The sequence below is a fragment of the Eubacterium sp. 1001713B170207_170306_E7 genome, assembly GCF_015547515.1.
In the GTDB taxonomy this organism is placed as follows: domain Bacteria; phylum Bacillota; class Clostridia; order Eubacteriales; family Eubacteriaceae; genus Eubacterium.
Genome location: NZ_JADMVE010000010.1, coordinates 57,204 through 114,874, shown reverse-complemented (window position 1 = coordinate 114,874; position 57,671 = coordinate 57,204). Strand labels below are relative to the sequence as shown.

Here is a 57,671-nt window from a genome sequence, read left to right as displayed (position 1 = left end):
CGGCAGCCCATGCTGGCTGCCGGGTCAAAAATCTCTTATAGTCCCCAAAAGAGATCCCGTTCAATGTTTATTTTTTGATTTCTTTGAAGGCTTCTGTCTGAGCTGTAATGCCTTTTTCCGCCGCGAAACGTTCGATGCTGGAAGCGCCGAAGAATCCGTCGATACCGTCGATACGATCAAGAACGTATTTTGCATCTTCCGGTTCTGCAATCGGACCGCCGTGGCAGATAACCATGATATCCGGATTGACCTCGCGGCCGGCTTCCATGATATCACGTACTTTTACAACACAGTCATCCAAAGTTAGCGCGGTTTTTGCGCCAATGGTTCCCTTGGTGGTCAGGCCCATGTGAGCGACTAAAATATCTGCGCCGGCTTCTGCCATCTTGCGCGCCTGATCCGGGTCAAAAACATAAGGTGTGGTTAAAAGCTCAAGCTCGTGCGCTTTGCGGATCATTTCAACTTCCAGATCATAGCCCATATCTGTTTCTTCCAGATTTTGTCTGAAAACGCCGTCGATCAGACCAACGGTCGGAAAATTCTGAACACCACTGAAGCCCATGTCTTTTAACTCTTTTAAGAAAACATCCATAACGCGGAAAGGGTCTGTGCCGCAGACGCCTGCGAGTACGGGTGTATCCTTGACAACGGGCAGTACCTCGGATGCCATTTCAACAACGATCTGGTTTGCATCTCCATAGGAAAGTAAGCCCGCCAAAGAGCCGCGGCCAGCCATTCTGTAACGGCCAGAATTATAGATAATCAGCATGTCTGCGCCGCCGCGTTCGCTGCTTTTAGCGGTGATGCCCGTACCTGCGCCGACCCCTACTAAAATATCGCCTTTTGCTCTCTGTTCCTTGTACATTTTAACGATTTCCGCTCTTGTCTGTTGATTCATGATGGTTCTCCTTTAAATATTATTTATTTGGCAGCCTGCATTAAATCGATTAATTTCTGAGCTGCCGCTTCCGCAAATTCCTTATCATTGACGTGCAGGTCAAATTCTTCCAGATCTACCACATCACGGTTAACCTCGCTGCGAATGGTGTCAAAGAGCACTTTATCCTCTTCTGGTCCATAGAAGGGTTCACCCTCAGCGTCAATACCTGATACGCCCTTAAGCGGCAGCATAATGGTTGCCGGCCCTTTGGCAGCGCTCAGCTTTTCAGCAATCACATGGCCGATTTCTTTATTTTCTAAGGCGGTCGTCCGCATAAGGGTAATCATCGGATTGTGCTTGTACAGATTGCGTCCCTTGAATTTTTCAGGAACCGATTCCATTGGTCCAAAGTTAACCATATCCACTGCGCCGACTGAAACCACCTGTGGAATGCCCATTTTACCGGCTGCTTCCAGACGGTGCGGTCCCGCGGCCAAAATGCCGCCAACCAGCTCGTCGGCCCATTCCGTTGTTGTAATGTCCAGGACGCCCTCGATAAAGCCGCCATCCACCAACGCTTCCATCGACTGTCCGCCCGTACCGGTCGCGTGGAAAATCAGTACTTCGTAGCCTCTTGCCTCCAGGTATTCCTGGGCTGCTGTGAGGCAAGGGGTGGTAACGCCAAACATCGTGGCTGCCACCAGTGGTTTTTTCTCGATCACATGCGTATCTTCAAATTTTACCATTCCTGCAATGGCAAACGCCGCGTTGGCAAAAATTTTGGTGGAGATGGAGTTTAAGCCCGCCACATCCACAACAGACGGCATCATGACAATATCGCTGGTGCCGACATAATTGGATACATCGCCGGAGGCCATGGTTGATACCATTACCTTGGGAACGCCGATGGGCAGCTTACGCATCCCCGGTGTTACCAGAGAGGTGCCGCCGCTTCCGCCAAAGGAAATGATTCCGTCAAACTTACCTTCCTGGTAGAGTTTCGGAATAAGTATTTCCATTCCCTTTGATAAAATCTCTGTCGCATAAGCACGGTCGCCCTTCGCTGCAATTTCCTTTATGTCTGCCCCCGCCGCTCTCGCGACTTCCTCGTTGGAAACATCTGCTTCAAATACCGGTTCAAAAACCCCAGTGTTAATGGTCAGCGTGTTCAGTCCAAGGCTTTCGATCAAATCCTTGACATACGCATACTCATGACCCTTAGAATCAAATGTTCCTGCAATTGCGATTGTCTTCAAATGCATTTACCCCCTGTAAAAGATTCCAGATGATTTTCAGACAGCCGTTGTCTCCCAATAACGGGCATCTGTATTATCCGGTGTACTTATATGATACTGCCAATCCTTTACAAAGTACATGTGCTTATGTCTTTCCGATTTGTGTTTATGTCTGATGTTTAACCGTTTTCGGTGAAACTCCCATGTATTTCTTGAACATTTTGCTGAAATGGGCTACATCTTGATAGCCAACCAGTTCCGCTGCTTCAGAAACCCTTAAGTTTTCCTCCTTCAACAGCTTAGCAGCTTTATGAATTCTAAAGTTGACCAGATACTCTGGAAAGCTGCACCCCACCTCTTTTTTAAACAGTGAACTCAGATGGCTCCTGGACACATGGCAGACCTTTGCCAGATCCAAAAAAGAAATTTCATTCATATAATTTTCCTTGACATATTCCTTTACGAAGCCCGTATAATCATAATATTTGGTGATACCGTTAAGCATTTTAGACATCAGGTCACCCTCGTCGACATCATCGGTCGTCTTAAAGGCCTTGGTAATGTTCATGAGCGACTTTTCTGTGGGAATCCGGTCAAAGGCCGAACCACCGATATAGCCGTGAGCACTGGTATTTTGGTACATATACTGTACATCCACCGGCGTTTTAACCGGCCCCCCATAAAGCATCTTGATAACCTCGGGGCGCCGCTGGTCACAAAGCGCATAAATCGCCTCAATACGATCCTTACTGGCCACCAGGGACAGTGCTTTGGCTGCCCCCAGCATACCGCCCTGGGTAAGGCCAAGATGGACACAAAGGATATCCGTCCCGGCATCCAGCATGGCAGCCGCCTGCCTTTCATCAAATACAAAGGCAACTGTCACCATTTTCCGTTCATGGGCCATGCGAAAGATCTCTACCTCCTGCTCAAAGGCGCTGCCATTTTCCTCCAGCGCCTCCCTGAATTTGCCGTCAATGAGGCCAATGGTTGGATAATTGTTAATGCCGATGAAACCACTTTGCTGTATTTTATCCAGATAAGCCGGCATATTCCTTGTAGGATCTGTGGCATTGAGACCAAAGACCACTGGAAAATCGCCTACCAGCGGGATAAGTTCCCGCACCCCAAACTCATAAACCATATCATTGCTGTTGGCATAAGGTAAAAGTCCGCCGAGAGATCCGCGCCCCATTCCACGAAAAATACCGGAGTTTAGTGCCAGAAGAAAATCAGCGCCGCCCTGAATGGCATACTTCGCCGTCAGTCCTGTCCCAGACGCCACTGCAATCAAATGGTTTTTTGCCTCAATTTCCTCTCTCAACCTCTCCAGAAAAGCTTCCCTCGAAAGCATGCACTTCCCTCCTTATCTTTTTAACCATTATCTAACAAGATGCTTAAAATCAACCTGAGCCGCTGCCTCCGGTTATTAAAAAGCTGATCCGCAACATCTGGCATAACAACATTGAAAATCTAAAAAACTGAAAAGTATTAGACCTGTTAAAATATCAAAATATCAATATTAAAGGCATCTTATGTTAAACTTCAACTTATCAGAGAATGGATATGTTAATTGGACTGCTTAATTTAAATACATCTCATGTTAACCTTCAACCCAATATTGACGGAACCGCTCGTTTGATAACTCCATTTAAATACATCTCATGTTAACCTTCAACCACGACGTTATAACCATTCTGCCCGGACAAGCGCGATTTAAATACATCTCATGTTAACCTTCAACTCCACCATCAAGAAAAAGTTTGAACGTGCCCATTTTTTTAAATACATCTCATGTTAACCTTCAACAAGGAGTGTCTAATAAATATAATGGGGTATTAATAGATTTTAAATACATCTCATGTTAACCTTCAACAAACAGAGCGCACCAACAAGAAAAACATTGAATCGCTTTTAAATACATCTCATGTTAACCTTCAACGCATTAAAAGAACGAAAGTTCTATATGTAAATAATTTTTAAATACATCTCATGTTAACCTTCAACCGGCGCTGAAAGTGGACAGCAGGCCGCAGCGCAGAATTTTAAATACATCTCATGTTAACCTTCAACTTCGGGTCAGCTCTACATCACCGATTTTTTTAATGGATTTTAAATACATCTCATGTTAACCTTCAACATCAAGCAAACCAACGCCAGCCCTTGTCAATCCGTTTTAAATACATCTCATGTTAACCTTCAACGGCAACAGCAATCGGCAGGCCATGAAGTTCTGGATTTTAAATACATCTCATGTTAACCTTCAACATTGGCTTAATCCAATTCGTTGAGCAAATTCAGTTTTTTAAATACATCTCATGTTAACCTTCAACTATGCTGCCTGGTGATCTGGTGGTAGACCTGGACCTTTTAAATACATCTCATGTTAACCTTCAACTCTCTCACACCATCAATTAAATCTCGCGTATGGCTCTTTTAAATACATCTCATGTTAACCTTCAACATCCGAACTTGAAATATCCGTGGGGGACAGCCGTGTTTTAAATACATCTCATGTTAACCTTCAACGACAGTAAGGACAGCGTCCGGTATATGGAAGCCTATTTTAAATACATCTCATGTTAACCTTCAACGATAGCAAACAAGCCATCCTTCCTCTATTTATATTCTCTGAGGCCTTTGCTTTCAAGCCATTTCATAATAAATTTACCAACCGCACGAACTTTTGTCAGCTTTCCTCTCAAACAGCGCTCAAACGATTTATTTTAAAAGGCTTTTGGCCCTCTAAATTTTTTCGCGGCTGGTAAAACCGAATTACAGGAAGAGGTCTTCTGAAGATTCGCAAATACCCATGACTTCTTCTCCAAAGACATTTCCGTTCAGCAATTTTACAATACAGACGAAATCTTCATCTTCGATAATGATTTTTTTCAATTCGTTTTTCAGGGCAATTAATTTTGATGGGGTTATGTCTCCTCTAAATACGGATTTCTGATAATGCACGAGATATTTCTTGCAAATTTTAAAAACCTTGGCCACACGCTTTTCATTGACATCGTAAAATACAAAAGCATAGTTGTAATTAAAATTTTTATTTGTACTCATTGCTTTTCTCCCATATTAAAAGGAACAAAGGATTTTTCTTCAAGAATATCTTTGATCAGCTTATAGCAATCCAGCTTTAACGCGGTACGATAGCTTGTCTTTCGTTTGAGTTTTGGGTGTTCAAACACACTGTCCAGACGGGCTTCAAAGGCTGTAATAAAAATTTTCCGGCCTTCCTCATTCAAAATACAATAATTCAGTTTTTTCTCAAAATGCTTATCCACCTGCAGTTTTCGGTTATTAACCGCATCAAAAATCGTTTTAAAAACAATGGCCGGTTTGAAAACCTCGCATAAATCCAGACTCAGGGAAAACCGCCCCTCTGAAGGCTCATGGAGAAAACTGATCCGCTGGTCAAGATGGGTCTGATAAATAACCGACACTGTTTTGCTGTACAGCAGACTGTTTCCAAAAGAGATCAGCGCGTTGATCGGATTATCCGGCGGCCGCTTGACCCGTTTATTCATAATAAAATCTTCCGGCAGAAAATACTGAAAGCTGCTGTAAAACCGCTGCCACGCTTCACCCTCAGCCTGTAAAATCTGCCTGATATCTTCTGCTTTTTCGAGCTTGTCGGGCAGGTCATGTCTGATCCAGTCAATGGTGGACTTAACGTCCTTTTTATCATGCTTGTAATAATGATACAGCAGCGCATCGAGATTTTTTCCAATACCACTCACAATGGCTTTCGCAATACCCAGGCGCCGACTTTCAAAAGCCTTTACCTGCGCGATGAGCAGCCGTCCGCTGACCAGATGCTCTTTAGGATAAAAGGTGCCACTGTAACCGCCATAATAGTTAAAAAAATGGACGATGATCTCATTCTTTGCCAGAAAATCCAATAGCTTGGTGTTCAGTGATATTTCGGACATACAATAAATCTCACTAACCTGCTCAACTGGAATATACTTGTTACGGCCTCCCACCCGAAAACACAGCGAGTTATCCTTACGGTTCAGCTCACCCATGGAGGTTAAATACTTCGTTGTTCCCATTCCATCTTCTCCTATAAAACACAGTAGTCAAAATACGCGCACGAGCGACATTTTTTATCCGTCTCCCGCTCAGGCGGGAAAGGTTTTTTCAGAAGTGTTTCAATGGCGCAGACCACTTCTTCCAATTCTTTTTCACGCGCCTCGGTTAAGTCCTCATAATAGATTTTCCGCTCAGACTTTTTCTTTTCTATAAATTCGATTTTCCCTCTGCGCTCGATTCCCTTATCCTTCAGAATCTTTAAATAAAACAACACCTGCCATTTGACGGCTTCATAATCAGCGTCCGATTTTTTAATCTCAACCAGATAATCCTTTGTGATCTTATCCAGTCGGATATTTTCAATGCCGATTTCTGTCGACTCATTTTCCTCTGCTCTTATCTCGTGAAGGGCTTTTCCAATTTTTACATTTTCACTGTTACTTTCCAGATTGATCCGGTTTCCATGCAGCCAGCACTGCCGCTTGCAATGAAAATAATAATTGACCAGGGTTCCGTTTACCTTCATCTTCTTTTCCTCATAAAAAGTCGCTTTCACGCTTTAATTTTTCACGGCTGAATTTTCCGTTTTCAAAGAACCGCGCACCATCCTCAAAATAGTACAGCTCACCCAGAAGCTCGTCAGGGCACAGCGCACAGCTGTCAGCAAAGCTTTTGTCAATCTCATAGATAAAGTAGTCCATCTTTGCCTGCACTTCTGATAAACGGACGCGTTTTTCAGCATAAGACATTCCCGCATCCTGCAGTAATACCTCATAGTCTTTCCATACCTCGTTTCCGATAAGGACTTCGCCGTCTTCTCCAGTGACCACCGTATTCAAAAACAGCGCTACCTTCCTCTGGTTATCGTCGATCAGGCGCATTCTTTCCTGCACCTTTGGAAAATTGAAGGTCCACATGTGCCTGTCCCGGAAAGCCTCTAAATTTAAGTCATTTTCTTTCCGGCTCTGTGCCTCAAGGCCTTCTAACACAAGATCATAAAACCCTGTAAATTCTTTATTGATCAAAATTTCCTGCATGGCCTTGTTGGCGCGGGTCAGCCTCAGTTTATCTGTTTTCCGGATATCTTTCTGATAAATCATATCCGGCGAATCCAGATTGTAAAAATACACAACGGCGCCTTTTTTCCGGCAGGAACGGTTGATTCTTCCAAGAAACTGTTCCTCCGCATCCAGAATAGAGGTGTCTTTAAAACCAACATCCATATCGATATCAACCCCTGCCTCAATGACCTGAGTGGCAACCAGTATGATATTTTCCGTTGTCCTCACCTGGTTGATAATCCGTTTCCGCTCTGCCTTATGGTCATCCCCTGTCATCAGCTCAACGGACACCAGATCATTCGCCACAGCTTCCTTTAAACGGTTATAAAACTCAATGGCTGAAGCCTTTTTGATAAACTCGACCACCATTTTGTTTTCAGCATCCGGATTTTTTCTGAGGGTGTTTGAAACCTCAAGCACTTTTTGAAGCAGTGCCTCAAAGGTTTCTTTCGGTTCCAGCTCCAGCATGGAGAAATCCAGCTCTACTCTGTTTTTAAACAGGGGATTCTGAAAATAAATTTCTCTGTTTTTTACAAGATAAGCCACTTTTTCATTTTCAACGCTGAGCCGGTTCAGATCTGGCAGCGTTGCGGACATAATAATCACCTTGAAATTCAGAATACGCGCATAGGCTTTCAGAAAAATAATGATTTCCTTCCAAATCTGGTTTCTATAGCTCTGTATTTCATCGAGAATAATAACGGAATTGGCTAAGTGCGCCAATGGAAATACCGCTTCCCGGTCTGTACCGAAAATTCCCTCAAAAAGCTTAACATGGGTGGTTAATACAATGGGATAGTGCATGAACTGCCGGGCCAAAAGAGACTTTTCATAATCAATTTTGGTCTGGCTGGTATAATCCCATTCGCCTTCTTCGGTAGGTTCTCCATATTTCTTGATCGGCGTAATGCTGTTAATGACACCAATTTTTTCGCTGAGCGCTTTGCCAAAGCATTCTTCCAGAGCATCACGTGTCTGCTCCACCAGGGTGTTAAAAGGAAAAACATAGAAAATCCGGTTGAGCTGTTTATCCTTTTTTATGAGCTGCAAGGCCAGATTGATGGATGTTTTGGTCTTGCCAGAACCGGTGGGCGCCTCCAAAAAAACCACATTCTCCTCTTGGCTTTGCAGCAAATTTTCTTCTGCCTCTAAAAACAACTGGCTTCTTAAAATATTAATATCGCCATCCGGCGCCTGATCCTTTTTAATTTTTCGGATGTTTTTTGTAATGGGGTCTGCGTTAAACGCATCCAGATAGGGCGCAATATCATCCAAGACGCCAAAATCATCAACCGGGACGCCGTTCATGTATTCTGAGGTTGCATAAAAATCGCAGGCGACCAGAATACCATAGAGGAAGCGGGTGTAGATATAAAAGTCAACACACTGCCATGCCTGTTTTTTCTTAATCACCTCAATACTTCCCTCAAAAACAAAATCCAGTTTAACTGGCCACTGGATCGCCTCGAAAACCTTATAAGCGGCGATCTCTTCTTTTTCCTGCCGGAGGCTGTCATCCAGACGTTCCAAAAAATCACTGAAATCATTGAGGCTGCCATGATGCTTTTGAATAATAAAGGTATTCAATAAAAGAAAGATGATTAACACATCAGCGTACGCTCCCCCGATATCGCCCAGTTTTTTAAAATAGTGGTCAAAATAGAGCATGGCAGAAAATCGGGAGTGCCCGCTGTTATTCGACGCTGTCCTTTTAAAGGCTTTATTCCCCATTTTGTCAACCTGAAAATTCGGATTGATTTTTCCCATATCGTGCATATAAATGGTATTGATGATCATTTCACGCCAGAGCCTTGTTTCTTTTTCCGGCCATCCTTTTAAAAAGGTGTTTTCAAAACATAAAAATGTCGGCTCCAGGTGTTTACTGTTGTTGAGCACCGTAAAATAATCTAAAGCCAGGCGCATGTGCTCCTCCAAAAGCTCCGCATCTTTATCCTTATGAATATGTGCGTAAAAGGGCTTATCGCTTTGGATAAGCCCTTCAAAATCAAAAAGTGGTGTATTGTCAAAACAACTGCCTGCATGCTCATACAAAAACATAGCATTTATCCCCCATAGAATAGGCTTCAGCATTATCCGCCAAGGATACTGGCTGATTGGTGAAGGTCATTGGGCAAGTTTCATATTGATTGCAGGCGGGTTCGAGTCCCACCGGCAGCCGTTCTTCGTATTTAAAAGGAGCTTCCCGCAGCTGCAGCCGAGCCATGCCGCCCTCTGCCTGCTGAAGTGTTCCCGCTTTCGACGGAAAAAGACTGCTTATTTTCAAATTTCCACGGTCAGAAACGGGTAATGCCTCTGTAATCTCAACCTGCTCGAGCTGTGCCGAGTGATCATTTTTCCCAAGATAAGGAATGAACGCAAACCGGTAGTTCAGCAATCTTTCTGCCAAGGCTTCTGCATCCTCATCTTCAATAAGAAAAGCAATCTCCCAGCCTGGGTTTTCCAGCCATTGCTCTTTAACAATAAGATTGCCGCCCTCCTCTTTAGACGCATAGCCCACCGAATTGTTAAAGGTCTGTACTTTTTTGGGGACATAGCCCTTTTCATTCAGCGGACAGATGGACACCTTCAGATGCTTCAGCTTTTCATAAAATTCCGGATAGGTTTCTTCTTTGCTCTGTCCGTTATACCCGCGGAAGCCCATAATGGCGCCGAACATTCCCAGTAGGGCGACCTTATGGATACAGCCGTAGGTATAATAGCAGTAAGTATTGACATCCGGCTGTTTGAAAAAGGCGGTCTTCCCCTTTAACAGAAATTTCAGGGCTTTCATTTTAAAGTGCTTCCTTTGTGAAAATATGATAGGCTTTTGCCTTGTCGAGATTTCCCTCAAGAATCGTTGTCAGCGGGTTATAATAAATTTCAATGGATGAAATACGGTCGCCAAAGGCGTTCAACAGCGTATCCAAATTCAAAGTAATGACGTCTTTTTCAAACTCCTCTGTTTTTTCAAATCGGATGAACTGCGCTAAATCCGGCAAATACAGATCCGCTTCCGTTTCCACAAACAGGCCAAACTCGTTTTCGCATCCTGCCTTTGCGTTGGTATTAAAGGCTGTGGCCGCAATTAAGGCCGCTTCCTTAAACTTTTCATAATCGGCTTCGGTATAGCCTTCGGTTACGCCCATATCCACGAAGTCTTTATAGGCTGTTGGGTTGATGGCGAAACCATAAAAATAGTGAGCTTCGTTGCTGACGATTTTTGTGCCGAGGGTGGACTGTTCAGCATCTTCCTTTGTACCATCCCTGAAGGGTGACAATATCTGCTGTTCCTCAACGTTATGTCCGTCATACTTATTAAAACCCTGAGTAATCTGGACCGCTCCGGTGATGGAGGTATTATTGCCGCCCTCCGCAAAGGTCGCACCAAAATTTTTGACATCAATGGCTTTAAAGAGATTGGTTAATACCGCCTTATTATCATTTGTTTTTTTAAGATCCTCTACCTCGAAAATCTGTTCATAGCGTTCCTTTAACGAACGCGGGCGCACTTTAATTCCCTCTTTTTTATCTTCTTCTGCTTTGAAGGATTTGATATAAAGAACCTTTTCGCCCTGTTCATCCCACATTTTTTTCATTGGGTATTTAAAGGCTTTGTCGCTGCCAAAAACCTCGCCGGTTGAGATCGATTTTGGCATACCGCTAAAATCGGCGTTCCAATTTGCCATGATGGATTTAATTCCAAGTATTCCGTAAACACGTTTATTCATTTTCTGCTTCTCCTTCTTTTTTATTTTTCTTTTCATAAACTAAGCTTCTGTCTAAATATCCCGCAATGAGCAGCTGACTGTCAATTTTTTTACTTTCTGGAATATGCAGTAAAAACATCGCGTATAATCTTGAAATTCTTTGGGGATACTTAATGGCATAATTATATTTTTTATAGAGTCTTTCTAAAACAACCTGCAGCTGCTGTGCTGTTCTTGCATTAATAACCGGATTGACAAGGGCTGGCGTTGGTTTGCTTGATTGATTCAGTGAGAGTAAAAACTGAGCGATTTGTCCGGCAGCATAATAATACATTGCATCGTCCTCAATTTTATTTTCGCCCTCACTGTTTATCATTTCACTTAAGCGCTCAAAAATCTTTTCATAGGGTTGTTCCATTCTTTCTCCTCCTTCAAAATAATTCAATATTGACTCCCGCACATTGAACTGTTCAATGGCTTTTGGAATGTGTCTGTTTAAAATCGAATTTTTGATCAATACCAGCGAGCTCTCTGCGAAAAAAGACTCTGCCGCAGTGGACTCTCCTTTAAAAAACCAGTTGAAATAGCCTGTGCGGCACCTTAGCAGCTCTTCCTTTACTTTTGTATCTGTAAGCCGGATATCCTTTGCGTCTGTAAAAAAATTTGTGGTTAAAAACTTTTTGAAAAACACTGAATTGATAAGTTTTTTTACATCTTCAAGTTTTTTAATTTTTTCATATATCAAATCCGTCGCATTCTTTTCCGGAATAGGGATAAACTGTTTTAAGTCAATGGATTCGATTTCAGGTTCATAACCTGTAATCTCATCGAAGTCATGCACTTCAACCTCTTTCCCTTTCTGTATCCGCAAATAATATCCTCTAAAGGATTGTTCAATGGCTTTGTCATTGTCGAGGGCAATTATCCCGTCTTTTTCGTTTAAATAAACATTGCTCTTTCCCAGACATGCCTGATTATATAAATAATCGAAAAATTTCTTTTGAAGCGCCACTTCTTCCGTAGAGATCAGGTAAGGCATGGTATTTTTACGGGTTTTATTTTCGAGATAGGGCTTTTTAGCGTTGAGCCCCATATTATCATTGGGCAATCCAAAAATTTCTTCTTCAACTGCCACATTGTAATCTGTTGTGTTATATACATTTGGGATAACATAACGCCGGCTTTCTCTCCGGTAAACTTCTTCATCCGCCTCAAAATATATTTTCAAATAACTTTTATCGTCTTTTAAATGATTGTCCTCGACAATGGAAAAAATATTTTTTTTAATCCAATCCCTGTGCTTTTCAATCTTTTCCTGCTCAGGCTTTCCGATCTCAGCCTCAACCGCCTCATAAAGCTCCAATCCCTTTTTCTTATACTTCTTTTCCGGTACTTTTAAAAGATCATAATAATCATCAATGATTTCATCTGTCAGTTTAGTTTTTCCATTTTTATCTGGCTTGATGTTGTCCTTCTTCACCCAGAACGCATAATAATTATTGCTGTGAATGACCTTCCTTTTATCAATCGGCTTATTCATATCAATCAGCGTAGAGAGATAATCCTTTTCAATAAAGGTTTCAAAATCCACCGGCGGCTCTTTCTGTTTCGGCAGCTCTTTGATTTCTTTAATCCTTCCATCTTTATCAACCAGAACGTAAGACCCTTCTGCCGGAACATAGGTGTCTAAAATCAGGCTTTCCCCTTTTTCTTCATAAATTTTTTTAAAAACATCAAGACATTCCCTAAGCATTCCATCACCCCTTTCTAAAGGTATTTATAACCGCAGAAGCCGTTTCCTCTCGCGTTGTTTTCCCCCAGCCCGCAGCCCAGCGCCATGTAGGCCAGCTCCTGAGCCATGGGGTTCTGTGCAATCTGCAAAGTAAGCTTGTCTCCCAATAAGGTAATTCCTTTATACGGGCAGGAAATCGGACCTTTGTTGTCAAATTGCAGATGGGTATAAAGATCAAAGTCTTCACTACATTTTTTGCCTGTATAATGATTATATTTTTTGATCAGGTTTTCCTTAAGCCTCCGTTCAAATTCATCAAGTGTGACAATCTCTTTCCAGTAACCGCCATCGAATTTCTGGATGACAGGCGTTAAAGTGTAGACTCGGCCGATGGGAATTTTTTTGATCTTTCTTACGGTCATGGCCAGGGACTTTATCTCTTCAGTATAAGCGTTGATGAGATACTCCTGAAAATAGTTCATCAAGTTTTCATCAATGGTCCGTATCTGTATGGTGTAAATTTTATCCTGCCTGTAGACTCTCCCGCTTTCTACTGGATAAAAACCAGAAAAGCAATAATTTTTATAACTGATCTTTTGATGAAACGCCGCCATCTCTTTATTCTGCACCAGTGCTTTGTCGATCAAAGCGCTTATTTTTTCCTGTACTGCATCAATTGAAATATCCTTGAGTAAAAATACTTTTAATCGTCCTTCGTAAACCTGCATATTTACCACCCCATTCCATAGAATTATAAATCATTTGGATTCTTGCTAATTCCTATTCTATCTAACCACTTTTAGACAAAATTCAACACACATTATTTTTATTTTTCTCCCCTTTAAAATATATTTTTTCTATATTACATATAATACTACCACTTTCTTCAAAAGTCAATATAATAATTAAATAAATTTTTTTACTGAGATTTTATACTTGCATTTACTAAACTAAAAAATCATACATCTCATGTTAATCTTCAAAAATTCAAATAAATTTCTTTACATTTAAATACGTCTAAACGTTAATCTTCAATCTTTTATTCTTAAACCCCAAACAACCTCCGACAATTCTCAAACGTTGTTTCCTGGACCTCTTCCACTGGTATCTCCTTAATTTCCGCGACCTTTTCGGCCACAAAACGAACATAGGCGGGCTCGTTGCGTTTTCCCCGGAAGGGAACCGGGGTGAGGTAGGGGCTGTCGGTTTCAATGAGTAACCGGTCCAGAGGCATGTACCTGACCACATCGGGGGCTTTTCGGGAGTTTTTAAAGGTGAGAGGGCCGCCGATGGAGAGGTAGAGCCCAAAATCAAGCAAAATTTTGGCCATCTCGACACTTCCGCTATAGCTGTGGAATACTCCGCCGACATTGGGATCAAGGCAGGATTTTACCATGTCCATGGAATCGCCGTGGGCGTCACGGTCATGGACAATGATGGGCTTTTTCAGTTCATTTGCCAGGGCGATCTGTTCCTCAAATACTTTTTTCTGCAGATCTCTCGGGGCGCCATCATCATAATAATAATCCAGGCCAATCTCACCAATGGCCAGTACTTTCTCCTGTTCACACCAATCCCTAATCATTTTCGGGTGTTTGTTTTTATCAAAAGACGCGCAGTCGGACGGATGAAATCCTACACCGGCATAAACAATGTCGTAGGTCTGGCTCAGCTCTACGGCACGGGTGCTGGTGCTCTCCTCGGTGCCGGGGTTTAAAATAAAACCGATACCAGCCTCCCGGGCGTTTTCGATAATCGCATCCACTTCATTTTCAAAGCGCTCGTCATCCAAATGCGCGTGACTGTCTGCTAACATTTTTATCACTTCCTTTTGGTTTATTATAATCGAACCATTGCCATTATGAAAGGCCTTAAAAAGATTTATTGTCAAAATTCCAGAAAAATTCAAAAAAGAGAAAAACCCTCGCAACGCATAAGGGGGGACGTTGTCTCGAGGGTTTCTCTATAGGGGAGAGGGGGGGTAATATATGATTTTATTCCGCTGTGAACCTCACTATTCACAGCTCAATAAACAAATCTGCACCGCTTGAAACAGGGGAGTTTCAATTGGTATTTGTTTATTTGTCTATAGTATACAACCTTTTGAAAATAAGTCAATAGTGAAATGCGTTGCACCTTTTCTGTAACAGTTTTCACGATCATGATACTCGTTTTCGCTCTCACTTTGCACCATTGTCCCTTCAGAAAGTTTTAAGCTTTTTGTGCATTCGCTGATGTTTTGTTCTGCCGGTCCACTTCCATCGTAATTCTTTTCTTTCGGACATTGCTCAAAATCTCCGTGAGACCCTGGCTGTCCTCTGCCTGGATCATTTTTTTCATGGTGTCCATGCTCTTTTCAAACTTCTCAATCTGGTCGACCAGCGCTTCCTTGTTACAGATAAACAGCTCTGTCCACATGCCCGCATTGATCATGGCAATACGGGTGAGATCACCGAAGCTGCCGCCCTCATAATCTGTGATGTGGTGGTCCTCCTCACTGTCCACCAGGGCACTGGCGATAACGTGGCACAGCTGTGAGGTGAAGGCGATCTTCTGATCGTGAATTTCCGCAGTGGTTTCCACAATATTCATAAAGCCCAGGTTGCGAATGATCTCCTTGATAAAGGCCAGATTTTCCGGTTGGTTTTGCGGCTGTGGGACCAAAATATAGTTGCGGTTTTTAAAGATAGAATCATCCGCATTGCCAAATCCTTCCTTTTCACTGCCGGCCATGGGGTGGCCCAGAATCAAATCCAGGTCCTCCCGCAGCACGCCTTGCAGGCTGTCGACCAGCAGCTTTTTAACGCCGGTAATATCAGTGATAACAGCGTTCTCTTTGAAGTCCTCCATATATTCCAAAATAAAATCCAGGGCAAGCTGGGGATAGAGACAGATCACCACCAGATCGGATACCTCCAGAATCTGACGGATGCCTTCCGGCTCGCTGACCCCCCAGTCAATAACCTCTTTCCTCAGAGCGTCCTCCAGAACTTCTTCGTTGATATCAAAAGCACAGATCTTATCCGGCCCCTGCTTTCGGATGCCCATGGCCAGGGCGCCGCCCATGAGCCCCAGGCCGATGAAGCTGACGGTTTTTCCCTTTAATGTCTCCATCTTAAAGAACCTTTCCCTCAAACTCTGCGTATTTTTTGAGTGTTGTCATGATTTTATCAAATGCATCCGGTGTGATGGCCTGGTCTCCGTCACACAATGCTTCCTCAGGCTTATTGTGCACTTCAATCATCACACCGTCTGCACCGGCCGCAATGGCAGCCTTAGACATGGATTCCACCATCCAGTTAATGCCTGTGGCGTGGCTTGGATCGATGATTACCGGTAAATGACTCTTTTTCTTGAGCAGCGGAATACAACTAAGGTCAAGGGTATTGCGGGTCGCGTTCTCAAAGGTACGAATGCCGCGTTCACAGAGAATAACCTGCTCGTTGCCGCCTGCCATGATGTATTCAGCCGACATCAGGAATTCCCGCATGGTCGCAGACAGCCCGCGCTTCAGCAGAATCGGTTTGTCGATTTTGCCGAGCTCCTTGAGCATGGTGAAATTCTGCATATTGCGGGCACCGACCTGAATAACGTCTACCTCATCAAAAAGCGGCAGCTGGGACATGTCCATCAGCTCGGTAACAATGGGCAGTCCGGTTTCTTTTTTAGCTAAAAGCAGCAGCTCCAGACCATCTGCGCCCATACCCTGGAAGGAGTAGGGGGAGGTTCTGGGCTTGAAAGCGCCGCCTCTCAAAAATTTTGCACCGGAGGCCTTGACGTCCCTGGCAATTTCAACGATCTGTTCTTCACTCTCCACAGAGCAGGGGCCAGCGATGACCGAAACATGCCCTTCACCAATGAGATTTCCCTGAACATCTATGATGGAATCATCTGGATGGAAGGCCCGGTTGGCTTTTTTGTAGGGCTCCTGCACCCGCATGACCTTTTCAACGATATGATTTGAACGCAGCTTATGGACGTCAATGGTCTGGGTTTCACCGATTAAGCCTAAAATTGTGTGGTCCACCCCCTGAGAGTAATGAATCTTTAAACCCTGGTTTTCAATGGCAGCGGCCAGCTTCTGTACTTCTTCTTCTGGAGTTCCTGGTTTTACGACAACGATCATTTGTATTTCTCCTTAATATTTTATTTGAATTCACAACCCGCACGTGCACTTACAGGCATTTTGGGACAAAAGAAAGGGAGACTCATCGAGTCTCCCTTAATGAACTGATTTTTCTTCAGTAATGGAAAATTTACAATGCCTCTACGACACCGCAAAACGACTCTCAGGTGAACTTAATTTCATGCATGCAAAATAACCAGCACCATAATAATAGCCCTGGCCAAAATAAAAGTATGCATTTAAGTTCATGCTTAAATCCTTCATGACGTTTTTCCTTTACTTGTTTTTTAAGTTGTTTTTCATTATAGACCTGTTTCCGTGAGTTGTCAACGCGTTTTTGTAAAAATATATTACAGGAGAAAAGAAAATACATCTCATGTTAACCTTCAACGTTGACCGGTATTGACGAGGGCGTTAAATCCGGGATATTTAAATACATCTCATGTTAACCTTCAACGTGGACAGCATCACAAACACGGCTCAAGATGTTTAATTTAAATACATCTCATGTTAACCTTCAACTTTTAGAAAAATTGTTAGATTGTTCGCTGCCGATCAGATTTAAATACATCTCATGTTAACCTTCAACGTGGTACAGAGATGATATTACAAAAATCAGAACAAAATTTAAATACATCTCATGTTAACCTTCAACATGGCCTTTTTCATTCCGGAAAAAGCAATCTCGGTATATTTAAATACATCTCATGTTAACCTTCAACGAAAACATCGGGCCGCCTTCGGGCGGCCCACACAAAATTTAAATACATCTCATGTTAACCTTCAACTGCTGGTCTTAACCTGGTTTAACCAGGTCTGCGCCAATTTAAATACATCTCATGTTAACCTTCAACAAATGGCGTGCAGCTCACCCCGCATTTTAATAGTGCATTTAAATACATCTCATGTTAACCTTCAACCGTTCTCGGCGGTTTCCACCGTGATTCCAAGCTGATTTAAATACATCTCATGTTAACCTTCAACCATAGCAATCAAACCAATCTTAAATCAACAGATCTCCTATATCCCTTTTGTTTTAGCCGTTTTTTATCATTTTTACCAGGCAGTTGGCTGGTATCGCTTTTTCATCTCGATTTCATTCCAAAGCCTTTACTTATGGTTCTTCTTGCCCAACTGTCTTAAAAGACGCCTGGTAAATTCTTAAATGTTTCTCATAATAAAATTATACGCGCAAAACCCTTTGAGGGCAACTCTTTAGGGGACTTTTTCTAAAATGGTTTTTTTGTGGTACATCAAAAATTGAAGATAACGCTTGCAAAAAGAAAAAAATGCCGTTATAATAAAGACCAAGTTAATATTGTATGAATGATATGGTGCCCCGTAAGGGGAGAATAGGGAATCAGGTGTAAATCCTGAGCGAACCCATCACTGTAAGCGGTAGTGACCGGCAAGTGCCACTGAAAGGGAAGGCGTCGGTTCGTGTTGATCCGTAAGTCAGGAGACCTGCCTATGATTCTTAACGCGTATGAACGATGGTAAAGTTCATAGCTGGTAAAGCAGCTATGGATTTTACCATTTTTTAATTTCCAGCTGCTTTTACGACAAGTTCATTTTTGTTTTAGGAGGATTGAAAAACCATGACTTTGTTGGAAAAAGCAAAACGCGGTGAAATCACCGCAGAAATGCAGTACGTTGCGCAAAAAGAAGGGGTTGCCCCTGAATTTATCTGTGAAGGCGTCGCTAATGGCGATATTGTCATTCTGCACAGCTCCAGGGAGAACATCCAGCCGGTGGCTGTTGGTAAAGGCCTGTTTACAAAGGTCAGCGCCAGTGTGGGAATGTACGAGGAGACTGATACCATTGACGGTGAACTGTCAAAAATCGACGCGGCTGTCAAGGCCCACGCCGATACCATTATGGATCTTTCTGTCCGCGGGCCAATTGAAGAAATGCGCGAAAAAGTGCTGTCCACGGTTGACCGTCCAGTCGGCACACTGCCCATGTACGAAACGCTGTCTGCTGCTGAAGCCAAATATGGCACTGCGCTGGATATGACGCCGGACGATATGTTCGATATGATTGAAAAGCAGGCGTCACAGGGCGTTGCGTTTATTGCAGTGCATCCCGGAACCACCCTTTCGGTTATACACCGTGCCAAAGATGAAGGCCGCATTGACCCCCTTGTGAGCTACGGCGGCTCACACCTTATCGGCTGGATGCTCTACCATAATACGGAAAATCCTTTATATACCGGATTTGACCGCCTCATTGAAATCTGCAAAAAATACGATGTGGTGCTGAGCTTTGCTGACGGAATGCGCCCGGGCTGTATTGCGGATTCACTCGACCACGCCCAAATTGAGGAGCTGGTCATCCTCGGCGGCCTGGTCAGACGTGCCCGTGAAGCCGGCGTACAGGTTATGGTAAAAGGACCTGGACATGTGCCCCTCGATGAAATCGCCACGACTGTACAGCTTGAAAAGAAGCTCTGCTACGGTGCTCCTTACTTTGTATTCGGCTGTCTGCCAACCGACGCAGCCGCAGGCTACGACCATATTACCTCTGCCATCGGCGGCGCTGTCGCCGCTTATGCCGGCGCAGATTTTCTCTGCTATGTCACCCCGGCCGAGCACATTGGCATGCCAAACGTCGATGATGTCTACCAGGGCGTCATGGCCTCACGAATTGCTGCCCATGCCGGCGATGTGGCTAAAGGGCATTCTCAGGCCGTCAAGTGGGATCTGGATATGTCTGTTGCCCGCCGGGCCATGAACTGGAAGGAACAGTTCAAGCTGTCCATCGACCCTGAAACCGCTGAGCGTGTCTGGCGTGAACGCAGCACCAGCTTTACATCGGAATGTACCATGTGCGGCAAGTACTGCGCCATGAAGATTGTGGAAAAATACTTGAGAGCAAAGTAAGGAGGATCAGATAATGACACAGATGCTAGAAGCCCGCAAAGGCCATATTACAGAAGAAATGGAAAAGGTTGCCCTGATTGAGGGTGTTACCCCGGAATTTATACGCGAAGGTGTCGCCAAAGGCCATATCGTCATTCCCAAAAATAAATTTCGCAGCCGGGATAAAATCTGCGGTATCGGCGGCGGTCTGGACGTAAAGGTCAACGGTCTGATGGGAACCTCCTCTGACCGCAACGATATGGAAATGGAGGCAAAGAAGCTGCGTATCCTGGAGGAATGCGGCGCCAACGCCTTTATGGATTTATCCACTGGCGACGATATCGACGCCATGCGCAGACAGAGTCTTGAAATCTCCAATATCGCGGCGGGCTGTGTGCCCGTCTATCAGGCCAGTGTCGAAGCCATTGAAAAGCATGGCAGCATGGTCGCCATGACCGAGGATGACCTTTTCGATACGGTGGAAAAACAATGTCAGGAGGGCATGGACTTCATGGCCATCCACTCTGCTTTAAACTGGTCGGTTTTAAACGCGCTGAAAAAAAGCGGGCGCGTGACTGACGTTGTCAGCCGCGGCGGCTCTTTCCTGACTGCCTGGATGTTCCACAACGAAAAGGAAAATCCGCTTTATGCGCATTTTGACCGCCTGCTTGAAATCCTCAAGGCCACAGATACTGTATTATCCATCGGTGACGCCATCCGCCCCGGGGCCAACGCTGACTCCCTGGACTCCGCACAGGTGCAGGGCCTGGTCGTTGCAGGTGAGCTGACCAAGCGTGCCCTGGAGGCCGGCGTACAGGTCATGATTGAGGGCCCGGGCCATGTGCCGCTCAATCAGATTGCCACCACTATGCAGCTTCAGAAGCAGCTCTGCTACGGTGTTCCCTACTATATTCTCGGTTTCCTTGCCACCGATGTGGCGCCAGGCTATGATAACATTACCGGCGCCATTGGCGGCGCCTTTGCCGGCATGCACGGCGCGGATTTTCTCTGTTACCTGACCCCGGCTGAGCATTTGGGCCTGCCAAATGAGGAGGATGTACGTATGGGCGTCCGCACCACCAAGATTGCGGCGGATGCCGCCAATGTCTTAAAGCGCGGCGGCAATGCCTGGAACCGCTCTCTGGCAATGTCTAAGGCACGGGTCGCGCGGGATGAAAAGGCCCAGATTGCCAACGCCCTTGATCCGGAATACCTTGAAAGCAAGCTGAACGCAGAGCCCGAAAGCCACGGCTGCGCGGCCTGCGGTAAGAGCAAATGCCCGGCCGACATCGCCGCAGAATTTTTCGGTATCGCCTGAACCTTTGGCCAACTGGATTAAAAAATCAGGCGAATCCTTCTCATGAGCACCTGAATTGGTGCTATAATTAAGCTTGAAGCTCGCCTGTAGTTTGCAAAATTCAAATAATGAGGTAACCATCATGAGTATATTAACTTTAAAAGAAGTTATTGAAAGGATTGAACCAAAGGACCCAGACTGGGAATCCAGGGCCTGCGCCCATGTGGAATCTCTTGCTATTCCACCGTGGAGCCTGGGTCAGGTTTTAACCCTGGGCGTCCAGCTGGCCGGAATCCAGCGGACCATCCATCCCTGTGTGGATAAAAAAATGATTCTGACTATGGCCGCGGACCACGGCATAGCTGAGGAGGGCGTTTCTGCCTTCCCGCAGGAGGTCACCATGCAGATGGTCGCCAATATTGTTGCCGGAGGGGCAGGTGTCAATGTGCTGGGAAAGGCCTCCGGCGCGGAGGTCCGGCTGGTAGACATGGGCGTTAAGGAGGATATGCCCGAGCTGGTGAAAAAAGGCGCCATCATCGACGCCAAGATCGCCCACGGCAGTGAAAACTTTCATAAAGGACCTGCCATGAGCAGAGAGCAGGCGGTGGCCGCCCTGGAGGCAGGCATCAATGTCGCTGCTAAAATGATTCAGGAGGAGGGCGTTGAGCTGCTGGGCACCGGCGACCTCGGTATTGGCAATACCACCCCCAGCGCGGCCATTCTCGCTGTTATGGGTGAATATCCCCTGACCTCCATCACAGGACGGGGCACCGGACTTAACAACGCCGGCCTCATGCACAAAATTAAAATTATCCGGGAATCCATCGCGCTCAACAATCCCGATAAAAACGATGCTCTGGATGTACTGTCAAAGGTGGGCGGCTACGATATCGCCGGTATTGCCGGCATGATCCTGGGTGCCGCCTGCAATAAGGTTCCGGTGGTTGTGGACGGCTTTATCTCCACTGCCGGCGCATTAATCGCAAAGGGACTCTGCCCTGCCTGTGCAGACTATATGATCGCTTCTCACCAGTCCGAGGAGCCAGGACATCAGATGATGTGGCAGACTCTGGGAATGCGTCCGCTGCTCAACCTGAATTTCCGGCTTGGCGAAGGCACCGGCGCTGCGGTGGCCATGCACCTCGTAGAATGTGCCGCCCGGTGCATGAATGACATGCTCACCTTTGAAGACGCAGGAGTCACCAATGGGCTTGCTTAAATGGGACCCCAACACATCCGGTGGACAGTATCTCGAAGACCTGTCCACCGCCTACTGGTATTCGGAATCACTTTTTGCAGCCCTGGACATGGGCCTTTTTGAACTTTTGGAAAAGAGCAGCGTATCCCTTCCCGAACTGGCAGAAGCGCTGAGCTGTGACGAATCCAGCCTGTCCCGTTACCTCCATCTGCTTAAAACCCTGGATCTGGTAGACCGCTATGAAAACAAATGGTCAAACACCACCCTCTCAAGCACCTATCTTATTAAAGGAAAGCCGCTGTATCAGGGAAATTCCATCCTGTGGCGTCGTGAGATCAGGGCAGACTGGGATACTCTAAAGCCAGCTCTGGAAGCCGGCAGACGCGTTCATTTCCCAAGCGGGGATGTCAGTGAAGCCGAAATGGACGCCCGGCGTGAGGAGTACATCACTGCCATGGACAACATCGTGAAGCTGAAGGCGCCAGAGGTTCTTGAATTCTTTGGAAATGGCGTGCAGCCAGGCGCGCGTATTTTGGACGTCGGCGCTGGCAGCGGCGCCTTTGCCCTTGGCTTTCTCGAAAAATTTGAGGATACCCGGGCCACCCTTGTGGATATCCGGCAGGTCCTGCCCCAGACCCAGAAGCTGGTTGAAAAAAGCGGCCTCAGGGATAAAAGCCGTGTCCTGTTTCATGAACAGAATATCCTGGAGCCAGACTGGCAGCTTGAGGGCAGTTATGACCTGATCATATTGTCCAACATCGTCCACGCCTATGCCGAGGAAGAAATCAGTTGTATTTTAAAAACCGTATCCGGGCTTCTCTCAGAGGAGGGTATCCTGCTGATTCACGACTTTTTTCTGGACCATTGGGACATCAAGGCGGCTTTTTCGGATATTAACATGTTCATCAACACCTACAACGGCAGGGTTTTTGAATCAAAATGGGTTGATCAGACTCTGAAAAACTACAGGCTTTCCACCACAGGGCTCATCCCGCTGCAAACCGACACGGCGGTTATCTTTGCCGCCAGAGCGCAGGATACCCTTGATCGTCTGACCATCACGCCGGTTCAGAAAATTTTACAGCCCATCAAGGCCATCGGCTTTGACAAGGTAATACCTTACAACCCCAGGGACGTGGTGGTAGCCCCCTTTGCCAAAAACAAATGTAAATTCGGGTGCCGCTCCTGGGATAAAAAGCATTGCAGCACCAACCAGGAAATGAGCGCAGATGAGACCAGGGCCTTTGTGAACAGCTTCAGCAAAGCCCTGTTATTAAAAAGCGAGCCCCCTACCGGTGATTTCCAGCGCAAGGCTTTGCGCGCGGAAACCCTGGCCTTTAAAGCTGGCTATTACAAGGCCTTTGTTTTCTGGGCCGGCCCGTGCAGCATCTGCCCGGACTGCGATCTCACCGCCCCCTGTAATAACCGCGCCCATTCCCGTCCGTCCATGGAGGGCTCCGGCATCGACGTTTTCGCCACAGTGAAAAAGGCCGGAGAATCTCTGAAAACCCTGAGCGAACGCGGTGAGGTGATCAAATATTACGCGCTGCTGCTTTTAGAGTAGCACGACATCTATTGGAGTTAAAATGAAAAAAATCCTACTCATCCAGGCCATTTCCATGGAGGGCATGGACATCGAACGGGTCTATCCCATCGGCATTGTAACACTGGCCTCCTGCATTGAAAAGGCCGGCAGATACAGCCTGGAAATCTTTGATATGAATATGTCCGCGGATCCCTACGGCGCACTGCGGGAAAAAATGCTCAGCTATCAGCCGGATATCATCGGTATTTCTCTGAGAAACGCAGACCCGCTGGGCAACCGTACCACCTCGCTCATCGTTCCCTTTGCCATTACCCTGTCCTTTATCCGGCGCTATCTGCCCGATGTCACTCTTTTGGCCGGGGGCACTGCCTTTTCCCTTTTCCCGGAACGCCTGATGCGGGAGTTTCCCGAGATTGATCTGGGCGTTGCCGGCGAAGCCGAGGAGATCATCATTCCCCTGTTAGACCATATCGACAACCCGCCAAAGCTGCCCGGACTGGTGTACCGTGAAAACGGGCAGGTAAAGCGGGTTCCGCCTGTGGGCAAATTTGATATGGGCAGCTATACCATGCCCAACCGTGGACTTCTGAACCCCCGGGAATACCTGAAGGTCAACAAATATGTGGAGAGCGTGGGGGTTGAAACCAAACGCGGCTGCTGCTATGACTGCGGCTACTGCTCCTATCCGCTGCTCTCCGGCTGCGGCATGCGCTGCCGTGAGCCAAAAAGCGTGGTGGATGAAATCGAGTTTCTGCACAAGGAATACGGCGTCAGCCGCATCCACCTCACCGATTCCATTGTCAACTTCCCGGTAAACCATCTGGACGATATCTGCAAGGAGCTGATCCGGCGCCGTCTGGAGATTCACTGGAGCGGTTTTTTCAGGGAAAACCTGCTGACGCCCGAAAACGCTCCGCTGTACCGGGATTCGGGCTGTGAATGCTTCTCTCTGTCGCCTGACGGGCTCAGCCAAACTGCTCTGGACATTCTGAACAAGCACCTGACTGTCGATGAGATTCTCCACACCGCCAGGGTTTTGTCAGACGTTGGCATTACCACGGTTTACCATTTCCTGGTCAACACGCCCGGTGATACCTGGAAAACAGTGGATGAGGGCAAGGCGCTCATTGACCAGATCTACGACATTCACGCTGCCTCCAGGACCATCGGCACCATTGTGCTCAACCTCATCCGCATTATGCCAGGGACCAAGGTTGAAAAGCTGGCGCTGGAGAATGACGTAATCACACCGGAAACCGATCTGCTTTTCCCCACCTACTATAATCCCGATCCCTTCAAAACGGTGCGGTATGATCTTGAAATCTACCATAACAAACGAAATATCTTTATGTGGCAGGAAGCCTAACAACAAAGACTGGAGCGATTAAATGAAACGAATCCTATTACTCGAACACCCCAGAACACCCGGCGAGGACCGTCAGAATGACATTGCCAACACCACCCTGTCCTCCTGCCTGAACAGCGGCTATCTGGCTGCCGTTCTGCTCGAAAATGGTTATCAGCCGGCCATTGTGGAGGGCTATATGGAAAACCTGAGCTACGGGGCCATTGAGGCCCGCATTGCTGCCCACAGGCCTGATGTGCTGGGAATTCACCTGGTTTATAACTGGGAGGACAACCACACCCTTTACGCTTTTATTGCCAGAATGAAAGCGAAATATCAGATCAGCCATGTGACCGTCTACGGCTACTATCCTACCTTTGCCTATGATGAAATCCTGAACCGTTGCCCGGAAATCGACACCTGCATGCTGGGAGAGAATGAAATCACCATTATCCGCCTCATGGAAAGCCTGCCAGAATACAAAGGCCTGAAGGGTCTGGCTTACAGGAGCGGGGATGGCTATGAGGCCAGCCGGGGTGAGCTCGTCCGTGATCTGGACAGCCTGCCCTTTCCGCTTCGCAAAGCGTCCTCCTATCCCGGAGGCGAGGTCAACATTCTGGGGAGCCGCGGCTGCTACGGGGGCTGCACCTTCTGTTACATTAACCCCTATTATGGCGCAGAGGAAATGCACTGCCCCAAATGGCGGGGCCGCTCTCCTGAAAACATCATTGCTGAGATTGATGCGATCATCGCTCAGACCGATTACCGCTATTTCTATTTTACTGATCCCAATTTTTACGGCCCCGGAAAGGCCGGAAAGGAGCGGGTGCTCAGGCTGGCCGCTCTCCTGAAAGAGCGCAATATCCGTTTCGGCATTGAGGCAAGGGCCAACGATATCGAGCCCGAAACCACCAAAGCTCTGGTGGAGGCCGGCCTGCAGAATATCCTCGTGGGCCTGGAATCTGGCAAGGACGCATCGCTGAAACGGCTGAACAAATACACCACCGTGGCGGACAACGAAAACGCCCTCCGCGTGCTGCGGCAGGCTGGTATTGAGCCCAGCGTTGGCTTCATTATGTTTGAGCCCGACTCCACCATCGACGACTTAAAAATCAACCTGGAATTTCTAAAACGCAACGCTCTTTTAGAAACCCTGGAAATCACCGTCAATGTTCTTTACCACCACCAGATTATTCTGGCGGGCAGCAGCTCCTATCACGACCTGCTGGCTGCGGGACGGCTGAATATTTCTGAGCATTCCACCTATGAGGCTAACACCGACTACCTCAACCCCAGCATTGCCACCATGGCAAAGATGATGCGGGATATTACCAACCATATTTTTGACTATATGCACGATACCTGGCAGAAAAGCGTGGCTGGGGATCCTGAGACGGTAGCGCGGTATCAGGCCATTAACCGGCTGCTGGTGGATGGCTTTGAGGACGCCTTAAGGCTTTTGGCGAATGGCGACATCACCGAAGACAGGCGTCTGGAATGGGTAGACTGTTTCAACGCCAAAATCGACAGGCTCACGGTATGAAAAAGCTCCGGAAATCTTTAAAGAGATTTCCGGAGCTTTCCAATTTCTACTTTTATACAGCATTTACTGTTCGAGCGCTTTCTCTATGAACGCCAGTGCTTCATCCAGCGAACGCACCACCGTGACCCCTTCGGCCTCCTGTGTACCCTGTCTGTCAAGAAGGACCGGCCGGATACCTGCCGCGCGGGCGCCCGCCACGTCCGACGTCATGGAATCGCCGATATGAACGACCTCATCATGGCTGCAACCGCTGATTTCCAGGGCCTTTTCAAAAAGCTCCTTGTGGGGTTTATAGGCCCGGGCCATGTCCCCGCTGACAATGCCAGCAGCCTCCAGCCCCTTGTCCCGCATACCCTCTCCCACATAACGGACACCGTTGTTGGTGATAACGTATATGGGTAGCGGACAGTTTTCAAAAAATGGTCTGGCGTCTTCAAAGGCCGGCGCATACATCCAAAAGCGCCGGCAGAGCTCGTGGGCTTCCTCCAGATTTTCCTCAAGGTGCAGCTCCTCAACACAGTCGGCCAGAAGCCTGTCCACGATCTCGTCCTCGGTTAAAAAAGCGTCGCCAAAGCTTTCGCTCTCATATTGCTTTAGCCTTCCCCACCAGTAATTCAACATGGCCTGCGGGCTTTCAATATCGCTGTTTTTATAGAGCCGCATGGTCATTTCCTCTACATCTTTTCCCGCTTCTTTCATGATCGTTCCCGTATAATCAATAAATACTGCCTTTAGCATAGAATCTCCTTTATAAAAAGTGAATTTTTCTTCCGGCCGCCACACATCTCAGGCGGTCAATATTCATTGACCATTATAGACCATTTTGACAAAATCAACAACATTGATATAGAAAATGGCGCGTCTTAAACCTGGTGCAGCCGCCCTCCACCACCTCAGGCACACAAAAGCATACAGACTTAAGAAAGCCCTGATATAATGTTTGAAACGCTTTCAAACGAGGTAAACCATGAAAAAAGAACAGATTATGCAAATGATACAGGCCGATGACGGCCTGAAGCTTTATATGACAACCGACGCACCAGAGCAGCCAAGGGCCGTAGTGATCATTACCCACGGTATGTGCGAGCATTCCGGCAGGTATGCCTTTGTCGCCGGAAAGCTTTTTGACTGTGGGCTCAAGGTCTACCGCTACGACCTGAGGGGGCACGGCAAATCCGAAGGGGAACGGGGCTTCTACAGTACCCCGGACGCGATTACCGAGGACCTTCGCCGTGTAGTGGACATCGCTGCGGCTGAAAATCCCGGTCTCCGGCTCTTCCTGCTGGGCTACAGCATGGGCGGCTTTGCCGTGGCTGATTTCTGCACAAAGTACCCCGACAGGGCAGACGGCGCCATTCTGTTTGACGCTGCCACCCGGGATAATCTGGGCGGCTTCAGCCGTGTCTCCCAGTCCCTTGACCCTCTGACCCGTTTTCCAAACAAGCTGGCAAAGCGGCTGACCTCAGACCCCGAAGTCACTGCGGCCTACAAAGCGGATCCTTTAAACGCCGCCTATTTCACAGCTGGCCTGAGCCAGCAGCTGTCTCTCGGTATCCAGCAGTTAACCGAAAATCCTGCGTTCCGTCTCCCGGTTTTGCTGCTGCACGGTGAAAAGGACACACTGGTTGATCCCAGCGATTCCACTGATTTTTTTGCGCAGATCGCATCCAAAGATAAACAGCTTAAAATCTACGGCAACACCCAGCACGAAATTTTTAACGAAGCCATCAAAGACCAGGTCATCGCAGATGTGACCCGCTGGATTGAAAAGCGTCTTTAAAGGCGCATTATAAAAAGAGCACAATTCCCTCATGTAAATGAGTGCATTGTGCCTTTCTTTTTTCTCTGCAGTTTTAAATCTTTGATTTTCAGGTTAGTATCGCTCTTTATATTATCATCCACTGATTAAAAGTCTTTTTATTTTCAAACTTTATATTTAGACATTATAATAATTTTACACTGATAGCAATATTATTAAAGAGGTTTTCCCTGAAAATTAGTTTTCTAAAATTAGATGAATGTTATAAATTGGAATATTATCCAAAAATTTCTCTGCCGCCGCTATTTTTTCCATAATAAAGTCTTTGTCTAAGCCAATATTCATCCATCTGGTTAAATCTGTGCGCGTACGTATCTCCGAATCCGTAAGCTTAAGAATATTGTTCTGTTTTGCTTCATAAAGACCCTTCCAAACATAATCGCTCATCAAAACAGCAGTTTGAACATCCGTGTAGCTACAATTTAATTCCAGTTCCTTAACAATCGTATAAATTTCAATCGATGAAGGCCGATCAATTTGCTCTATATCCCATGCATTTATATAACATTCTAATTCTATAGGATCCTGTAAAATTTCTCTGAACAAGAAACGAATCAGTAATAAATGAAATAACAAATAATCTCCTCGATAAGTATAATGTTTTGAAAGCACTTTTATACACTTTCGCATATGCGCGTTAATCAAGTACTGTGCAATACCATACTTTCCATTTTTAAAATAATAGTAGATCAATGAGTGATTAATTTCGGCCTCTTTACAGATTTGCCGTACCGAAGTTTTTTTAAACCCTTTTTCATAAAAAAGTCTACGTGATACTAAAATAATACGATCTTTTGTTTCTTTGCTTTTTTTATAAGTAATACGATCACATCCCCACTATCAATAGTAAACATCTTTTTTATTTATTATAACACATCAATCTAAAAATAAAACCCTCAAAGTTCAAAAATTATACAGTATAAAAAAACGTTGACATAATTAATTTTATACTGTATAATTTAATCCATCAAATACTTTTTATACTGTATAAAATATTACGCGCGGTATTTTTACAGAAAGAGAGAGGAAATTTATGAAAAAGCAATTGAATTTAAAACGTATTGTTCAATTCCTGTGTTTGAGCGGTGCCAGTATCATTTACTATGTTCCTTACATGATCGGTCTGTATTATGACACCTTCCAGGCTGCCACCGGTGCTACCGATATTCAGTTAGGTATTATCCAGAGTGCTTATACCACGATGACCATTGCCACATACTTTTTAGGAGGCCTGCTTGCTGACCGCATCTCCTCCAGGACATTGTTGTCTGCATCCTATCTCGCAACAGGACTTCTGGCTGTCTTTGTCGGATTCTTCCCTTCCTACACAATCATGGTTATCCTGTTCGGAGCTATGGGAATCACAACCACCTTGACCTTTTGGGCTGCGCTCATCAAAGCGACGCGTATTTTTGCAAAGGCCGGCGGTGAAGGTACTGCCCTCGCTTCCATGGAGGGTACACGCAATGTTCTCTCATCAGTTGTAAGCACTGTCGCCCTGATTCTCTTTGGCGTCTTTGCTGACAAAATCTTCGGTCTCCGTGTTGTTATTTATATTTTTGCCGGCATGAATGTCCTCATCGGCCTGTTGATCCATTTTATCTTTGACCGCGATACCGTCGAAAAACCCGAAGGGGAAGGCGTGGTTAAAATCCTTTTCTCTGCTTTAAAGGATCCTAATGTATGGCTTATGTCTTTCATTATTCTTGGTGTTTTTGCCACCAATGTCAATCTTCGTTATATTACACCTTACGCTACCAGCATGTTTGGGCTTTCTGCGCTTGGAGGGGCTATCCTTGGGAACTTCCGTGAATACATGCGCCCGGTTGGCTCTTACATTTCAGCCTTGGTTGGAGACCGGTTTGGGATTTCCAAATCTATCATCGTTATGACACTCCTTCTGGCTGCTTTCAATTTTGGTCTTCCCCTGCTTCCAACTGGCACAGCGAATGTCATTGGTATCTTTGTTGGCGGTGCGATGGGTTATATTTTAATCGGTGCTGTGAGAGGACTCTATTTTGCTACCCAGTCCGAAGCTAAAATGCCCTTGTTTATGGCCGGTACGGTCACTGGTATATTATCGACCATCGGCTTTCTACCCGATAGTTTTTTACCCATCATAAATGGAAACATTATTCAGAACAATGATCCCAGTGTCTGCTATGGCATAATCTTCAATATCTCCGGAGCCTTTGCCTTATTTGCCTGCGTCATTGCCATTATCTTCCATATCCGAAACAAAGAAAATATTAAAGAGCTTAAGGCCATCCGTCTGGCGCGTATTGCCGCTGAAAAAGAGGAAGCCTCCTCTAATATTAAACAGTAAAATTCTCAGTATAAAGGTGAAAGTGTAAACAAAAATGAAAAATTACGAAAAATATATTTCTAAATCAGCAATTGAAAAAATTCATGAAAAATCTCTGTATATTCTGGAAAATATTGGGATTCAGGTTGATCATGATAAAGCCTGCACCCTTCTAAAGCAGCACGGTGCCCATGTGGAGGGCCACCTTGTCAAGCTCAGCACAAAAATGGTTGATGCTGCGCTGGCTCTGGCAAAACCAACCTTTGATCTGTATTCCAGTACATTGGACAAGCCTCTCACCGTTGGAGGCGGCAGCTCACTGGTCGGACCAGCCTCCAGTAATATTTATATCAACGATGACGGCTATATCCGTAAAATGACAGATGAGGATGTTATTACACAATTTAAGCTCTCTGACACCAGCCCCATCACGGATTTTAACTCAATCAATTTCACAGTTGATCATACAAACCTTTCTGACAACCAGCTGAAATTCGGAAATATGGTAACGGCACTTAAATACAGCCATAAACCCGCATTTACCGCAAGACCAAACATGTTTAATGTGCCGGAAAATCAGATTCACTCAGAATACAAGCGCGGAATTAAAATTTTCAAGGCCTTTGAAGGTGTTGAAAACAGTGAAAAAATCGTACATATTGGCGCAATGAATACACTCAGCCCTCTTGCGCTTCATGGGGGACAGATTGACATGGCCTATGCCATCTGCGAAGCCGGTCAGGCTATCTGGCTGGCCCCCTGCGGCATGCCACTTATGACAGCCCCTGCCTCCATTGCTGGAATGATGGCAATGACCAACGCTGAGGTGCTTATGGGTTATGTTCTCTGCAAGCTTATCAATCCTGACTGCGCATTCATTTACGGCAACACCTCAGGCTCTACTGATATGCGGGCCGTTCAGCTGACAATTGGTACACCGGAAACAGCACTCGTCTGTTATGTGACTGCCGGTCTGGCGGATTATTACAATCTCCCCTTCCGTACTGGCGGGGGTCTCAGCGATGCAAAGGACTGTGATATTCAGGCAGGTATGGAAGCAATGATGATGATTGAAACCTCTGTTGACTGTGGCGCTGATTTTATTCATCACGGCTGCGGTACCATCGGTACCTTCAATGTCATCAGCTTTGAAAAATTCCTGATGGATGAGGAGGCCTACACCATAGCCCGACGGATGCAACGCGGTGTCAACTGCGAAGATAAGCTCTTTTTAATGAAAGATATTGAAAAAACAGGTCCCCGCGGCACCTTCCTTTCCGGAAGAACCCCTAAAACCTATCGGCAGGAATTCTTTATGTCAAAATATATGAATAAAGAAGATCCTAATCAATGGCAGAACGCCGGATCGAAATCTGTACGTTCTGTCCTAAAGGAAGCCGTCGAAGCCCGTATTGCAGCGTATACCGCGCCGGATATTTCAGGTGATCGCCTGAAAATTATAGAAGCTTACCTGCCAGAATCCTATAAAAATTCAATTTAATCTGACTTGCAGGGAAAATAAATATTTTCCCTGCATTTTGTGCTATTCTGAAAAGGGGAATAATATGGAATATTCAGTTACGTCGCTTATTACAGATATTGCTTTGGCATCGTTGTTAATCTTTACCGCCCAGATACTACGTGCAAAAATCAAAATAATACAGAATCTTTTTTTGCCTGCTCCATTAATCGCCGGCTTTCTTGGGCTTTTACTCGGTCCGGAGGGTCTGGCGGTGCTCCCTTTCAGCAGCGCCCTTTCCAGTTATCCCTATACACTGATCATTGTCCTTTTCGGTTCACTCTTTATCGGACGTCAATCTAACGGAAGTCTTAAAAAAACGATCACCAGTGTGGAGGATACCTTTCTGCTTAATATGGCCGCTGAAACCGGACAGTTTGGATTCGCACTTGTCATCGGCACTTCTGTTTTTGCACTGCTTTTCCCAGACCTTCATTCTGCCTTTGTCCTTATGATGCCTGCCGGATTTACAGGCGGACACGGCTACGCGGCTTCAATCGGGGGTACCCTTCAGGATATTGCAGGCTGGGAGGAGGCTGTTACCATCGGGCAGACCTTTGCTACCATCGGCCTCATTCTCGGCGTTTTAATCGGTATTGCCGCCATTAATTATGCTATTAAAAAAGGCTATACACAGTATATAACCAATATGTCCAGCCTTCCCGAAAGCATGCGCACAGGCTTTTTCAAGATTACTGAACAAAATGCACTCGGCAAAGAAACTACCTGCTCCATCTCCCTTGAAACCCTGACCTGGCATCTGGCATTAATTCTAATGGCCGCAGGAGGCGCATACCTTATTGACTACCTCTACGGTTTCCTCAATTTAAGCTTTTCTCTGCCCATGGTCTGCCTTTCCATGTTCTGCGGCGTTTTTATCAACTGGCTTTTAAATCTTCTCCGTCTTGATAAAAGCATTGACCGGAATACCATCAGCCGAGTTGGTTCCAGTATTACAGACTATCTAGTATTTTTTGGTATCGCTTCAATCCGAGTTTCTGTGGTAAGCGAATACCTTCTCCCCATTATGATCATGAGTCTTTTGGGCGTTGTCTACTGCCTTTTTTATGTTTTTGTTGTCTGTAAAAAACTATACACTGACAACTGGTTTGAACGGGGTATTTTTATTTTCGGCTGGAATATGGGTGTTGTTGCCATCGGCATCATCCTCCTGCGGATCGTTGATCCGGATATGAAAAGCGGAACCTTGGAGGATTACGGCTTTGCCTATGTGCTGATCTCAATTATTGAGCTGGCCATGATTACCTTTATCCCTGTCTTTACTGCATACCATCATGGATTTCTCACTGGCTGTATACTACTTATCTTTTTCGCTTTTCTTCTTATCAGCGCACAACGCATAAAAAAGCAAAAACAACACAATTTATATTAAGTAACATCCGGGATCAATACAGATATCTCCCCGCAGTAAAGAAGCGTCAGCCTGTGCATGGCCCGGGTGCAGGCAACGTAAAGCAGGCTTCTGTCATAATCGCCGCTGTAATGGCTTTTGTCTGCGTCAGGAATAAGAACCGCGTCAAATTCCAGGCCCTTGGACATTTGAATGGATGTGATGGAAATGCCGTCCTCAAAGCTTGTGCTCTCTGGCGTGATCAGATGGACGCTGTGTTTTTCTGACAGCAGGCCGTACAGCGTCTTGGCCTCACCGTTTGTTTTCAGAATAATCCCCAGCGATGTCCATTCGCTTTTCTCAAAGGTCCGGATTTCATCTTCGAGCTTCTCAAGCAGCGCCTGCCGGTTCTGGCAGCGGATGATCTCCGGAGGCTTCCCGTGGCGCTCAATGGGTTCCAGCGCGTTGTCCGGTTTTATTTTCCCGGCAAATTCTATAATCTCACAGGTGGAGCGGTAGCTTTTATTGAGGACCGCAAACTCAGCACCGCTGTAGAGTTTTTTCATATCCTCCAGGGTGTTTTGGTTGTTGGGGTTGACGCACTGCCCAAAATCGCCCAGAATGGTTTTAGGGCAGCGGTACAGCCCGTTGAGCACCGCATACTGAACCGGTGTGTAATCCTGCATTTCATCGACCACCAGGTGCTGGGTTCGTTTATCCTCCTTCAAGCCTTCAAAAGCGGCTTTAAAATACAAATACGGATAGACATCCGCCCACTCGAGGGTCTTTTTTTCAGGCATGACGAGCATGTGGGACAGCCCGGCCTGCTGATAAAAATCCTTGTAAAGGGAAAGGGTACTCTTCACCCTGAGCATCGCGCTGAGACTTTTCTGGATTTCGCCTGGCTTCGGAACAGCCTCACCCCGGATATTTTCTGTTTCAAAGCGCTCGTGGATTGTCTCTGCCATGCGCCTCAGGCGCTTTTTAAAGGGCTGCCCGCCGTCGGACTCAAACAGAGTATTTATCCACTCTGCCGCTGCCGTAAACCGGCCGCAGCGGTAATCCGCCGGTATAAATACGCGGTCAGACAGGCTGTTCAGATAGGCGTCCATCTGTGTCTTAAAGCCAAGGCTCGACTTTAGTCTGGCCCGCGCTGCCCAGTTTTCATCTCCGCTCTCCAATGGATCCCTGTCCCGTTCAAACCTGAGGCTTCCCTCCAGCTGTTCTTCGGCAATATCCTCAAAGCTTATTTCATAAACAGGCTGCTCGCCAAGCTCTGGCAAAACATTTGAAATGTAGTCCCCAAAGACCTTATTGGGCGATAGAATGGCGATGTTGTCCGCTGTCAGCTGCTCCTTGAAGCGGTACAGCAGAAAGGCGACCCGGTGCAGGGCAATGGAGGTCTTACCCGAGCCGGCCACCCCCTGGATAATCATGGTTCTGGCCTTTTCGTTCCGGATGATTTTATTCTGTTCCTTCTGGATCGTGGCGATAATGGATTTCATCTTTTTGTCTGAGGTATGGCTCAGCTCTCGCTGCAGCACATCATCCTGAATATTGACCGAGCTTTCCAGCGCGTACTCCATTTTTCCGTTTTTGATTTTAAACTGCCGCCTGCGGATTAGCTTACCCTCGATTCTGCCTGCGGGTGCTTCATAGCCTGCCGGCCCGATTTCACAGTCGTAAAACATACCCGCCACCGGCGCGCGCCAGTCACAGATCAGCAGCTCGTTGTCGTGGTTGAAGGAGGCCGGGCCGATGTAATATTTTTCGGCTTCCTCCTCATCCTCATATTGAAAATCAATGCGGGCAAAGTAGGGTGAGGCCTTCAGCCGCGCCAGCTTTTCCCGGATGCCTACCGCAAAGGCCCCTTTCTGGTCGAGCTGTTTTAAGGCCAGCTCATTCTGGAACATTTCGTGAGGGTCAATCTCACCACGGTTTTCGACCATGTAGCGCTTGGTTTCCATATAGTTTTCATCCGCCCGTCCCACATTGTGCTCCGCGGCTTTGAGAGCCGCGTCCAGGCAGCCGCTGACCTCTGCCAGATGGGTAATCTCCTCCGGAAAGGGCACAACGGTGTTTTTCCGCTCCTCACGGCGGTTTGCCTTATGCTTCATCGCTGCCCTCCCCCTGCAAAACAAAGCGCTGGGTAGGATAGCCGAATTCCACCAGCAGCTCGGCTTCGGCGAAGCCCAGCTCCACAATAACCTGCCGGTGTCCGGTGTCGGCTCTGTCGCCCTCCCGGTAGGTGGTGATGCTGATGTCCCTGTCCTTGAGCAGGCCGCCCAGCATTTTATCCAAAAATGCTCTGGGTATTCCCTGGCTCCGGTACAGGGGATGTGTCCCCATAAAGTCAATGCTCCCGGTCTCGCTGGAAAAAAGCATGGCCCCGATGGCTGTCTCGCCATCCTTCAGGATCAGCGCCTGCCGCTCCCGGATACGCCGTTTAAGCTCAGCGATGTATTCCTCCTCATACAGATGCGGAAAACCGTCAATGACTAGTCGGACCAGGGCCATCCAGCAGGGAATATCCGCCTCGGTGGCACAGGTGATCTGCCACGGTGTTTTTTCTGTGCTGTTCAGCATACTGCAGCTCCCTTCAAATTCAAACCTCAGCTGCAGGGGGTAAAACCTTTCGTTTTCCCGGTACTGGCTGGGGGATTGTTTGTACATGGCCGAAAAGGCAGCGGTAAAAGCCTGCTGGCTTTCATACCCTGCCCGCAGGGCAATGTCGAGTATGGGCCCCTCCGAAAACACCAGCAGCTTGGCGGCCTCAGTCAGCTGCCGCCGGTTTTGGTACTCGTGCAGGGTCAGCCCCACGGTTTTTGAAAAGACGCGGTGCAGATAGTATTTTGAATAATGGACTGCGCCGGCAATGGTGTCAAGATCCAGCTTTTCGGTTAAATGGGCCTCGATATAATCAATGGCTGCCTGTACCTTTTCGATGTTGTTCATTGCTCGCTCCTTTCTCAAAGCATTATACCCCATTATAGCGGAGGTGTTTTTATATTTCTTGCTCTTGCTTGCGCTTTTTGCCCAAAGTCCCTCCAAAAAATAAAAGCCCCGGCGGAAATTGCCGCCGGGGTTTTTGTCTGAAAATTTAAACCTTTATCGATCAGTCTTTATTTTTAATGTACTTGTTAATTAAAAGGTTGGCCGTGGACTGGCTGATGCCCATGCGCCTGGCCACTGCCCGGCTCGATTTATGCTTTGCGTAGAGCTTGATGACCGTCTGTTTTTTAAACGCCTCTAAATTATAGGTTTCCCCATCCGTTTCCTCCCGGTCCTCCTCCTGGTCCAGATACCGGAAAAACAGCTCCTCATTAATAATAATGCCGTCGGATAAAATGATCATGCGCTCCACTGCGTTTCTGAGCTGGCGCACATTGCCTGGCCAGTCGTAATGGTTAAAGCAGGAAAGTATTTTTTCATTGAACACCTTATTGGTGTTGTAGCGCTTGTTAAAATCGTTCAGGAAAGCCGTCGCCAGATAAAAAATATCTTCCTTTCTTTTCCGCAGCGGTGGCAGTACTACCTTTACGGTATTGAGCCGCCAGTAAAGATCCTCTCTGAACTTCTTTTCCCTGATGGCGTTCATCAAATTCTGGTTGGTCGCGGCGATGATCCGGATATTGACATACTCGGGCTTGTTGCTGCCCACCGGGAAAAATCGCTTATTTTCCAGGACGTCCAGAATTTTAACCTGCATGGCCGGGGACAGCTCCCCGATTTCATCGAGAAATATGGTGCCGCCGTCGGCGTTTTTCAGAAGGCCGATTTTCCCCTTGACATTGGCGCCGGTAAAGGCTCCCGGCATATAACCGAACAACTCGCTCTCCAGCAGCCCGTCCGGGATGGCGCCGCAGTTGATGGCCACAAAGGGCTTATGGTTCCTTGGGCTGCGCTCATGCACCATCTGGGCCAGGTAGCTCTTTCCAGTGCCACTCTCACCCAAAATCAGGATATTACAGTCAAACTTTGCGGCTTTTTCCAGATCTGCCAGGCACTGCGCAAACAGGCTGCTCTTTCCGATGATCTCTTGTGAAAAATCCAGATTGATAGACTCAATGGGATTTCTGAGATCACGGTAGCTTAAATCCACGGCGCGGATGTTATCCAGCGAGGTGGACACCATCAGCTCAAACTCGTCGTTGTCATTATAGACCGGAACATTGATACAGATCATGCTCCGGTTCGTTTTGTAGTAGATGTTTTCTGTCACGATCGCCCGGTGGGACTGCCTTGTGATCTCAAAGCTGTAAGGGTCCCAAAGGTTCTTTTTGGCCGCCCTGCTGTTTTTATTGATCAGCTCCTCGGGCGGCACCCCGTACAGCCGCATGGCCGCCGGATTGATGTAAATGATACGGCCGTTTTTGTCCAGAACGTAGATTTCTGAGAAGGCGTTTTCCAGAATTGTCAGCAATGTCTCGCGGGGTATGGCGTTTAAATAATCGATATACTCTTGTGAATGGGATGGCTTTGATATATCCAGCATGGCTTTGTACCAATTCCTTTGTTTATTTTTTCATCAGCGCTTTTCAGGCTTTACGCTTTCTATTATACCTTAGAGAGGGCAGCAGGAACAGCTTAAATGTTTTCCCATTCAAAAAGGCTGTCCGCAGATTGCGTGACAGCCTGAAAGCCGGGCTGGCTATAGTATCCATTCCTTTGGCAGCAGCTCCTCGACCATTTTCTGCTGCTTTTTGTCCAGTTCCACCGGCACATATTCTTCCAGGCGCTTCTTCCAGGCCTGAGTTGCCCGTTCCTGTACACTGATAGCATTGTCTTCCTTTTTCCAGTTTGAATACGCCTTCCGGTTGGCAATTTCAGGAAATACAAAATCGTTCCGATATATTTTGGAGGTTCTGGCCAGATAATTGGCGGAGTGCTCGATTTTTTCCATTTTATCCATATAAAGATTTTCTTCCTTAAACTCAACGCCTCTTAAGAAACGGCCGCAGATTTTATAGGTGTCCTCATCCATCATAAATTTCTCATAGCCCAGGGTATTAAAGGAGTCCATGATCCCGGCCAGCATGTAAACCAGCTCCGGCTCACACATCAGGGCAGAAAGGCCGACCATGGTGGATTCTCTGCCGGACTGGTAGTCGTCCTGCTTGGCGTCGGACAGACAGCCGTGAGATCTTTTGGGCAGTCCGTAAAAATTAGCAAGCTCATTTTCGACAAACCATTCCACGCTTGTCTCCGCGCCGCCGCATACGCAGAGCGAGAAACGGAGGTCTGTTTCCAGGGCGCAGAACTGATAGATAACCGGCGCGCCGGGGTTTACCACCTGTGTGGCCACGATCCCCGCAAGACGTTCGGTGTTATTCTGAATAATGGCGCCAGACAGAGACGGCGGCGCCGTCAGCCCTGCAAGGCCAACGCCGGCGATACAGCTGCACTGTCCGTTTCTCGCATACTCAATGATGGTCTCACACATCAGGCGGTCCCAGGTAAAGGGCGGCGCGCTGGTGATCAGGGTCGACATGAGCACCTGGTCATGGATATCGTTGAACTCCTTGGCCAGCTGGATGGCCCGCTGACAGGTTTCCCGGCTTCCGTTCAGGCCTGCCAGCGGTTTATCGCTGTAGATCATGGGTGTCAGGGTCATAAAATCGGTTTTGTACTCTGCCGGCACATCGCCCGGGTGCAGCAGCTCACAGTCGATGACATCGATCACGTCGCTTGTCTGAAACAGCTTCACAAAGTTGACGAAATCCTCTGCGGTCGCTGGTCGGTGTTCTCCCTCCTTGAGCACATTGATCGGCCCCAGTGAGGACTGGCCAATGGTTTTTTTCTGGGTTGTCCCAACACGGTACTTGTGCCCCCGGGACACATAGTCAAAATTTCTCGGGCAGGAAGCCAGGGCGTCGTCGACTTCCTCTTCTGTTATATAGACAAGCTCGCCGTCAACCTTAAAGCCCTTTTTACGAAACAGCTCCAGCAGCTCCTCTGAGCAAAATCGTATGCCTTTATTCTTTAATAAATACAGTGACTTTTCGTGGATGAGTTCGATGGATTCCTGTGTGACAAAGCTTCTTGTAAAATTCCGTTTATACATATTCATACCTCCAGTATTTGATGCTGTTTAGGTAATGCAATATTTATGCCAAAACCAAGAAATCCCATTGCTGGGCGTTTCCCGGCTTCTTTTCAGGTCATGAATACGGTATTTTTTCTTTTCACGCGAACGAAAAACATTCATTTGAACGAATTTAACTCATCACTTTTCGGAAAATCATCGTAAAACCCTTTAATATTCCCCTTTTTTCCAGCCACTGGTTTGGCATGTTTATTGCGTGTTTATAGTAAGTAAGAAAATATAAGAAGGGGGAAGGCTGTTGCGGCACTGCAAAGCTTCTAAGCTGCAACAGCCTGAAAACGAAATGAAATCTGACAAAAAATCACCTTTTTCCATGGTCAACGGCTGGACCTTTTTTCCGCCGCTCATCTTTACTGTGCTGCTGACAGCGGTGGTCATGGCCAACCCGACGGTTGCCGGCAATGTGCTGGAAACACTCTTTTCCTTCATCACAGATAAGTTTGCCTGGCTGTTTGACTGGTACTATCTGGCCCTCATCGTCGTTGTGCTCGTCCTGGCCTTTGGGCCGCTCGGAAAAAAACGCTTCGGCAATGAAAAGCCTGAGTACTCTACCCTTTCCTGGCTGGGCATGATCTTTACCGGTGCGGCAGGCCTCGGCGTGCTCACCTGGACAAGTGTAGAATGGCTGTACACCTACCAGTCCCCCATGTGGGGTGTGGAGACCGGCACTGTGGAGGCTCTCCAGCAGGCTGCCATGATGCCGCTGTTTCATTGGGGTCCTGTCTTTTATCTGGGTTATGCCCTGATCGCGGTTCTCTTTGCTTACCAGTTCTACTGTAAAAAGGTGGACGACACGCTGCCAAGCACAGCCTGCATTTCCCTGATCGGTAAAAAACGCGCCCGGGGCGGTCTGGGCAAAACCATTGACATCATCTATATCGTCGCCCTGCTCTCCTCTGTCGTCACTTGTGTGGGTGTCAATGTCCCCACGCTGGTCGCCATCATCACCAATATTATTGGCTATGAGCCGCCTTTTATCGTCTCCATTGTCCTGATCATGGCCTGGAGTATCATCATGGCGTTCCTCCTGTTCGCAGGACTTAAAAAAGGGATTGGCCTGCTCAGCAATATCCGCGTGTATGTAGGCTTTGGGATTCTGGTTTTCGTTCTGCTCTTTGGACCATCCTTCTTTATGCTCAACAGCTTTACAGACGGTCTGGGGATGCTCATGCAGAACACCTTCCACCTTGTCTGCAATACAGACCCTTACGCCAAATCCGGTATTCCCCAGAACTGGACCGTTTTTTATTACGCCTGGTACATTACCATGTCCATTCAAAACGGCGTTTTCTATGGCCGTATCTCAAAGGGCCGCACAGTACGTGAGCTTGTTCTGGGGCTGCTCGGCGCTACGGTCATCGGCACTTATATGTTCTTTATTGTGTTCCAGGGTTTCTCCATTAACACTTTCCTGGAGCAGGGCCTGGATTTGGGCACAATCCTCGCAGAAGGCGGACAGGGCGCAGCCATCGCGGCGATCTGGAAATACCTCCCCTTTGCAGGTATCCTGATGCCGGTGCTCTTTATCTTTGCCAATATCTGTATGCAGACCCTTTTAAACGCCAATGCCTACAGCATGGCCATGTCCACCACCAAGGTGTTGAAAAGCGGGCAGGAGCCGCCCTCCTGGATTAAGATTTTCTGGTCGCTGTGTATCGGTGTTATCAGCATTGCCCTGTTGATGATCGGCGGTATCCGCCCCTTCCAGACCATTACCGTTATCTGCGGTGTGCCCGCCCTTGCGATCATCGCGTTGATGGCACTGTCCTTTTTTAAGGATATCCGGAAAAATGGCTGGCGTCTCTCAGACAGCAAGGAAACCGAAGAAACACCTCCCGAATCCTCAGAAAGCATCGAAGCCGCCCGGCCGGCCGTTTCGATGGAAAACAAAGAATAGAAAAAAGGCGGCAGCCCTGTAAGAAACAGCAGCTGCCGCCTTTTAATTTTATCTAAAAGGTGATGATTCCCTTTTTCATAACCTTACGGTCCAGCAGCTTTTCATAAGCCGCGATACTATCGTCAAAGCTGAAATAATCCGAAATAAAATCCTTGATTTGAAGCTGTCCAGAACGCATCCATTCCACTACCTGTTCATGTGCCTTGCCTTCCTCGCTCTTTCTGGGCATCTGCTGGTAGATGACACGCCAGTTATAATCGGCCTGGCTGAAATCAATGGTAATCTCTTCCTTTTCCGGCACACCATAGCAAAGCACCGCACCGCGGTCCTTGATCAGGCCCATGCCCTGGTTTACAATGGCCGGTGAGCCCGCAGCGTCCAGCACAAAGTCTACGCCGTCCGGGAAAATCTTCCGCACTTCCTCACGCACATCCTGAGTCTTACTGTTGATCAGATACGTAGCGCCGTGGGCCCTGGCCTGCTCCAGCTTTTCAGGGATAATGTCGCAGGCGATCAGGTTTTTAACGCCCAGCAGACTCATGAATTTCATATAGGTCAGGCCAACCGGGCCGCAGCCAAAGACCACAACCGAATCAGTGGGCTGGATGCCGAAATAACGAATGGAGGACAGTACCTCGCGGAAGGTAATGATCATCACTGCGTCTACCGGGTCCAGATCATCATCAAGCACTGTCTGAGCAAAGGCACATTCTGGCACTTCACTCTCAGGATAGGCCTGGGCATCACACACCACTGCGTACTCACTCAGCGCGCCCCAGCCTGAGCCAAGGCCCGGCAGATTTTCGGCATCCGGATCGACAAATGGCAGCAGCACCTTGTCGCCAGGCTTTAACCCCTTAACCTTTGCGCCGACTTCAACGACCTCGCCAACGCCTTCATGGCCCAGCATGATCGGGTATACCGATTCCGGAAAGCCCTTAAAGGTACGGTGAAGCAGCTTGACATCTGTCCCGCACATTCCGCAGGCGATTGTCTTAACCAACGCCTGGTGCTCATCGTATTTTGGCTTGTTTACTTCCTCAAGAGACATACTTCCATCTTTTCCTACAACCAATGTTCTCATATTTTCCTCCTCAAAGCAATGCAGTACTCCTGGTCTTCCCCTTTGAAATCCAGGGCACTCGTATCATGTTTTAATGTAATTACATAATAACGTAAATTCTTTAATAGGTATACTAGCACAGTCTTTGGAGAAAAGCAACAAAATTCTTTTACTTAAAGGCGTTTTTTATCCAATTCCCTTTTATTTCTCAGTCAAATCCTCACAATATTTTTTTACCAGACGAAAAGCCTTGTTTTGCGATATCTTTAATTTCTTCTGCACTCCTACGATCGTTTTCTCGATACGGTAGATTTCACGGATAATCTGTCGTTCATAGGCTTCAATCATCAAATCAAAATCGAAACTATCGGTATTATTGCTTCGGTCCTCCTCTGTATAAATCGTTGACGGCAGCTTATCCGGCTGTATCGTGTAGCCAGGCGATAGAATATAGCACCGGTCAATGACATTTTTCAACTCCCGTATATTTCCCGGCCAATGGTATTTTAAAAGCAGCGGAAAAATCTGAGAAGAAAACTTCTTTTGAATGGTATTATTTTGATTATTGAGCTTTAAAAAATAAAAGGCAAGGGGAATAATGTCATCCCTCCGCTCCCTAAGCGATGGTATCCTTGACGTTATGGCATTGATTCTCCAGTACAGATCCTCTCTGAATTTTCGCTCTTGAATCAGCTGCTCTAAATTCTGATTTGTAGCCGTGAGAATTCTCACATCTGCCTCGACGTAATTTTCTGCGCCAATCGGCAAAAACTTTCCGGATTCAATCACATACAGCAGCTTAGCCTGCAGAGAAAGGGGCAGATCTCCAATTTCATCTAAAAACAGCGTTCCATGGTCCGCAAGCTGAATTAACCCCTTTTTTCCCTTGGCACCCGCGCCGGTAAACGCATGCGGAACATAACCAAAGAGCTCCGATTCCAAAAGGTTTTCCGGAATAGCCGCGCAGTTAATATCCCAAAACGGCTGATTCTTTCTATCACTGGAATCATGAATAAATTTTGCCGTCAGGGATTTACCTACACCGGATTCTCCCAAAATCAGTATCGGTGTTTTTGATTTTGCCGCACGCCTGAGCAGCACCAGCTCTTTCAGATAGTTTTGGCTTTCACCGATAATATTTTTAAATGGACTTTCCTGCTTATCAGAAAGCTCCGATTCTTCTTCATACACCTTATCAAAGCTTTCAATGTTTTCCTGAAGCAGGGAGACCATCATTTCCAGTTCATGGTCTTCATTGAACACCGGATTGACAATGGTTGTCAGGGCTTCCTGGGAATTGAAATGCATCTGTTTATAAAAAAGTGTCCGTTTAACCTCCAGCATTTCTTTGTAGGCTGGCGGGCTGACAACCCCCTGCCAAATCCCCCAATTACGCAGCGACACCAGCTCTTCTGGTGTTTTCCCATAGTGCTTTGTTACCGCTGGGTTTGCGTATATGGTATTGCCATCTTTATCATTGACCAAAATGGCAGAAAAAATATTTTCCAGTATTTTAATATAGACTTCCTTTGGCAGACTGTTTAAATATTTTATGTATTCTGAGCTGTGCTTAAATGTATTATCCATGCTTCTTCTCCTTTTTAGCCTATCATACCATCGAACACTTTCTCGAACAACTTTAAAATCTATTTATAAATTAAAAAAACATAAATTTAATTTATTATTAGTTTAATCGGCAAAATTATAATGCATTATTCCTGCAAAACCCTCGATTTTTGATTTGGCATGATTATTGCATTGATAAATGGCATGTACAAATCAGACAGGGTTACCGGTAATAATTATCTCAGGAGGAAATACGATGTATCTTAACCGCAATTTATTTGACAAATTTATGAGCCCGAGTGATATCGAAATGGTTCATGAATACACTTTGAAAGTTTTAGATGAAATCGGCATTATTTTTGAAAGTGAGCGCGCTTTGGAAATTTTCAGACAGCATGGCGCCCGCGTCGAAGGCGAGACCGTTTATATCAGCGAGCAGCTTCTGCACGAAGCCCTCAAAACCGCACCGTCAGAGTTTGAGCTTTTCGCCCTTGGCAAATCCGTTAAAATCGGCAAACGCTATGAGCCCGTGACCGTAGGCAATCCGGCACACTTCCAGATCATCCACACGGACGGCACCATTAAGAACACCACGCTTGATGATGTGGTTAATTTCCATAAACTGGCTGAAACCAGCGGGGTCATCAGAATGAGCACCAGTGTTGGTTATGACACCGATGATATTGACAAATCACTTGATAACATGTACATGCCTTACGTTGCACTTGGGCTGAAATACAGCTCAAAACCCGTTTATCAGGCAAACGCCGTTACTCCCCTAAACTGGAAAAACAAAGATTTGTCGGCGGCAACAAAGGAGATTGCTGTCTTTCATAAAAAGTTTTTCGATCTCTGGGATAAACCGGTTGTCTTATCCAACCTCGCGCTCATCTCTCCACTTGCGATCGGCAGTGAAGTCCTTTCAAATATGTTCGGCCTGCTCGAAGAGGATCAGCCCGTCATCTTTATCGACTGCGGCATGACAAACCTGACTTCGCCGCCAACGCTGATGGGTTCGATCATTCAGAGCAACGCAACGCTTCTGGCCGCGATCATTCTCACACAGCTCATTAATCCTGGTGTTCCCGCAATGTATGGAAGCGTCAGCGGGCCAACAGATATGCGTACCTTACAGCTCGCTGTCGGTGCGCCAGAATCAATGCTTATTCAAATGGGCCTGCTTGCCATGGGACGCTACTATAATCTGCCAATCCGGACCGGCGTCGGCGTCTCAAGCGCATTGGACGCCGACTACCAGGCCGGAGCAGAAACAATGATGATGCTTCTGACAGGTCTTGTAGGAAAATCCGACTTTATTCTTAACGCAGCCGGCCCACTTGCAACCTACAATATGGGCAGCTACGAAAAATACGTTTTGGATGAAATTACAGCCGGTTATCTTAAGCGTGTTAATCAGGGCATAATGATTTCAGATGAAAAGGCCTGTTTTGACCTTATGAAAAAAGTCGGTCCAAGAGGCGACTACCTTAAAGGCCGAACATCAAAAGACTATCGTGAAGAACACTATCTGCCCAAAATTTTCAACCGTCAGGGTGGTAATTCAACTGTCATTATCGAAAAAAACGGTACTTTAAGAGATAAAGCCGCCAGAGAAGTTAAAGAAAGGCTCGAGTCCTACAAGCTTCCGGATACCACCAGTGTTCAGCAAAAGCTGCTTAACACTTATCTGCCGCCACAATACCGATATTAATGGCGGCAATCGCCAAACGCTGCAAATTTAACGGCAATTTCGGGAAGCTGCATAAGGTTACTTTTATTCTGCTTCCCGACTTCCTAATTTTATAGAAAGAGGTCTGCACACATGAATCCCGCAATATTCAAAGGCAAAGGCAAAGGCAAACGCAACCTTATTTTGGTATTGTTAAGCTTTTTAGGCCGGGTGCCTTGTTTTTTCTCCATGCTTTACACGTTTTGCCCTTCGCGTTCTTTTTCAACCATATCCTCACAGTGCTTCTTAACAAGCCGGTAAGCTTTATTCTGTGAAAGGCCCAGCGCTCTCTGGACACTGGCAATGGTTTTCTTTTTCTGGAAGGTTTCACGGATCAGCTGGCGTTCAAAGGCATTCATCACCGAATCGTAGTCGCTGGCGGCACTCTCGTAATAACTGTCGGCCACTTTTGAGATATGTCCTGGAAGCTTGTCTGGATAAATCGTGTACCCTGGCGACAAAATATAGCATCGGTCAATGACGTTTTTTAATTCGCGTACGTTACCGGGCCAGTCATATTGGAGCAGTAAGGGCAAAAACTCCGGCGCAAAAAATTTCTGCATAGTGTGTGTTTTGTTATTTAATTTTAGAAAATGAAACGCGAGAGGCACAATGTCCGCTTTCCGCTTTCTCAGCGGTGGAATCGTGGAGGATATGGCATTAATCCGCCAGTACAGGTCCTCCCTGAATTTCTTTTTGGCAATCCGCTTTTTTAGATTTTGGTTAGTGGCTGTAATAATCCTGACATCGGCTTCAATATAGTTCTCAGAGCCTATGGGCAGAAACTTTCCGGTTTCAATAACATACAAAAGCTTGGCCTGAAGCGACTGGGGCAAGTCTCCTATTTCATCCAGAAACAGTGTTCCGCTGTCCGCCATCTGAATAAGCCCTTTTTTGCCCTTGTTCGACGCTCCGGTAAAGGCGTGGGGCACATAGCCGAACAGCTCTGATTCCAGCAGGTTTTCCGGAATTGCCGCGCAGTTAATGTCGACAAAGGGCCTGTCCTTTCGCTCACTGGAATCATGGATATATTTTGCGATCAGGGATTTCCCAACGCCGGATTCTCCCAGCAGCAGTATCGGCGTCTTTGACCTGGCCGCCCGCCTGAGCAGTACCAGCTCCTTCAGATAATTCTGACTTTCGCTGACAACATTCTTAAAAGGGCTGGCGCTGTTCTCATCCCGGTCAAGCTTCATCGCGTTTTCTTCATAAGTTTTATCAAAATCTGTGACGTTTTCCTGCAATACGCCTACAATAAGCTCAAGCTCATTGTCTTCATTCATAATCGGCGTCGCAATTGTTGTTAAAACCTCCTGTGAGTTAAAATGCATTTGCCGGTAGAAGAGGGTTCTTTTCTTCTCGAGCATTTCCTTGTAAACCGGAGGACTCACGATCCCCTGCCAGATTCCCCAGTTCGGCAGATTAATCAGCTCCTCCGGTGTTTTTCCATAATGCCTTGTCACTGCCGGATTGGCGTAAACGGTATTTCCGTCTTTATCATTAACATAAATTCCGGTGAAAATATTTTCAAGGATTTTGATGTACGTTTCCTTTGGCAAGGATTCTAAGTATTGCTGGTATTTTTCACTGTGTTTTTTTTGAGTATTATCCATTGTTTTCTCCCCCTTTTCTATAATTATATATAATTAGATGATTTTTGTCCCCGCTTTTTTGGAAAATAAAATTAAATTTAGATGATATTTTTATCTTTTTACAAAAAATCCTTGATTCTAACACGGTTTTACGAAGTGGCACGGTTTTTGCTTTATTAAAAGCTGTGCACATTCGAAGCTTGAGATTATCGATAATCAACTAAACCATTTGATTTGGGCACGGCTGCCTGTCTGAAGGGTGTGCTGTCTCATCAGAAGAAAGGTCTGTAAAATGGAACAAAAACTTACACGCGGGAAAAGAAATGTTATTTTGATATTATTGAGTTTTCTGGCTGGTATGGTCTATTTCATCCCATACTTTCAGCTGACTTACTATGATCAGATGATCCGGATTCTGGGATTGACGAACACACAGCTCGGCTTTATCGGAACAGCGGTTGCCCTTGTAAATTTCATCTGTTATATTCCCAGTGGCTATATGGCGGATAAGTTTGACTCAAAGCTGCTCTTAATTCTGAGCGCCGTGGGCATGGCTGTCACCTCGCTGGTGTATTCGCTTCTTCCTTCCTACACTATTGTCCTGATTATTCATGGCTTCTTTGCTGTTTTCAGCATTCTCACTTTCTGGTCGCCTTATCTGAAGTATCTCAGAATGCTCGGCGATGAAAATGAGCAGGGGAAAATTTTTGGGATGAGCGAGGCTTTCAGAGGTGTTATGGCAACAGCCATTTCCTTTTTGTGCCTTTTTATACTCGGCTCCATCGCCAACGAAGCGCTGGGCTTTCAAACCATTATATGGGTAAATGCGGGCCTCTTTATTATCATTGCCGTTGCGCTGGCGCTTGTTCTGCCAAAAGACGTAAAGGATCAGGCCGGAGCCTCTGATAACACAAAGCAATACCGGATGATCGACGCGCTGAAATTAAAGGGAACCTGGCTCACAATTTTTGTGATCGCCTGCGGAATTACTGTTTACATGTGCTGTACCGGTTATCTCGGCACTTATACGACGCAGATTCTAAATCTGCCTGAGAGCGTTGCCAGTACCATTTCAATTTTCAGAAATTATATTATCGTTTTTCTCTCCGGCATTATCGGTGGGGTCATTGCAGATAAAATGTCCACCAAAAGCAAAGCTGTGGCCATTTTCTTTGGACTGACCGGGGCTCTGGGTCTGTCGCTCATCTTCAGCAGCCAGGTGGTCGCGCTGTCCATCGCATTGACACTGTTCCTGTCGCTTTGCTTTAACGCCATCAAATCCACTTACTGGTCTGTGATGGGTGAAGCCGGCATTCCTCTGGAAATGACTGGTATGTGCACAGGCGTTATCTCCTGTATTGGATTCATTCCTCAGATTCTGGTCAGTCCCATTGCCGGCTCATGGATAGACGCCGCTACGGCCGCCGGAAATGTCAGCGCCGGGTTCAATAAAATATTTATCCTGCTGGGAGCCGCCAGCTTGCTTGGAATACTGGCCTGCCTGCTCATCCATAAAGAATGTAAAAAAAATCAAACGGCATAAAAAATATGCGTCATTGTAAAAGGAGCTTAAATGAAAGAACTCTTTAAAAAAATGGATAAGCCTGTATTTCTGACGGCTTTCACTGTCTGCGGGCTGCTTATTCTGAGCTTTTTTATCATCCCCGTCCAGATGGGCAGAATTTCTGAAGGTATCTTTACTTTTCTTCTGCAAAACTTTAAATGGTGCTTCGTTTTAGCAGCCGATGGCATTATTATTTTCTGCCTGGTTCTTGCCTTCAGCAAATACGGGCGTATCCGGCTTGGCAAGGACACGGATAAGCCGGAATACAGTAATTTAAGCTGGTTTGCAATGATGTTCAGCGCCGGTATGGGTGTCGGACTTATCTTCTTTGGCGTGACTGAGCCCATGTCGCATTTTATGGACCCATTAACAGCGCAGGCCTGGACCAGCGACGCGGCCAGAGAGAGCATGTACATTACCTTTTTTCACTGGGGGATTCATCCCTGGGCGATTTATGCCTCCGTTGCTCTGCCCTTTGCCTATTTCCATTACCGGCGCCAGACCAGTCCTCTGGTGAGCGCCTGCATCACGCCGCTTTTTTCCAAAAAAAAGCACCGCGTTCTGGATATATCGGTCGACGCCTTTACCATTGTCATCACACTTCTCGGGATTTCGATCTCTTTTGGATTAGGCGCGTTACAGATCACCTCTGGACTGAATATGGTATTTGGCATTCCAAATTCCCTGTTCACGACAATCTGTGTGATTATCGCCGGCACGGTCTCCTTTACGCTTTCCTCTATGCTCGGCATTGAAAAAGGCATGAAGCGGTTGAGTGATTTTAATATGCAGCTGGCAGTTGCCTTTATCCTGTTTGTCTTTATCTTTGGGCCCACGGTTTATATTATCAACTCACTGCTTGAAGGAATCGGCGGCTATTTATCCAATTTTGTGACGCTCTCCTTTTTTACAGACGCCCAGCAAGCCGTAGAAACTGCCAAGGGATATGACTGGATGAGCAGCTGGACCATTTTCTACTGGGCCATGTGGATTCTCTGGTCCCCTTTTGTGGGTATTTTCATCGCAAAAATCTCAAAGGGGCGTACGATCCGGGAATTCATCACGGTGGTTTTGCTGCTTCCCACCCTTTTCAGCTGTATCTGGTTCTCCGTAATCGGTGGAAGCGCATTAAAGCTGAGCCAAAACGGCAGCAGCACCGTTATCGACGCCGTGCTTAAGGACAGCACCGGCGGCATCTTTGCCCTGCTGCAAAGTCTGCCCGTTCCTTTGATATCCTGTATCCTGATCATGGTGAGCCTTGCGATTTTCTTCATTACCTCGGCCGACGCATCGACCCAGGTTCTGGTCACCATGAGCTGTAAGGGAAAAGAAACCGACAGCCATTTCTTCCGGGTTTTATGGAGCCTTCTGATCGGCGCACTGACCTGTATGCTGGTCTTTTCCGGCGGCATCAACGCCATGCAGCAGGTTTCCGTTTTCTTTACACTGCCCTATATTATCATTATTGGCCTTTTGTTAATAAGCTTATATTCAAGTCTGAAAAAAGACGAAAACATACAATGAATGGAGTAAAAATTATGAAAAACTATGAAAATTATGTCAGCAAAGCGGATATTGAAAAAATTCACGAACATACCCTGCGTATTTTATCAGAAATCGGCATTCAATTTGAACACGAAGGCGCGCTGGACCTTTTCAGAAAGCACGGTGCAAGAGTCGAAAACGAAACCGTCTATATTTCTGAAGCACTGCTGAATGAGGTTTTAAAGTACGCAAAAAAACAGTTTACCATCACCTCCTGTAAGGGAAATCTTGAAATCGGCAGCGGTGAGCAGTATGGCGTGCCCATTCTCGGAAATGTGTACCGCCACCACCACAACGGCCGTATCGAAAAACTGACTGATCAGGATGTAACCGACCAGTTCAAGCTTTCTGACACCAGTGACATCACAAAAGTTTCCACCATGAATTACTTTTTAAGCTACGACGATTCCTACACTGAGGACCAGAAGGTCTTTGGAAATGTTGCCATGGTTTTAAAATACAGCCAAAAGCCCATGCTCATGGCTGCCCCGAACACCTTTGTCATCGACGGCAGGGATAAGGGCTCGAAGGCCTACCGCAAAAGTCTTGAGCTGGTCAACCGTTTCGAGGGCACCGAGGGCACTCACAGCGCCTATGTTGTCAACACGCTGTCTCCGCTTACCTTAGACCATGATCCAATCGAACGTATTTTTATTCTGGCCGAAACCAACCAGGCCATGATCATCACACCCTGCGCCATGCCGCTAATGACAGCGCCGCCATCTCTGGCCTCCATGATCGCCATGACAAATGCCGAAATTCTCGCGGGCTATACCCTTGCCAAGCTCATCAATCCCGATGCCAACGTCGTCTACGGCAACACCTCTGCGGCCACGGACATGCGTACCATTCAGCTTGCAATCGGCTCGCCGGAGTGCTCACTGGTTGTCTACGCTGTTGCGGGGCTGGCAGACCGCTACGGTCTTCCTTTCCGGACCGGCGGCTCTCTGAGTGACGCCAAAGAGCTGGATGTACAGGCCGGTGCAGAGTCCATGATGAATATCCTGACCACAAGAAATGCCGGAGCCGATATTGTCTTCCATACCTGCGGCTGCATGGGCTCCTTTAATGTTTCCGATTTTGAAAAGTTTCTGATTGATGAGGAAATTCACCACATGGCCTGCCGGATGACTGCTGGCATCAACTGCAGTGATGAAAACTTCTGCTTTGATCTGCTTAAAAAAACGGGTCCCCGCGGTGCTTTCCTGAAGGGACGGACGCCAAAGATGTATCGTGACGAGGTCTATCTGCCAAAATATTTTAATAAGGACGACCCAAACCAGTGGCAGAACAAGGGCAGCATTTCTGTCAACAATAAGGTGGCGGAAGAAGTCAAAAAGCGTCTGGAAAGCTTTGAGCCAGCACAGATCACAAAGGAACAGGCTGAGCTGCTGAATCCCTACATTCACGAAAAATACCGGAACACATTATAATAGCATTTGAAATTAAAAGGGCAGGTTAGCGTGATGATCGCTTACCTGCCTTTAAACTTTTTATAAGGTCATGCTATTTTTCCTGCAAGCCAGGATGCTGCCTCCGGATTGTGTATCAGCAGGCTTACAAGTCCCACAATGACCACTAAAATGAAAATGCAGACAAGATGGGTCTTTTTATGCATTGCCAGAATAGCCACATACTCCCGCAGGAGGGCATTGTACCAAAAATAAAATTTTGTTTTCGCTCCGATACCCTGGGCCTTGAGATGAGCTTTTCTGGCGTAGATGCCTGCCCGGAACACATGGTAATTGGAGGTGGCGAACAGAATGCGCAGATGCTTCATATCCGGCTCCCGGCTTTGGATGAGCTGTCTGGAAAACAGCATGTTCTCAAAGGTATTTTTCGATTGGTCTTCGACCAGGACATGGTCCTCGGGTATGCCCTGCTCCAGAGCGTACTGCTTCATGGCATCGCCCTCGGCAACCTGCTCGTCGCCACCCTTACCGCCAGACATGATGAGCATGGGCGGTTTCTTTCGCTTATCTGCCTGTCTTCTGTAGACCTTGAGAGCCCTGTCGATACGGCCTGCCAGCAGCGGTGTGACTGTCCTTCCGTCAACCAGTCCCGAGCCCAGCACAATAATATAATCCTGCCTCAAAAGCGGCCGGTATATTCCGTAAATAAAAGAGGACAGGATAAAATTTGAAAACATCACCAGCAGGTACAACAAAATGGTATTGACCAACAGCATCACAACTGAGAGCACATCGTTGATCTCGACGTTTTTAAAGGTGACCATTCCCAAAAACAGCCACAGCAGAATGCCCACGCCCACCAGCAGGCTGAGCAGATTGGCTTTGCTCCGCCCTTCCTTTCTCAGCAGGGTCACAGCGCTGTAAAAGGAAATGGCCAGAATAATAAATACGCCGGTCAATAAAATCAGCGTGGCCATTATCCCGATGATGACCACCAGGAAAAATAAAAACGGATTTCCCGTCTCATCAACCAGAAGGACGAGCGAAACGCCGCTGAGCATCAGCAGGATAAAAAACAGAAAGCCATTGATCAGCCTTCTTCTGTCCTGCAAATACACCACCAGGAAGAATAACAGGTAAATGAGATTAATCGCATATATAAGCATGGTTTTTCTCCTTATTTGCAACTTTTACTTTCTTTATACCCATCTTCATATTATTCCTACCGCATCTGCCTGCCTTAAAAAGAAAAACGCCTGTCACCAGACGTTCTTCTTTATAGCATAATTTAATTAGGGAGCGCAATGATCATGCCAGAAGCATTGGCAGTATCGAAAAATTAAAGATCTGCAGTATTGCGATGGTGAAAGCCGGCGGATCAATGTGACTGTCGGCATTGGTATTGAAGGTACGGGCCGCGATGTCGCAGAGCACAGCGCCGAGCATCCCGATAATGAGCCCGCCGATAATCGACAGAACCGCGTTCTGGGTTACCGCAAAGACCGTAAGCACAGTGGTGGCCGCCGGTAAAATGATCTGGTGAAGGTTTTCCATTGGCAGCTTCATGGGCAGCCACAGGAAACAGATGGCCGCAATCCCAAAGGCAAAGGAGCCCATGTTGTTAAACAGGTACATGGCTTCCTGAGAGCCGTCAAGCCCCATCTGTCCGAGCGCCACGGTAATACAGCCTACCAGCAGGCTGCTGCCGGCGCCCAGAACCAGCAGAAAGGTAAGCCGGTTTTTATCCGGCAGAAAGACATGCTTCTCTCCTTCCCATTTCCCGAAAAAGCCACTTGTCCCCAGTGTGAGGCGGGTGAGCAGGCCGTTTAAGAACACCGTAATGGCTACCGTATCGGTCCAGCCCGCCAGGTTGAGAACATTGACCCCAAACAGGTCCGAAATTACAAACTCGATAAGATAGCCCACCACGCCAAACGCACCGCCGATTAACAGCGCCATACCGTCGTTGTATTTACACAGCGGCGTAATAATATCGGCGCCGCTCTCCATCTTTCCCCTGCGCATGAGATAAGCGCCAGCGGCCGCCGCGCCGCAGAATGAGATATGCGGTCCGAACCACGAGCCAAAGCTGACAAAGGGTATCATCGGCGCACCCGCCGCGCCGCCCAGAATAGCCGCAACCACTGTAATCCCTGTAAAAATAAAGGCCGTTACCCCGCCGATACACGCGCCGAACACACCGCCGCCAAAGGCGGCAATTAACATCAAAATATCCATATTTTCAAATCCCCTTATTTATCCTCTATCAACCGTTATGCGATTTCCTTTGCTACCTTTGCGGCAGACCCTGCGTCCTCCGCAAAGGCGTCCGCGCCGATCTCATCGGCAAAAGCCTGGGTGACCGGCGCGCCGCCGACCATAATCTTAAAGCTCTTTTCCACATCCGAGCCTTTAATGGCTGCCACCGCGTCGCCGAGCGCGGGCATGGTGGTTGTGAGAAGGGCGGAAAGCCCCACAATTTTCACATCCGGATGCTCACGGATGGTCTCAAGGATCACCTCGTTTTTCACATCCACACCCAGGTCGATGACCTCAAAGCCTGCGCTTTCGATCATCATCCCCACCAGGTTTTTGCCAATGTCGTGAAGGTCTCCCTCAACGGTGGCCAAAATGTACTTTCCCCTGGAGCCGGTGGCGCCTGTTGACAGATGCGGCTTCAAGACCTCTACCCCTTTTTTCATGGTCTTTGCCGCAATGAGCATTTCCGGCACATAGATATCGCCATTTTTAAATTTTTCCCCTACCTTATCCATGGCGCCGATCATGCCTGTGTTTAAAATATCCATTGCGCCGCAGCCCTCGTCCAGGGCTTCCTGCACCAGGCCGGCAATGATCTTTTTCTTTCCCTTTTCAACTGCCTGGCAGATTTCATCAATTTTCATCATTTTAACCTCTTTTCATTTCACATTTCCAAACATGCCGTCACGGTAAGCGTTGATATACTCGATACAGTATTCATCCTCGCCCAGCAGCGCCTCAGCCGCGTAGATCAGGCCCATCATGTCCGCATTCAGCGGGTCCAGAATCGCGCTGTCCATTCCCGCGTTCATGGCCAGAATCATAAAGCCCTGGTTGATGTATTTGCGGGCTGGCAGGTTAAAGGAAATATTACTGGCCGCCCCGGTCACATGGACCAGGGGATACCGTTTTTTGATTTCCCGGATGGTTTCTGTGACAGTCTCAATACCATCCTCAGACGCGCAGAGCATTTCCACCAGCGGGTCGATATGCATACGTCCCGGCGCGATGCCATAGGCCTTTGCCTTATCCATAATGGCTTCAAAAATCTCCAGCCGCTTTTCCGCTGTTTTGGGAATACCAGAGTCGTCGCAGAGCAGCGCCGCGCACTCCCATTTTGTATCTGCGATGGCCGGGAAAATAGTATCAATCTTATTCCCCTCAAGGGATACAGAATTGATCAGCCCTTCTTTATTGCAGTGTGGCAGTACCTCCCTGAGCACCTCCGGTGACGGGCTGTCCACCGCCAGCGGCGTGTCAGTCACGGCCTGAACCGCCTCAACCATCCATTTCAGGGTTTCTGCCTCGCGCTTTTCCGGCACCGAGGCGCAGACGTCGATAAAATCCGCGCCGGCAGTGCTTTGTTTTTCAGCCAGCTCCTGCAAAAATGCCGCGTCCTTTTCTTCAACGGCTTTTGCCACGGACGGGATCGAGCCGTTTATTTTTTCTCCGATAATAATCATGGTTCTGCCCCTTTAATATTCGTTCCAGTTCAATGCCACATCGTACATGGCGTCAATGTTCTCAAGGGGCGTATCCTGCTGGATACGGTGGCTTGGGCTGAAAAAATAGCCGCCGTCCTTCCCCAGCACAGAAAGCGTTTCCCTTGTGAGCTCACAAATCGCGTCCGGCCTGAGGTTGGGCAGATCCTGCTGGGTATCCATACCGCCGTGGAAGGTGAGCTTATCCCCGAATTTTTCCTTAAGCACATGAATGTCCATGTTTTTAGCCGAGGTCTGGATCGGGTCAAGAACCCGGACGCCCGCGTCGATAAAATCCGGGATCAGCGGCATAACAGAGCCGCAGGTATGGTAAATCAGCGTTGCGTTGTGGCTGTCCGCCATATCGCACAGCTCCTTGAGCCCAGGCGCAAAATAGGTCATAAAGACATCCCGGTTGATCATCAGGCTGTTTTGAGTCCCCATGTCATCCTTGTAAAAGATAAAGTCCATTTTCCCCTTGGACGCGGTGAGCAGCCGGTCATAATAGCCCACCCAGAAGTCTGTAATGCGCCGCACTGCTTCCTGCATCATTTCCTCCTCAGACATGAGCAGGATCATGGCATTTTCCATGCCGAAAAGATAGGTCAGCTGATGGAAAACCCCATGGTAGCCCTCGCAGTGGATACCCGGGCCGCAGATCGCGTAGCCCTCGTACCGGTCACACAGCCCTTCCACCACCGAGTAGTCATAGGCGTCGGGCGCCGGCCACTTATAGCTGAGCACCTTGTCCATATCGTCCTCGTCCTCCACGTCACCCAGAGGGTTGAGGTCTACATACAGGTCACGGCTGTGGCCGGTGACGCGCTCCCGGCGGCGCACCCCCCACTCGTCGTAAAAGGTGCCCTCCGCAGACTTTTCAAAGGCTGGCCCGGTGTAGGGCGGAATCACCTCTCTAAAGTCCACCTGATAGTATTCCAGCAGCTCGTCATAGCTTTTTCCATAGTATTTTCCTAAATTTTCTGCCACAATATCGGTTGACCGGAAATTAATGGGCGCCCGGTCCGGCCGTTCATGGTGCAGCGCCATCTGCACGCGTTCTCTCGAATTCACTTATGCTCACCCCTATTTGGTAAAATTATATTTGAATAACAGCTGATGATGGTCGTCCATTTCCTTTTTCAGGTTATCGTACACACGCTGCCAGATGCCGAAGAAATCCTGATACATTTCATGATTTTTCATATCCGGTTCAATGGTTTCAGTCACCTTGACAATATCCCTCGACATGGCGATAATGCTGTCGCATAGTCCGGCCCCCTTGGCGGCCAGAATCGCGTCGCCCAGCGGCGCGGCTTCATCCACATTGGTGGTGCTCAGCGGGATACCTGTGACATCGGCGGTAATGCGGTTCCAGAACCGGCTCTTGGTGGGGCCGCCGTTTAAGGTCAGCCCGTCGATCTTCGCGCCGGAGGCCTGGGCAATCTTAATGTTAGAGTACAGGTCAAAGGCTACGCCTTCCATAAGCGCGCGGATCATATCTTCACGGCTAGTGCTCAGGGTTACCCCGAAGAATACGCCCTTTGAGCTGGGGTTCCAGTGCGGTGAAAGGGTGTTCCCGAGGTAAGGCAGGTACAATAGCCCGCCGGCGCCCGGCTTAGTCTGGGCTGCCGCCTCGGCGTCATAGAGCCCGAAAACATTCTGTCCGGTCGATTTCGCAATGACCTGTTCATGACCGCCGAAGGTGCCGTTAAACCAGTTGAGCGACGCGCCGGTAAAGGCCATGGGCGCATCGAACATGGTCAGCCCTGGAATGACATGAGGCCATTTGAGAATCCGGAATTCTTCCTTGCGCTCCGGCGTGGGGATCATGATCCCCAGGTTGGAACCGGTACCCATGGAGTAATATGCCTGGTAGGCCTTGGTGACACCG

44 protein-coding genes, 2 CRISPR repeat arrays and 1 riboswitch (1 of these 47 only partly in view) are annotated in these 57,671 nt (G+C 47.1%); of the genes, 15 read left to right on the top strand and 29 right to left on the bottom strand.

What is annotated here, in order from left to right:
• Positions 1–67: 67 nt before the first annotated feature.
• The 14 genes from I2B62_RS18965 to aroF all read right to left on the bottom strand — a co-directional run bounded on the left by I2B62_RS18965 (position 68) and on the right by aroF (position 16,782).
• The gene (locus I2B62_RS18965; RefSeq protein WP_195270598.1) at positions 68–898 is read right to left on the bottom strand and encodes a phosphoenolpyruvate hydrolase family protein; all 831 of its coding nucleotides are present in this window, start codon (positions 896–898) and stop codon (positions 68–70) included.
• Between the two features lie 23 nt (positions 899–921).
• Positions 922–2,136, bottom strand: coding sequence for a Tm-1-like ATP-binding domain-containing protein (locus tag I2B62_RS18960; RefSeq protein ID WP_195270597.1), 1,215 nt, complete (start codon positions 2,134–2,136; stop codon positions 922–924).
• A 145-nt stretch (positions 2,137–2,281) separates the two neighbouring features.
• Entirely contained in the window at positions 2,282–3,469 is a 1,188-nt protein-coding gene (locus I2B62_RS18955; protein WP_195270596.1) for a phosphoenolpyruvate hydrolase family protein, read from the bottom strand.
• Positions 3,470–3,635: 166 nt separating this feature from the next.
• Positions 3,636–4,709: a CRISPR direct-repeat array (repeat unit 29 nt; unit sequence TTTAAATACATCTCATGTTAACCTTCAAC).
• A 181-nt stretch (positions 4,710–4,890) separates the two neighbouring features.
• The gene (gene cas2 / locus I2B62_RS18950; RefSeq protein ID WP_195270595.1) at positions 4,891–5,181 is read right to left on the bottom strand and encodes a CRISPR-associated endonuclease Cas2; all 291 of its coding nucleotides are present in this window, start codon (positions 5,179–5,181) and stop codon (positions 4,891–4,893) included.
• Positions 5,178–6,176 (bottom strand): type I-B CRISPR-associated endonuclease Cas1b, encoded by a 999-nt coding sequence (gene cas1b, locus I2B62_RS18945; RefSeq protein WP_195270594.1) that lies wholly within the window; start codon positions 6,174–6,176, stop codon positions 5,178–5,180. Before cas1b ends, cas2 begins: the two co-directional genes overlap by 4 nt.
• An 11-nt stretch (positions 6,177–6,187) precedes the next feature.
• A complete protein-coding gene (locus I2B62_RS18940; protein ID WP_195270593.1) occupies positions 6,188–6,682 on the bottom strand; it encodes a CRISPR-associated protein Cas4 in 495 nt (164 codons plus the stop codon).
• Between the two features lie 10 nt (positions 6,683–6,692).
• Positions 6,693–9,275, bottom strand: a complete 2,583-nt coding sequence (gene cas3, locus I2B62_RS18935) for a CRISPR-associated helicase Cas3' (protein ID WP_195270592.1) — start codon at positions 9,273–9,275, stop codon at positions 6,693–6,695.
• Positions 9,262–10,008 (bottom strand): type I-B CRISPR-associated protein Cas5b, encoded by a 747-nt coding sequence (gene cas5b, locus I2B62_RS18930; protein ID WP_195270591.1) that lies wholly within the window; start codon positions 10,006–10,008, stop codon positions 9,262–9,264. The genes cas3 and cas5b overlap by 14 nt, the downstream gene beginning before the upstream one ends.
• Before the next feature lies 1 nt (position 10,009).
• On the bottom strand, positions 10,010–10,945 hold the full coding sequence (locus I2B62_RS18925; RefSeq protein ID WP_195270590.1) for a type I CRISPR-associated protein Cas7: 936 nt from the start codon (positions 10,943–10,945) through the stop codon (positions 10,010–10,012).
• Positions 10,938–12,059 (bottom strand): type I-B CRISPR-associated protein Cas8b/Csh1, encoded by a 1,122-nt coding sequence (locus I2B62_RS18920; RefSeq protein ID WP_195270589.1) that lies wholly within the window; start codon positions 12,057–12,059, stop codon positions 10,938–10,940. Before I2B62_RS18920 ends, I2B62_RS18925 begins: the two co-directional genes overlap by 8 nt.
• A 632-nt stretch (positions 12,060–12,691) precedes the next feature.
• Positions 12,692–13,384 carry a CRISPR-associated endoribonuclease Cas6 gene (cas6, locus tag I2B62_RS18915; protein ID WP_195270588.1) on the bottom strand — a complete coding sequence of 231 codons (693 nt, stop codon included), beginning with the start codon at positions 13,382–13,384 and terminating at the stop codon, positions 12,692–12,694.
• A gap of 317 nt (positions 13,385–13,701) precedes the next feature.
• A complete protein-coding gene (locus I2B62_RS18910) occupies positions 13,702–14,472 on the bottom strand; it encodes a TatD family hydrolase (RefSeq protein ID WP_195270587.1) in 771 nt (256 codons plus the stop codon).
• Positions 14,473–14,867: 395 nt separating this feature from the next.
• Positions 14,868–15,770 (bottom strand): prephenate dehydrogenase, encoded by a 903-nt coding sequence (locus I2B62_RS18905; RefSeq protein ID WP_195270586.1) that lies wholly within the window; start codon positions 15,768–15,770, stop codon positions 14,868–14,870.
• 1 nt (position 15,771) lies between these two features.
• Positions 15,772–16,782, bottom strand: a complete 1,011-nt coding sequence (gene aroF / locus I2B62_RS18900; protein ID WP_195270585.1) for a 3-deoxy-7-phosphoheptulonate synthase — start codon at positions 16,780–16,782, stop codon at positions 15,772–15,774.
• A gap of 361 nt (positions 16,783–17,143) precedes the next feature.
• A CRISPR array of direct repeats spans positions 17,144–17,766; the repeat unit is 30 nt; unit sequence ATTTAAATACATCTCATGTTAACCTTCAAC.
• A 331-nt stretch (positions 17,767–18,097) separates the two neighbouring features.
• Positions 18,098–18,269: riboswitch (cobalamin riboswitch) on the top strand.
• Between the two features lie 111 nt (positions 18,270–18,380).
• On the opposite strand from aroF, the gene thiC reads away from it, so the two are divergent.
• The 6 genes from thiC (at position 18,381) to I2B62_RS18870 (ending at position 26,572) form a co-directional block, all read left to right on the top strand.
• Complete coding sequence (gene thiC, locus I2B62_RS18895) at positions 18,381–19,664, top strand: phosphomethylpyrimidine synthase ThiC (protein ID WP_195270584.1); 1,284 nt, start codon at positions 18,381–18,383, stop codon at positions 19,662–19,664.
• A 13-nt stretch (positions 19,665–19,677) separates the two neighbouring features.
• On the top strand, positions 19,678–20,961 hold the full coding sequence (gene bzaB, locus I2B62_RS18890) for a B12 lower ligand biosynthesis ThiC-like protein BzaB (protein WP_195270583.1): 1,284 nt from the start codon (positions 19,678–19,680) through the stop codon (positions 20,959–20,961).
• 121 nt (positions 20,962–21,082) lie between these two features.
• Complete coding sequence (gene cobT / locus I2B62_RS18885) at positions 21,083–22,159, top strand: nicotinate-nucleotide--dimethylbenzimidazole phosphoribosyltransferase (protein WP_195270582.1); 1,077 nt, start codon at positions 21,083–21,085, stop codon at positions 22,157–22,159.
• Positions 22,146–23,702, top strand: a complete 1,557-nt coding sequence (bzaC, locus tag I2B62_RS18880; protein WP_195270581.1) for a 5-hydroxy-benzimidazole O-methyltransferase BzaC — start codon at positions 22,146–22,148, stop codon at positions 23,700–23,702. The genes cobT and bzaC overlap by 14 nt, the downstream gene beginning before the upstream one ends.
• 22 nt (positions 23,703–23,724) lie before the next feature.
• Positions 23,725–25,050, top strand: coding sequence for a B12 lower ligand biosynthesis radical SAM protein BzaD (gene bzaD, locus I2B62_RS18875; RefSeq protein WP_195270580.1), 1,326 nt, complete (start codon positions 23,725–23,727; stop codon positions 25,048–25,050).
• A gap of 22 nt (positions 25,051–25,072) precedes the next feature.
• Positions 25,073–26,572: a radical SAM protein gene (locus I2B62_RS18870; protein ID WP_195270579.1), complete on the top strand. Its 1,500-nt coding sequence runs from the start codon at positions 25,073–25,075 to the stop codon at positions 26,570–26,572.
• A gap of 63 nt (positions 26,573–26,635) precedes the next feature.
• Here the strand turns inward: I2B62_RS18870 and I2B62_RS18865 are convergent, their stop codons facing one another.
• Entirely contained in the window at positions 26,636–27,310 is a 675-nt protein-coding gene (locus I2B62_RS18865; protein WP_195270578.1) for an HAD family hydrolase, read from the bottom strand.
• 229 nt (positions 27,311–27,539) lie between these two features.
• On the opposite strand from I2B62_RS18865, the gene I2B62_RS18860 reads away from it, so the two are divergent.
• The gene (locus I2B62_RS18860; RefSeq protein WP_195270577.1) at positions 27,540–28,352 is read left to right on the top strand and encodes an alpha/beta hydrolase; all 813 of its coding nucleotides are present in this window, start codon (positions 27,540–27,542) and stop codon (positions 28,350–28,352) included.
• Between the two features lie 216 nt (positions 28,353–28,568).
• On the opposite strand, the gene I2B62_RS18855 is transcribed toward I2B62_RS18860, so the two are convergent.
• Positions 28,569–28,967 (bottom strand): hypothetical protein, encoded by a 399-nt coding sequence (locus I2B62_RS18855; RefSeq protein ID WP_243259615.1) that lies wholly within the window; start codon positions 28,965–28,967, stop codon positions 28,569–28,571.
• A gap of 457 nt (positions 28,968–29,424) precedes the next feature.
• On the opposite strand from I2B62_RS18855, the gene I2B62_RS18850 reads away from it, so the two are divergent.
• The 3 genes from I2B62_RS18850 to I2B62_RS18840 all read left to right on the top strand — a co-directional run bounded on the left by I2B62_RS18850 (position 29,425) and on the right by I2B62_RS18840 (position 33,608).
• Positions 29,425–30,717, top strand: a complete 1,293-nt coding sequence (locus I2B62_RS18850) for an MFS transporter (RefSeq protein ID WP_195270576.1) — start codon at positions 29,425–29,427, stop codon at positions 30,715–30,717.
• Between the two features lie 34 nt (positions 30,718–30,751).
• Positions 30,752–32,197, top strand: a complete 1,446-nt coding sequence (locus tag I2B62_RS18845; protein WP_195270575.1) for a trimethylamine methyltransferase family protein — start codon at positions 30,752–30,754, stop codon at positions 32,195–32,197.
• Positions 32,198–32,261: 64 nt separating this feature from the next.
• Positions 32,262–33,608, top strand: a complete 1,347-nt coding sequence (locus I2B62_RS18840; protein ID WP_195270574.1) for a sodium/glutamate symporter — start codon at positions 32,262–32,264, stop codon at positions 33,606–33,608.
• Here I2B62_RS18840 and I2B62_RS18835 read toward each other — a convergent pair.
• The 4 genes from I2B62_RS18835 to I2B62_RS18820 all read right to left on the bottom strand — a co-directional run bounded on the left by I2B62_RS18835 (position 33,605) and on the right by I2B62_RS18820 (position 39,630).
• Positions 33,605–35,683, bottom strand: a complete 2,079-nt coding sequence (locus I2B62_RS18835) for a 3'-5' exonuclease (protein WP_195270573.1) — start codon at positions 35,681–35,683, stop codon at positions 33,605–33,607. The genes I2B62_RS18840 and I2B62_RS18835 overlap by 4 nt on opposite strands.
• Positions 35,673–36,521, bottom strand: coding sequence for an AraC family transcriptional regulator (locus I2B62_RS18830; protein ID WP_195270572.1), 849 nt, complete (start codon positions 36,519–36,521; stop codon positions 35,673–35,675). Before I2B62_RS18830 ends, I2B62_RS18835 begins: the two co-directional genes overlap by 11 nt.
• A gap of 160 nt (positions 36,522–36,681) precedes the next feature.
• Positions 36,682–38,061, bottom strand: a complete 1,380-nt coding sequence (locus I2B62_RS18825; protein ID WP_195270571.1) for a sigma 54-interacting transcriptional regulator — start codon at positions 38,059–38,061, stop codon at positions 36,682–36,684.
• Between the two features lie 156 nt (positions 38,062–38,217).
• Positions 38,218–39,630 carry a trimethylamine methyltransferase family protein gene (locus I2B62_RS18820; RefSeq protein WP_195270570.1) on the bottom strand — a complete coding sequence of 471 codons (1,413 nt, stop codon included), beginning with the start codon at positions 39,628–39,630 and terminating at the stop codon, positions 38,218–38,220.
• Positions 39,631–39,955: 325 nt separating this feature from the next.
• Here I2B62_RS18820 and I2B62_RS18815 point away from each other — a divergent pair, with 325 nt between their 5' ends.
• On the top strand, positions 39,956–41,569 hold the full coding sequence (locus tag I2B62_RS18815; RefSeq protein WP_207736076.1) for a BCCT family transporter: 1,614 nt from the start codon (positions 39,956–39,958) through the stop codon (positions 41,567–41,569).
• A 52-nt stretch (positions 41,570–41,621) separates the two neighbouring features.
• On the opposite strand, the gene I2B62_RS18810 is transcribed toward I2B62_RS18815, so the two are convergent.
• Both I2B62_RS18810 and I2B62_RS18805 read right to left on the bottom strand, forming a co-directional pair.
• The gene (locus tag I2B62_RS18810; RefSeq protein ID WP_195270568.1) at positions 41,622–42,653 is read right to left on the bottom strand and encodes a zinc-binding dehydrogenase; all 1,032 of its coding nucleotides are present in this window, start codon (positions 42,651–42,653) and stop codon (positions 41,622–41,624) included.
• 180 nt (positions 42,654–42,833) lie between these two features.
• Positions 42,834–44,219 carry a sigma 54-interacting transcriptional regulator gene (locus tag I2B62_RS18805; protein ID WP_195270567.1) on the bottom strand — a complete coding sequence of 462 codons (1,386 nt, stop codon included), beginning with the start codon at positions 44,217–44,219 and terminating at the stop codon, positions 42,834–42,836.
• 235 nt (positions 44,220–44,454) lie between these two features.
• On the opposite strand from I2B62_RS18805, the gene I2B62_RS18800 reads away from it, so the two are divergent.
• Complete coding sequence (locus tag I2B62_RS18800) at positions 44,455–45,909, top strand: trimethylamine methyltransferase family protein (RefSeq protein ID WP_195270566.1); 1,455 nt, start codon at positions 44,455–44,457, stop codon at positions 45,907–45,909.
• Positions 45,910–46,121: 212 nt separating this feature from the next.
• On the opposite strand, the gene I2B62_RS18795 is transcribed toward I2B62_RS18800, so the two are convergent.
• Positions 46,122–47,540, bottom strand: a complete 1,419-nt coding sequence (locus tag I2B62_RS18795) for a sigma 54-interacting transcriptional regulator (RefSeq protein WP_195270565.1) — start codon at positions 47,538–47,540, stop codon at positions 46,122–46,124.
• A 271-nt stretch (positions 47,541–47,811) separates the two neighbouring features.
• On the opposite strand from I2B62_RS18795, the gene I2B62_RS18790 reads away from it, so the two are divergent.
• The 3 genes from I2B62_RS18790 to I2B62_RS18780 are packed head-to-tail and all read left to right on the top strand — an operon-like array spanning position 47,812 to position 52,061.
• Positions 47,812–49,062, top strand: coding sequence for an MFS transporter (locus I2B62_RS18790; RefSeq protein ID WP_195270564.1), 1,251 nt, complete (start codon positions 47,812–47,814; stop codon positions 49,060–49,062).
• Between the two features lie 30 nt (positions 49,063–49,092).
• Positions 49,093–50,607, top strand: a complete 1,515-nt coding sequence (locus tag I2B62_RS18785; protein WP_195270563.1) for a BCCT family transporter — start codon at positions 49,093–49,095, stop codon at positions 50,605–50,607.
• Positions 50,608–50,621: 14 nt separating this feature from the next.
• Positions 50,622–52,061, top strand: a complete 1,440-nt coding sequence (locus tag I2B62_RS18780; RefSeq protein WP_195270562.1) for a trimethylamine methyltransferase family protein — start codon at positions 50,622–50,624, stop codon at positions 52,059–52,061.
• Positions 52,062–52,129: 68 nt separating this feature from the next.
• Here I2B62_RS18780 and I2B62_RS18775 read toward each other — a convergent pair whose 3' ends face one another.
• The 6 genes from I2B62_RS18775 to I2B62_RS18750 all read right to left on the bottom strand — a co-directional run.
• Positions 52,130–53,206, bottom strand: coding sequence for a YdcF family protein (locus I2B62_RS18775; protein ID WP_195270561.1), 1,077 nt, complete (start codon positions 53,204–53,206; stop codon positions 52,130–52,132).
• Between the two features lie 142 nt (positions 53,207–53,348).
• The gene (locus tag I2B62_RS18770; protein WP_195270560.1) at positions 53,349–54,278 is read right to left on the bottom strand and encodes a hypothetical protein; all 930 of its coding nucleotides are present in this window, start codon (positions 54,276–54,278) and stop codon (positions 53,349–53,351) included.
• 35 nt (positions 54,279–54,313) lie between these two features.
• A complete protein-coding gene (locus I2B62_RS18765; protein ID WP_195270559.1) occupies positions 54,314–54,946 on the bottom strand; it encodes a corrinoid protein in 633 nt (210 codons plus the stop codon).
• A 12-nt stretch (positions 54,947–54,958) separates the two neighbouring features.
• The gene (locus I2B62_RS18760) at positions 54,959–55,762 is read right to left on the bottom strand and encodes a methyltetrahydrofolate cobalamin methyltransferase (protein ID WP_195270558.1); all 804 of its coding nucleotides are present in this window, start codon (positions 55,760–55,762) and stop codon (positions 54,959–54,961) included.
• 12 nt (positions 55,763–55,774) lie between these two features.
• The gene (locus I2B62_RS20585) at positions 55,775–56,851 is read right to left on the bottom strand and encodes a uroporphyrinogen decarboxylase family protein (protein WP_195270557.1); all 1,077 of its coding nucleotides are present in this window, start codon (positions 56,849–56,851) and stop codon (positions 55,775–55,777) included.
• A gap of 12 nt (positions 56,852–56,863) precedes the next feature.
• Positions 56,864–57,671 carry the 3' portion of an FGGY family carbohydrate kinase gene (locus tag I2B62_RS18750; protein WP_195270556.1) on the bottom strand. Its footprint extends 749 nt past the window's final position, so 808 of the gene's 1,557 nt are visible here — the last part of the coding sequence; its start codon lies off the right edge, out of view; the stop codon is at positions 56,864–56,866.

What these genes read in the sequence shown, in the direction of transcription:
- I2B62_RS18830 (WP_195270572.1), bottom strand. Translation starts at nt 36,521, where the DNA reads ATGAACAACATCGAAAAGGTACAGGCAGCCATTGATTATATCGAGGCC.
- I2B62_RS18760 (WP_195270558.1), bottom strand. Translation starts at nt 55,762, where the DNA reads ATGATTATTATCGGAGAAAAAATAAACGGCTCGATCCCGTCCGTGGCA.
- cas6 (WP_195270588.1), bottom strand. Translation starts at nt 13,384, where the DNA reads ATGCAGGTTTACGAAGGACGATTAAAAGTATTTTTACTCAAGGATATT.
- cas5b (WP_195270591.1), bottom strand. Translation starts at nt 10,008, where the DNA reads ATGAAAGCCCTGAAATTTCTGTTAAAGGGGAAGACCGCCTTTTTCAAA.
- I2B62_RS18800 (WP_195270566.1), top strand. Translation starts at nt 44,455, where the DNA reads ATGTATCTTAACCGCAATTTATTTGACAAATTTATGAGCCCGAGTGAT.
- I2B62_RS18820 (WP_195270570.1), bottom strand. Translation starts at nt 39,630, where the DNA reads ATGTATAAACGGAATTTTACAAGAAGCTTTGTCACACAGGAATCCATC.
- cas1b (WP_195270594.1), bottom strand. Translation starts at nt 6,176, where the DNA reads ATGGGAACAACGAAGTATTTAACCTCCATGGGTGAGCTGAACCGTAAG.
- I2B62_RS18955 (WP_195270596.1), bottom strand. Translation starts at nt 3,469, where the DNA reads ATGCTTTCGAGGGAAGCTTTTCTGGAGAGGTTGAGAGAGGAAATTGAG.
- I2B62_RS18850 (WP_195270576.1), top strand. Translation starts at nt 29,425, where the DNA reads ATGAAAAAGCAATTGAATTTAAAACGTATTGTTCAATTCCTGTGTTTG.
- I2B62_RS18865 (WP_195270578.1), bottom strand. Translation starts at nt 27,310, where the DNA reads ATGCTAAAGGCAGTATTTATTGATTATACGGGAACGATCATGAAAGAA.
- I2B62_RS18810 (WP_195270568.1), bottom strand. Translation starts at nt 42,653, where the DNA reads ATGAGAACATTGGTTGTAGGAAAAGATGGAAGTATGTCTCTTGAGGAA.
- I2B62_RS18965 (WP_195270598.1), bottom strand. Translation starts at nt 898, where the DNA reads ATGAATCAACAGACAAGAGCGGAAATCGTTAAAATGTACAAGGAACAG.
- I2B62_RS18870 (WP_195270579.1), top strand. Translation starts at nt 25,073, where the DNA reads ATGAAACGAATCCTATTACTCGAACACCCCAGAACACCCGGCGAGGAC.
- thiC (WP_195270584.1), top strand. Translation starts at nt 18,381, where the DNA reads ATGACTTTGTTGGAAAAAGCAAAACGCGGTGAAATCACCGCAGAAATG.
- I2B62_RS18770 (WP_195270560.1), bottom strand. Translation starts at nt 54,278, where the DNA reads ATGGATATTTTGATGTTAATTGCCGCCTTTGGCGGCGGTGTGTTCGGC.
- I2B62_RS18775 (WP_195270561.1), bottom strand. Translation starts at nt 53,206, where the DNA reads ATGCTTATATATGCGATTAATCTCATTTACCTGTTATTCTTCCTGGTG.
- I2B62_RS18835 (WP_195270573.1), bottom strand. Translation starts at nt 35,683, where the DNA reads ATGAAGCATAAGGCAAACCGCCGTGAGGAGCGGAAAAACACCGTTGTG.
- I2B62_RS18845 (WP_195270575.1), top strand. Translation starts at nt 30,752, where the DNA reads ATGAAAAATTACGAAAAATATATTTCTAAATCAGCAATTGAAAAAATT.
- I2B62_RS18860 (WP_195270577.1), top strand. Translation starts at nt 27,540, where the DNA reads ATGAAAAAAGAACAGATTATGCAAATGATACAGGCCGATGACGGCCTG.
- I2B62_RS18905 (WP_195270586.1), bottom strand. Translation starts at nt 15,770, where the DNA reads ATGGAGACATTAAAGGGAAAAACCGTCAGCTTCATCGGCCTGGGGCTC.
- cobT (WP_195270582.1), top strand. Translation starts at nt 21,083, where the DNA reads ATGAGTATATTAACTTTAAAAGAAGTTATTGAAAGGATTGAACCAAAG.
- aroF (WP_195270585.1), bottom strand. Translation starts at nt 16,782, where the DNA reads ATGATCGTTGTCGTAAAACCAGGAACTCCAGAAGAAGAAGTACAGAAG.
- bzaC (WP_195270581.1), top strand. Translation starts at nt 22,146, where the DNA reads ATGGGCTTGCTTAAATGGGACCCCAACACATCCGGTGGACAGTATCTC.
- bzaB (WP_195270583.1), top strand. Translation starts at nt 19,678, where the DNA reads ATGACACAGATGCTAGAAGCCCGCAAAGGCCATATTACAGAAGAAATG.
- bzaD (WP_195270580.1), top strand. Translation starts at nt 23,725, where the DNA reads ATGAAAAAAATCCTACTCATCCAGGCCATTTCCATGGAGGGCATGGAC.
- I2B62_RS18840 (WP_195270574.1), top strand. Translation starts at nt 32,262, where the DNA reads ATGGAATATTCAGTTACGTCGCTTATTACAGATATTGCTTTGGCATCG.
- I2B62_RS18785 (WP_195270563.1), top strand. Translation starts at nt 49,093, where the DNA reads ATGAAAGAACTCTTTAAAAAAATGGATAAGCCTGTATTTCTGACGGCT.
- I2B62_RS18795 (WP_195270565.1), bottom strand. Translation starts at nt 47,540, where the DNA reads ATGGATAATACTCAAAAAAAACACAGTGAAAAATACCAGCAATACTTA.
- cas3 (WP_195270592.1), bottom strand. Translation starts at nt 9,275, where the DNA reads ATGTTTTTGTATGAGCATGCAGGCAGTTGTTTTGACAATACACCACTT.
- I2B62_RS18765 (WP_195270559.1), bottom strand. Translation starts at nt 54,946, where the DNA reads ATGATGAAAATTGATGAAATCTGCCAGGCAGTTGAAAAGGGAAAGAAA.
- I2B62_RS18910 (WP_195270587.1), bottom strand. Translation starts at nt 14,472, where the DNA reads ATGTTAGCAGACAGTCACGCGCATTTGGATGACGAGCGCTTTGAAAAT.
- I2B62_RS18815 (WP_207736076.1), top strand. Translation starts at nt 39,956, where the DNA reads ATGAAATCTGACAAAAAATCACCTTTTTCCATGGTCAACGGCTGGACC.
- I2B62_RS18780 (WP_195270562.1), top strand. Translation starts at nt 50,622, where the DNA reads ATGAAAAACTATGAAAATTATGTCAGCAAAGCGGATATTGAAAAAATT.
- I2B62_RS18790 (WP_195270564.1), top strand. Translation starts at nt 47,812, where the DNA reads ATGGAACAAAAACTTACACGCGGGAAAAGAAATGTTATTTTGATATTA.
- I2B62_RS18940 (WP_195270593.1), bottom strand. Translation starts at nt 6,682, where the DNA reads ATGAAGGTAAACGGAACCCTGGTCAATTATTATTTTCATTGCAAGCGG.
- I2B62_RS18825 (WP_195270571.1), bottom strand. Translation starts at nt 38,061, where the DNA reads ATGCTGGATATATCAAAGCCATCCCATTCACAAGAGTATATCGATTAT.
- I2B62_RS18805 (WP_195270567.1), bottom strand. Translation starts at nt 44,219, where the DNA reads ATGGATAATACATTTAAGCACAGCTCAGAATACATAAAATATTTAAAC.
- I2B62_RS18925 (WP_195270590.1), bottom strand. Translation starts at nt 10,945, where the DNA reads ATGAATAAACGTGTTTACGGAATACTTGGAATTAAATCCATCATGGCA.
- cas2 (WP_195270595.1), bottom strand. Translation starts at nt 5,181, where the DNA reads ATGAGTACAAATAAAAATTTTAATTACAACTATGCTTTTGTATTTTAC.